This window comes from Marispirochaeta aestuarii (assembly GCF_002087085.1).
GTDB classification, from domain to species: domain Bacteria; phylum Spirochaetota; class Spirochaetia; order JC444; family Marispirochaetaceae; genus Marispirochaeta; species Marispirochaeta aestuarii.
Map to the genome: position 1 here is coordinate 1 of NZ_MWQY01000020.1, position 57,671 is coordinate 57,671.

The following is a 57,671-nucleotide window of genomic DNA, read 5'->3' on the forward strand; positions in this document are numbered from 1 at the left end:
TGTCCAAGTTTGATCACGATCTTTTCCGCCCCCTTCTCTTTCTGCCCGTCCGCGACAGCTCCAGTCACGAAGATAAGAGATACAAGAATAACAATTCCAACAATCTTTTTCATTTTATCCTCCTTAAAAAAGCACAACGATACAGTGATGTATACGTATACATCACTGTATCATCACATTTATGGTCCGTCAACTTTTTCTTTTCTGACTTTTAAGTTCCTCGTAAATCCTGAAAATACATAACGAACTAGGCTCCTAAAAAATGGAATCATGAAAAGCTCTCACGAAACATCCGGAGACGTTCTCGAGCCACGCTGCTAAGGGTAGTTGTATCGGAAAAGAAAAAGACCATACTGTAGCCACGTTCATACTTTTCCTTTGCATCCTCCCAAGTCCCCGCCACAGTCGCAAGAGATTTTCCAGAGGAAATTACTTTCTCTTCTATTACACGGATAGACTTCTGTACTTCGTCGGCCTTCGGGTTGCCAAAATAGCCCATATTGGTAGCAAGATCCATGGGACCGATAAAAATACCGTCCAATCTGCCGACGGACAGGATTTCATCCAGATGACTGACCGCTTCGGGAGTTTCTACTGCTGTCATAAGAAAAACTTCTTCATTTGAACTTTTAAGATAGTCCATAGAGTTATTTCCGTAGTGAGCAGCACGTGGGCTGCCGGCGACCCCTCGGATACCATCGGAAGGATAGGATACAGCACTAACCGCCGCGAGCGTTTCTTCCTTGGAATTGACATAGGGAACCAAGAGACCGTAGACCCCAGCATCCAATATCCTTTTAATCTGAACAAAATCATTCCATGGGGCCCGGCAAAACGGTATCGCCACTTCTCCCTTCATTGCCTGAATCTGATGAATCGTAGCCATGATGTCTCCTGGTCCGTGTTCCAGGTCGATCATTAAAGCGTCATAGCCTGCTTCAGCAAGGATCTCCGTGGTTATGGGACTTCCAGACTGGCACCAGGCACCGGAGACTTTTTTCCCTTGCTTCAGCATGGCTTTTACAATATTCTTGTTTTTTTCCAGCATCTTTTTTTCCTTTCCGCCTAGCGGTCTCGGCTTCGTTGCTCGATTATTCGGGAGGCTTCTGACCAGGCCTTCTCGAAGGATTCTCTGAACAGTACTACAGGACCGTACTCTTCGTACTCTGATGGTTTCAGTCCCGTTATTCTCCAAGCTCTTCCAAATTCACCGATCCGGTCAAGCAGTTCATCCAGAACACCTTCGGGGACCAATGCATGATATCTGTCCACCACCGGAGGATCCAATTCGATAAGTTCTTCTGCAGTTCCTTTCCAGTTGATGGTCACGCAACAATCAGCGCCTACCATCTCCGTAAAATGGTGAAGTCCACGGGCACCACCGCCGATAAACCCCACTTCGCTGCCCCGTTCGTCAAGCAATCTCCGTATTTTTCGCGCCACGATCATTCCCGCCTGCCATAGAGTGTCGGGGCTGATTTGGATAGAGTTTTCTGAAACATGATTCTGGAGATACTCATCAAATATGCCGGTAATATGGGAAAAGTAAACCGAAGGCATAGTCCTTCCTCCGGCGGCTACACGATCATAAATATCACATACATCCAGGGCTTGACGAACTCCCATAACTTCGGTTGCGTTAACAGGTATGCCTTCGGACAGGAGTATTTCAATTGCCTTCAGACCATCCTCGGTTACGGGAACCTTTGCCATAATATTAAGCCCCGCTTCTCGATTGAACCGCGCATTTCGAAGGATATTCTCTACATCCTCTTTGAAAGGATTTCCCTGAATGCTTACATATCCATATTTCCCATTACTTTTTTCCCAGAGAGGCAGGAATTTTTGAGCCACCGCCGCGACCAGATCCCGTTGAACAGTCTCCTGGACAAGGTCTATATCCTCAACACTCTGCAGGATCTTATCCAGCCGTTCAAAAGCATAATCCTTTTCCTCGTCATTGGTTAACATCTTGTATACATAGGAGGGATTCTGGGTACAACCCACAGCTCCGGCAGCGAGAGAAAGATCCGCTTCTTTTCGAGTAACATTATTTATCCAGAACCTAGTTGGAGTCTGTGTGACAACTCGGTGAAAATATCCTTTCTTCATGTCCTTATCTCCTAGGCAAAGACTTCCGCTTCAATATCCAATATGCTACAAACTTCCAACAGCTCATTAAGATAGTTCCCTTCAACACCGGATATGTGGTTTGATCCATATTCGTTTATAAAGGCATCCAGGTCAAAATCCACCTTAGCAAAAAGGGCGGGAAGCTGATGAGGACCCCGGGCTTCGATAAATTCTTCAAGCATTTCTTTAGTAGGATCTTCAGCCTGACAGGGGATAATTGCCATTTTGTACTTACCGTTTTTGCGGTATAGTCGAGCCAACTGCATTGGTCCGGGAGCTGCATTAAAATAGGTAATCCCGCCGCCTCCCGGACGAACAGACTGCTTGATAACGATTTTCTTCAGATTCTCCCGAGTATCATTACTCCGGTTGGCATAATACACGCAAAGAGCACCGCAGTTTACACAATACATCTTCTTCCGGTCATTATCTATATGACTGACATCGGCAAAGAATGTGGGCTTGCCCCCGGATAGCAGCTTAAGGATCTGTTGGGTAAGGGCGCCGTCGGCATCGGCTTCACAAGCTATGGGAGTAGTCTCTTTTTCGCCCTCAGCATCATCATAGTTAGCCAGTAAAGCCTGGGTAATACACTGGGGAACATAGGAATTGGAGAGCTCGTGCATACACTTCAGTGCGACGAAATCCATACCGTACTCTTTTACCAGATCCTTTGTTGCCAGATAGCAGGCAATTTGAAAATCGAATTTCTCTTTTGTGAGCTTGGCATCATTGTAGACCACTTCGCTTACACCAGCTTCCAGCCAATCCCGGTGTTTATCGATTCTGTCCTGGGGAATGGTTTCAGCAACTCGAATAATCTCCACTTGGTCCAGATGCTCCGAATCTACACCGAATTGGGTTTTCCACTGCATGGGATCGTAGGTGCTCGTATCAATACCGATTGACCGTCCTCCAAAAAGACCGAAAACGGATCCCTTGAGCTTCTCTCTGACCGCTGCCGCGTTGAGCAAAGGCAAGACTTTCCTTTGATAAATCTCTCCATCATAATTCTCTCGGATACATCGATGGGGAAATCCAATCTGAGAAAGAGCACCCGAAGCTCCCAGTAAACCGACGCATCCATGGGAGCCCGGATCCCGGTTACCCAAGATTACGGTAAAAATGCCCATGCGCTGGACACCGTGGACAACGAGGTTAGGGCTTGTCCAGCATGGAACATGTGCCACAAGAACGTCGACATTCTGTGACTTGAGATAATCAACAGCATCATTAATCTGATCCCGGGTGCGAGCCACTTCCTCGGCACAAACTAATTCGACAGGGAGTTTCTTCAGTTCCGCCATTGCTTTTTGATGAAGCGGAATGGCCAAGCGTGAGAAAACGTTTTTCCACATATCCGGACGATGATCGCCGAATGTCATAAAACCGATTCTCGCTACATCACTTGTTATTCGCATTGCTCTCTCCTTTCTTATACTCCTGGAGCAGGTTAAAATCCTGCTCTGTAACAGTCTTGAATCCTGGTACTGGAAACGCTTGGAAACTTCGACCGCCATCGTTATAAATTGATTGTCCAAAAATGAAATCCGAATCGTCTGACGCTAAAAATACCGCCAGACGACCGCATTCTTCAGGGGTTCCGATCCTGCCTATCGGAGTACGGGAAATCACGGTGTTATACAGCTGCTCATCCGATCCGACCCGTCGCATTAGTTCCGTATCAATCGGTCCCGGCGCCATGGCGTTTACCTTGATTCCGTACGGCGCCAGAGCGACTGCCTGTACTTTGGTTAGCTGCTGTATTGCCCCCTTGGATGTTGTATAAACCATTTGGCTATCCAGAGCGAGATATGCATTTACAGAGGAAATATTTATGATAACCCCGCCCTCGCCCTGCCTTGCCATACGCCTGGCTGCATACTGACCGCCAAAAAACAGCCCCCGGAGATTTACATCCATGATCCTGTCATACTGCTCAGGAGTGATATCAAGATAGCGCGTCTTGTCGGGATCATTGATCCCCGCATTGGCAACATAAATATCCAGGCGTCCGAACTTCTCTACCGTAAAATCCACCAGCATTTCCAGATCATCCAGAACAGACACATCGCATTTCGTAAAGACGGCATCTCCATCAAGAGCCTTCAGCTCTCCGCAAGCTGCTTCACCCTGCTCCTCATTTCTCGAGCAGATGACGACCTTTGCTCCTTCACGGATAAATTCTTTCGCTATGCCCAGGCCTATTCCTTTTGATCCGCCGGTTACAATAGCAACCTTATCCTTAAGTCTCACTCTTTCCTCCTGTTAAAAAACGACTTTCGGTCATCATGGCCGAAAGTCGTCTAAGCGCTCTTATTTTTTTAGCCGCCCTTTTTCATCATGATCTTTATCATACTTAATCTGATCAGTATAATTGTATCCAATGGGGTTTCTAAATCCTAGAGGATTGATGCCGCAGGCATATTTCTTCCGTATCTCCTCGACCAGACGTACATAATGATTCGCTACCCCTTCTACAAGCTTTTCACCTTTCTCTCGACTTGCACTTGTAGGATCGCCGATTGTGCCGTTGTCCAGATCATCTTTTTCCGGTAGAGCGAAAGTGCCTTCGAAGTGATAAAGCATACCCGGCGCCGCTGCTGCCCCCGGCGCGATCTTCCAGTCACCTTCAATCAGGCCTTGTCCACCACCTGGTTCGGCAAGACTCATGTCGATCATTTCAGGATACAGGTACAGTCCAACCGAAGTCTCCGCTTCATCAGCATGCCACATATAGTCCTTCAGGACTGTTTTATTATCACGAAGAAAATCGTACCATGTTGAGGAAATGGTAAAATAACCTTCGATGCCCAGTTTGTGGACCGCCACAATCGTGGAGGACACCTGTCCATGAGCGGAAATAATGATAAATTTGTTAAAACCGGATACTGCCGCACCGCGAACGATGTCCATAAGAAGTGCGATATGAGTCTCGAAAGTCAGAGGAATCGTTCCAGGCATTCCCCAATGGTGGTGAGGATGAGACCCGTACATGGGGCATGGCAAGAGCATGGCGCCCGTCTTTTCGGCAACTTTTTCTGCTATACCTATAGCGTTAAAAGTATCCATTCCACAGGGGCAGTGTGCCGCATGCTGTTCGATCGCCCCGATGGGCAGAATGGCAACATCACAGACGTCTTTCGCATAGGCCGAATTGACCGGAGCGGAATTCTCGTGAAACCAAACAGACTTTCTTCCTTCTAGTCCTTCTTTTAGCATCTTATCTCTCCTTAATACGTGAAAAAAATATTCCAAAAACTCATAGAGTTCCTGTTACAAGGGAAACGATATTTTCAGTTGATGCGCTAATGCTTTCAACTCTTCAGAGAGGGTCACCGGCACGGGTATGCCCGAGACCTTCCTCTCCTGTTCGTTTTTACACTCAATCTCTCCCGGCACGATCTGATGTATATTCGGATCGTTCATTGGTGTATTACGGATCATACGGGCCCATTCAGTGATCCTCTCCTCATAATCCTGTTTCACGAGAAAAAAGGAAGGATTGATTGTCATGAAGAGGTGTGTCGTAAGACTGGTTTCGTCAGGATTCTTGTACATGCTTTTCAAATCATGAAGGAACGGACCTCCGCTCAATACCCCGGTAACGAGATCCACGAACAAGGACAATCCGAAACCTTTGTGCATCCCTACCGGCAACAGAAAACCTTCAAAGCCCTTTTGAGGGTCATCGGTCTCATCCCCTTCCTTGGTAACCGCCCAATTGGTGGGTATTTTTTCTCCTTTTTTGGCCGCGAGCAGCAGCTTCCCGCCAGCCACTGCGGATAAGGAGATATCAAGAACGAAAGGATGATCGCCAGTCATAGGAGCAGCTACAGCAATAGGATTATTCCCGGTGGAAGGTTTCGTATTACCCTTCATGCCTATGTTGGGAATAACGTTGGTACTTGCTATCCCAATCAAACCGGCCTCGACGGCAAGACGTGCATACAGAGCCGCCGCCCCGAAGTGATTACTGTTTCGCACAAGAGTCATTCCTATTCCGAAGGTCTTCGCCTGCTCTATGGCTTTCTCCATCCCGGCCCTTCCAAGGACGAACCCCATTCCTCCATCGCCGTCCAGCAGGGCTACTGGACCGCTACTCGGCAAAAGTGACTTGATTTCCGGTGTCGGATTCACCGCACCTGAAATAACTCGTTTAAGATAGACAGGAACGCGAAGCACGCCGTGGGAATCGACTCCCCAAAGGTTGGTTTTTACTAAACAGTCGGCGGTAAAATCGGCATCCGGACCATTCATCCCGCCTTTGCGGAACAGATCAGCAATAAACCTGCGAAGCACATCCGGCTGAACCATTATGTCTTTATCCATACCCTCTCCAATGTATACGTATTCATTTCTGACAAAACAATTACCTGATTTTCATCCGGTAAACAGTAGACGTTGCGGTAATATACAGGGTTCTCTCGTCCTCTCCCCAGGTAAAATTTGCCGCTACTTCAGGAATATTGATCCGTCCAAGACAATCACCGTCTTCATCGATTATGAATATACCCCCCGGCCCCGTACAGAAAATTGTGCCGCGGGAGGTACATTTCATACCATCAAGCACTCCGTCCCCGCTGCCCTGAGGAGACGAGAAGATGCGCTTGTTTTCCAGCATACCCTTCGTTCCGACATCGAAGGCAAAAATTATTCCCTGTGCGCTATCGTTTACATAGAGAATTTTTTCATCCGGGGAAAAGCAAAGTCCGTTGGGCAATTGCAGTCCATCTTCCAGCAAATAAAGAAAAGCGTTTCTCCGATCATACATGTATACTCCCTGAAAAGAGAGTTCCGGCGGTCGAGGGATTCCAACACGCGGAAACCTGCCGGGCATGGGATCGGTGAAATATATATTCTTATCTGATTTAAGCACCACATCGTTCGGACTATTAAGACATCTTCCATTGTACGAATCGGCCAGAACCGTATAAGTCCCGGATCGTAAATCCGTTGCCGAAACACGACTTGTACCGTGTTCGCAGGTAATGAGGATCCCGTCCTTGTCGTATGCGTTTCCGTTGGCGAGGTAGCTGTTTGGACGCAGCAGTGAAATTCCCTTATTTTCATCCCAGCTATAGAGAGCATTGCCCGGAATGTCGCTAAAAATCAAACGATTTTGATCCTCTATCCAAACAGGACCTTCAAGAAAACGAAAACCCGTCGCCAACGTCTCCAGGAAAATCTGATTCTTTACAATCTGCCTAAACCTGTTATTAAAGGCTTCGACTTCAACCGGAATTTTGCTCGCTTCTTTCATCCTGCTCCCCAAATGTATACGTATACATTACCACGGGTTTTTTACCCTGTCAAGTTTTCTTTTTGATAAAAGTTACAATTTTATGCAAGGCACCTCAAAGAACTACTGGTTTTCTCATATTCCAAGGCATCAAGATTTAGCCCGATCCTCATCCTGCATCAAAGCATTATCAGTGCAGGATGAGGCGATACAAAATATTTCCTTCTTGACCATAGAAAAAATACTACAGAGGAACTGTCCTAGGTTCGATCAATCACGGATTCTCTTTCGATTATTTCCCCGGAAATCATCCTTAGAACGACTTCATCCTTGTCGGAATCTATTTTTTCCAGCAGTACCTGAATCGTTACTTCTACCATTTCTTTCACTGGCTGATTGATGGTAGTGAGCTTGTAATGGGGGCTTGCTGCCATAACGGAATTGTTGAATCCGATTATCGACATATCGGCCGGGATCTGCAGATTAAACTCGTCCTCAAGACAATCAATCAGGCCAAAGGCCATCTCATCGCTGGCACAAAACACTGCATCAGGCAGAATGTTCTGTTTCATCATCTTCTTCCCCGCCTTAATGCCCGATTCGTAGGTATAGTCCCCAACATACCGATCGAAGAGTGTTTTTCCACTATTAGCCAGATATTGCTTTAGTCCTTTTTCTCTATCCATGTTGGTAGAACTGTTAACATCGCCCGAGAGATATGCAATTTTTGAATGACCTCGGTTCAGCAAGTATTCTGCAGCATTCTCTCCAGCGCGTTTATTGTCCAAACAGATAGCACTTACATCCAAACCTTTGGAATATCGGTTAAACTGAACAACAGGAACATTCAGATCCATGCAGCTTCGTATCAATTTTGGAGAAAGTGATACTGCGGTTGTTATCAGTCCATCGACCTGATACTGAAATGCGATGGGAATCACATCTTCCAAAGCTGCCGTCCTGGGTATATTCAAGAGCATTACGGTATACCCCCTGCTCTGCAAACCCAGGGTGAAGAAATCCAATGCACCCAAGTAAAAATACCCGCCAAAAGCAGGGTTTACAATTCCGATGATGTTGGTTTTTCTCATATTCAAACTGCGAGCCAGGTTGTTAGGCTGGTAATTCAGCTCTTTTGCGGCAGCCAGGACTTTTTTCCTAAGAACATCAGAAACCTTTTCGGCCGGTGTAAATACTCGCGACACCGTCGCCTGGGAAACACCGGCCATTTTTGCAACATCTATGGATGATACTCTTTTAAGATTTTTTTTCCCGGTGCTCATGGTACCCCTGCCGATTTCTTAATTTAAGAATTCCTGAAAAGAATATCGATGGATACCGTATAGCTTTTCGGGAATTCAGTACTGTTACATTATTTATATATGTCAAAGACCCTGGTTTCAATAGGATTGCGTAGTAAACCTGTAAACAAGCTTTTGAGGTGCCTCCTAATTTACCCGAGCGGATTCTGCCCCTGCCTTCTTCAAATTCTTTGGAAAGGTGCTGAATTGAACTCTTTTATTGCATCATAAAGAGCCTTTATATTGACAGGCGGAATATCATGCCCGACATTGTGACAGGTACATATAATGTACCCCCCATTAACTGCCAGATCACAGATACGCGTGTTAACTTCTTTCCTGATCTCTGCCGGAGACATATTTACCAGGACTTTTTGAACATCGATTGCTCCGTGAAAGCAGATGTCGTCACCGAATTCTTTTTTCAAAAGCCCTGTATCCCTTAGTTCCTCAACCGATGTTTGTATGGGATTCAGAAAATCAATCCCCATTTTTTCAATCATCTTCCTGAGCAGCGGTTTGACAGAACCATCCGTATGGAAAATAACCTTTACATGAGGAGCGCACGACTTTATATGTTGAATCAAATCCGCTTCATACGGCAGTATAAATTCTTCCCACATATCCGGAGACATAAGAAGGGAATTCTGTGTACCAAAATCATCGGTAAGGTATATGACCTGGATAAAATCACTTACCTCGGCCATATACCGGGTGTACATCTCCTTATAGACTCCGGTTATCCGCCCTAATAAGGCATGTGCAAATTCCGGGTCCAGCACCAGATCCATAAAAAACTGATCATATCCGGCAAGTTCAAGAGATGTCTGAAGGGGCCCCCCTTTTATTCCGTCTGCACCTATTACATAGTCGGTATTGTGATACCAGGACTCGGCCTGCTGACGGAGTCCCTCAAACTGCGACGGGTCATCCGTTTCAGGCCATGCGTGCTTTTCGATCCCTTCAAGACCTTTCCCCTTAAGCGGTGCATCGGCAATCGCATAGTAATCCCCGGAATCCTTGAATAGGGTCCCGAAGGTATTCCGGTAACTGACTTCACTGATCTCCTGTATATTTGTCCAGTGAGGGATGAGCCACCTGAAGTCAATTCCCCATATTTCCAGAAGATCTTCGTCGGTATGAACGCACTGACTCATTCGATCAAGTATTCGCAGCGGTTGCGGCTCAAGACCGTACTCCGCCCGAATCTTGTTATAGACAAATTTATGAATCGAGCTGACCTGCTTTCCATGGTCAAGCAGTATTCTATCAGATTTCTGATGGTTCACTGTTCGCTTAAAAATCTCTCTTCTGTTCACGATATCCCCCTTATTATCAGTTCAAATGTTTCAGATACACGTTAAATGTATACGTATACATTATCACACATCTGCAATATGTCAAGGAAAAAAACGTGCAGAACACCGCAGCTACCACTGTCAGCAAGGATCGAAACGTCATACTGGACGGACTTTTGCGCCAAAAAAAGCCCGCCGCCTGCTTTTCAGTCTGCCGGGGAGCTTTCGTATAGCCGGGTTTCAGCCGGCTACTTCACCACCACCCGGAAAAACCGCTTTTTTCCTGCCTTGAGCATCATCTCGCCGTCGACCGCCCGGGAGGCATTGACCACCTCGTCGATGCTCTCGACCTTCACGTCATTGATTCTCGCTCCCCCCTGCTGAACCAGTCTGCGTGCCTCACCGTTGGAGGAGCAGAGATCGGTGCGGGAAAAGAGCTCCAGCACGCCGATGCCCTTTTCCAGTTCCGAGGCGGATAGCTCGAGGCTCGGGATGGAGCTTTTGTCGCCGCTTCCGCCGAAGGCGGCTTTCGCGGCGGCCAGAGCTTTGTCCGCCTCCTCTTTGCCGTGGACCAGACTGGTGTACTCCCAGGCCAGGCGCTCCTTGGCGGCGTTCAGGGCGGCCCCTTCACCGGCACAGAGCTCCCGGATCTCCTCCAGCTCCATAAAGGTAAAGAGCTTCAGGAACTTCTCCACGTCCGCGTCGGCAACGTTGCGCCAGTACTGGAAGAAATCGTAGACCGAGAAAAGCCCTGAATCGAGAAAGACCGCGCCCTTCTCGGACTTGCCCATCTTCTGGCCGTCCGCCCGGGTAACCAGGGGAAAGGTCAGGCCGTAGGTCTCGGCCCCTTCCATACGCCGGATAAGGTCGATACCGGCCACGATGTTGCCCCACTGATCGTCCCCGCCGATCTGAAGCCGGCAGCCTTTGCGGCGGTAAAGCTCCAGGTAATCGTAGGACTGGAGCAGCTGGTAGTTGAACTCCACGAAGGAGAGCCCGGTCTCCAGCCGCTTTTTATAGGACTCGAAGGTCAGCATCCGGTTTACTGAAAACTGGCTGCCGATCTCCCGTAAAAAATCGATGTAGTTAAGGTCGGCGAGCCAGTCGGCATTGTTCACCAGCCAGCCGTTCTCCCCGTCCAGGGTAACGAAGTTGGTCAGCTGCCCTGCAACGCTCTTTACATTGGCTTCGATCTCCTCGTAACTGAGCATCTTCCGCATTTCCGTCTTCCCCGAGGGGTCGCCGATGCGGGCGGTGCCGCCGCCCACAAGGAGGACGGGCTTATGGCCCGCCCGCTGCAGGTGAGAGAGAGCGAAAATCGGAACCATGTGCCCCACATGCAGGGAGGGCCCCGTGGGATCGACTCCCACGTAGAAAGCCACCGGTCCCTTGTCCATCAGGGAGCTCAGGGTCTGCAGATCGGTACACTGTTGAATGAATCCCCTTTCCTGGAGGATCTGCAAGGCAGGATTCAGGTTCATACGCGCTTGTACTCCTTGATCTCTTTCCGGATACGTGCGGCAAGCTCGCTCCGGTGGACCCGGACCTGCTCCATGGAGTCCCGGAAGCGCAGGGTAACCGTGCCGTCTTCCTTGGAGTCATAATCCACGGTAACGCAGTAGGGGGTGCCCCCTTCGTCCTGACGGCGATACCGCCGGCCGATAGCCCCGGACTGGTCGTAGAATACGTTGAAGTCCTCCCGCAGCTCCGCCTCGATTTCCCGGGCGAGTTCTGCAATGCCGTCCTTCTTGACCAGGGGAAGAATCGCAACGGTTATGGGCGCCACGGCGGGGTGAAAACGCATCACCGTTCGCAGATCCCCGTCTTCCAGCTGTTCCTCCTCGTAGGCGTCGGAGAGGACCATCAGAACCGAACGGGTAAGTCCGGCGGAGGTTTCGATTACATAGGGCACGTAGCGTTCACGGGTCTCCTCGTCCAGGTAGGTCTGGTCCTTTCCGGAGAACTCCTGGTGGCGGCCCAGATCGAAATCAGTCCGGTTATGAACCCCTTCCAGCTCCTGCCATCCCATGGGGAAGAGATACTCGATGTCGTAGGCGTCTTTGGCGTAGTGGGCCAGTTCATCCGGCCCGTGCTGGTGCCAGCGGAGCCGGTCGCCGCGGATACCCAGCTTTTCGTAGTAGCCCATCCGCCGTTCCCGCCAGTAGTTGAACCATTCGTCATCGCTGCCGGGTTTAACGAAATACTGCATCTCCATCTGCTCGAACTCGCAGGTACGGAAGATAAAGTTCTTGGTGACGATCTCGTTGCGGAAGGCCTTTCCCACCTGGGCGATACCGAAGGGAATCTTGACCCGGCTGGTCTGAACAACATTGCGGAAGTTGACGAAGATTCCCTGGGCGGTCTCCGGCCGCAGATAAACAATGTTCTTGTCGTCCTTCACCGGGCCCAGATGAGTCTGGAACATCAGGTTGAACTGCCGGGGTTCGGTAAAGGTCCCGGAGTTGCCGCAGACGGGACAGGGAGCGGAGAGGTCGATGTGGTCCGCCCGGAAGCGGTTTTTGCATTCCTTACAGTCCACCAGGGGGTCGGAAAAGTTGGCCACGTGGCCGGAAGCCTCCCAGACCCGGGGGTGCATCATGATGGCGGCATCCAGTCCCACGATGTTTTCGTGGAGCTGGGTCATCTCCTTCCACCAGAAATTCTGAATATTCTTTTTGAGCTCCACACCCATGGGGCCGTAGTCCCAGGCAGATGAGAGGCCTCCATAGATTTCGGAAGACTGAAATACAAAGCCCCGGCGTTTGCAGAGGGAAACGAGTTTGTCCATGGTTACTTCGGCGGTTTTTTCTGCCATACTGTGCTCCTGACGTAAAAAATATATGGATTTGCTAAGCCCTAGAGGCGTTCTTTCAATGCTGCTATCAGGCGGTCGATGCGCCTGAGGGACTCATCGGTTCCGATCAATCGGCAACTTTCGATAAGCGGCGGCGATACGGTGCTTCCGGTCAATCCGACTCTTACCGGCCCCATCATGTCTCCCAGTTTGACTTCCAGCTTTTCCGCTCCGGCACGGAATTGCTCTTCCATCTCCTCATCCCCGAGGGAATCCAGGCGGGAGATGAGTTCCCGGCCGGCTTCCAGGACCTCGATGGTTCCGGCAAGGTCCAGCTTTTTGGGCACGGCGATCTCGGGATCCTCGGGCTCGACATCCTGAAAAAGGAAGCGGACCAGAGGACCGATCTCACCAAGGGTCTTAAGCCGCGGTTTGACCAGGGGAATAAAGTTGTCAATGATGCGCCGTTCATCCTCCGTGGGAGGATCGGAGACGATGCCGTCCCGAACCAGGAAGGGAATCAGGGCTTCCTTGAGTTCGCCGTCCTCCGTCTGCCGTATATACTGACCGTTGAACCAGGCGAGTTTCTTGTAGTCGAAGACCCCCGGAGCCTTGTTCAGCTTTTCCAGACTGAAGAGCTCTTCCAGCTCCTCCCGGGTAAAGAACTCCCTGGAGTCATCGTAGCTCCAGCCCAGCAGGGAGACATAGTTGACCAGAGCCTCCGGCAGGTAGCCTTCAGTGCGGAACTCCCGCACGCTGGTGGATCCGTGGCGTTTGGAGAGCTTCTGTCCGTCCTTGCCCATGACCATGGGAAGATGGCAGTACTTCGGGGGCTCCCATCCGAAGGCTTCGTATAACAGAACATGCAAAGGTCCAGAGGGGATCCACTCCTGGGCCCGGAGAATGTGGGTAATCTCCATCAGATGGTCGTCCACCACGTTGGCAAGGTGATAGGTGGGAAAACCGTCTCCTTTAAGGATGACAGGGTCGGGATTTATGTCCTTGTTTTTGCGGGTGATGGTCCCCATGATTTCGTCGGAGAAACTGGTGGAACCCTCCAGGGGAATCTTGAAACGGATTACCGGCTCCTGCCCCCGGGATTTCAGTTCCGCCGCCAGGCGCTTCTCCTCTTCGGAAGAGAGCTCCCGGCAGCGCCGGTCGTAACCGGTGGCTTTTTTCTGGCTCTTTCTGAGCTCCTCCAGTCGTTCGGCCGTGCAGTAGCAGCGGTAGGCGTGGCCGCTTTCAAGGAGTTTGTTCGCGTATTCCCGGTACAGGTCGAAGCGTTCGGACTGTACGTAAGGACCGAAGTCGCCCCCCACGTCGGGGCCTTCGTCCCATAGGATTCCCAGCCACTGAAAGGTATCGTACAGGTCCTGCAGGGCTTCGTCGGAATAACGGGTACGATCGGTGTCTTCTACCCGCAGGATGAAGCTGCCCCCCTGACTCCTTGCAAAGAAATAGTTGAACAAGGCGGTCCTGACCCCGCCTATATGCTGAAGGCCCGTCGGTGACGGGGCGTAGCGTACGCGCACGCTCATAATAATCCTCGTTAATCCTAGTTTTTTTCTAAGCGACTGGTGAGTGATTATAGCGGGGGCAAGCGGGTACCGTCAACGGGCCCGAACCGGGGGGATCAGGGTATGTCCTGGCGGTAAAACTCGAGAGCCTCCTCCACCAGGGTCCGCCACTCTTCATCCAGGGAACCGGCAAAAAGCGGACGTCCGGCATGGCTGTACCAGTAGCGGGCGTTCCACTCCTCCCCTTCCCTGCGGTGGAGATAGGCGTGTACCGCGCTTCCCAGAACCGTGGGTGTGGACTGGGCTATGGAATGAGCAAAATCCCAGTCGCCTTTTTTATCCCACCACAGGGCCTTTAGGACCTGATCCGGGACGGAGTCGGGTGATGAGGCTTCAAGACTTGCCAGAAACTCGTTAAAGGTCATACTGCGTGTAAAATGTACATACAGACGGCCCCGGGGTCGAGATAAAAGGAGAATTAGTTCAGGATGGCGGAATCCTTTTCAAACTGGCCGGTGGAGAGAAGAACCAGGGTGCAGGCTTCCATGTAGGGAATCCCTGCGGAATCCAGGGCCGCTTTCAGCTCCTCCGACTCGGTTCCCGGATTGAAGATGACCCTCCCGGGGTTCAGCTTGACGATTGCATCTATCTCGCTTCCGATATGCCGGGGACCTACATAAAGGGTAAGGGTGTGGATCTTTTCCTTAACCTCGGAAAGAGAATTGTGGACCGGTACCCCCTCAATTTCTTTCAGGGTGGGATGCACGGGAACAACCTTGTAACCATGATTGCGAAGCATGTTGAGAGCCTTATATGAGTATCGTTCCGGATTACGGCTTGCGCCGAGAATGGCAACCTGCATGTGTTCCTCCAGTATATGCTTTATAATATATAATAATTATCGCAAAGACAAGCTCCGGCATTTTCCCGTCTTTTATTGACCGGAAGGTTTTTTCCTCCTATTGTGGTGAGCAATGAGCACAACAGGTCTTGCACCCCGGGTAACCCAGAAAAGCATCTTCCTCGCATGGCTTCCCCTGGCGGCCATGTGGATTTTCATGGCTGTAGAGCAGCCCGGTATTGCCGCGATAATAGCACGAATGCCGGAGGTAAAAAAACAGCTTGCCATTTTCGGGGTGGTTTTTTCCTTTTCCCTGATAATAGAGAGCCCCATAATCCAGATGCTCTCTGCCGGGGCCGCCCTGGGAACAGACCGCAGCAATTACAAAAAACTGCTGCATTCCATGCACCTTATGGGTGTCGTGCTTACCCTGATACATGTTCTCGTGGGGGTAACTCCTCTTTTCGATTTCCTCATCCTGAAAGTTATCGGTATGCCAGAGGACTTTCTTGCCGACAGCCGGACGGCCTTTCTGTTCATGTCTCCCTTTACCGCCTCCGTGGGATACCGCAGGCTCTGGCAGGGGGTGCTCATCCGGCAGGGACAGTCCAGGGTAATCCCCGCTGTCATGCTGACCCGGCTGCTGACCTCCGCCTGCGTCCTTCTCCTGGGGATGTTTTTCCGTTTCCTTCCCGGAGCCGCCGTCGGGAGCCTTGCCCTGACCCTGGGGGTCATAGTCGGAGCCCTGGGTTCCTATGCCTTCGTCCGCCGGGAGCTTCCCCGAATGCGCCGGGGGGAGGGGGATTTCTCCTATGTATCCCTTTTTCATTTTTATTATCCCCTGGCCCTCACCTCCTTTATTGATCTTGCCGCGCGGCCGATCCTTTCGGTGGGTGTTGCCCGGGCGGCCAGACCCATCGAGTCCCTGGCCATATGGCCGGTGGTGATGGGCTTCATGTTTCTGTTCAACTCCTTTGCAAAGTCCTACCAGGAGATTGTAATAACCCTGAACGACAAACCCGGTGGACAGCGGGAGCTGAAACGCTTTGCCCTCCGCATGGGTCTCACCGTTTTCATCTCCTTCCAGCTGGTGGTGTTCACCCCCTTGAGGGACCTCTGGTTCCGCTACGTCTCGGGGCTCGATGCGGAACTGATGGAACTTCTGCCCATGTCGGTATTATTCGCTTCCTTTGTCCCGGCAATCTTTTCCTCCATATCCTATAACCGGGGGGTTCTGATAACCAGTAAACGGACCGGTTTGGTCAGCCTGGGGGTGTTTATCAATTTTATATCCATGGTGACCTTCATGTTCACCCTGCTGCTTGTCCCGGGGATTACCGGTGCAACCCTGGCCGCCGCTTCATTCTTCGGTGCCATGGCGGTGGAAGCCGTCTTCCTGGCATGGAAAAGGAGCAGGGGATAGCTTTTCCATGGCCCGGAAAATCTGCTATTCTTGAAACCATGAGCAGTCATGAGCAATATATCCCCATCACTCAGGATTACAGCCCGGCCAGGGAATTTGCTAGGGGCGCCCGGGACACCATTCCCCTGCTTCTGGGGGCCCTGCCCTTCGGCATGATCTACGGGACCCTGGCGGTAACCGCGGGCTTGAGCAGAGCAGCTGCCATAGGCATGTCCGCCCTGGTTTTCGCAGGTTCCGCCCAGTTCATCGCCGTAGGTTTGATTGCCGCGGGAACTCCGGTACTGGTCATTATCGGAACGACTTTTATCGTAAACCTGCGTCACCTGCTCTACAGTACAACCCTGCTGCCCCACCTGAAAAAGCTCCCCCTTTTCTGGCGCATGCCCCTGGCTTTCTGGCTGACCGACGAAACCTTCGCCGTGTCGGTCCATCGCTGGATGGCGGAGGACCCTTCCCCCAACAAGCACTGGTACCAGCTGGGATCATCCCTTGCCATGTACCTGAACTGGCAGTTCTGGTGCTTCATGGGCCTCGTCCTGGGCGAGAGTCTGCCCCGGGCCGCCGAATGGGGACTCGATGTAGCCATGCCGGTTACCTTTATAGGGATGACCATTCCCTTTGTAAAAAACCTGCCCATGCTGGTCTGTGTTTTGACCGCTTCTTTCTGTGCACTGGTCTTTAACGGGCTCCCCTACAAGGCAGGACTGATGATCGCCTGTACCCTGGGGATTCTTGCCGGGCTAATCAGTGAACGGCTGCGCAGGACCGCGGGAAACGGAGGGCCGACATGAATGGAACAGAGCTGAGCATCATCCTCGGCATGACCCTGGTCACCTTCGGTATTCGGGGGCTGGTTCTTCTCTTTTCAGGGAGAATCGAAATTTCCGGTCCCTGGGAGAGAGCCCTTGTCTTTGTTCCGCCGGCGGTGCTGAGCGCCATAATCGCTCCCTCGGTGCTGATGCCCCGGGGAAGCCTTGAACTCAGCTTCGGGAACTTCTACCTGATCAGCGGATGCGCCGCCCTGATGGCCGGAATCATTTTCCGCCGTTATGCCCTGTGGGCGGCCATCGTTACGGGGCTTGCGGTCTTCGGGATCTACCGCTTTTTCTTGCTCTAGTCCTGAACCTGTTGTAGGGTATAGCAAACAGTGAGAGTCATCGACAGCATAGAAAACAGAGAGAAAACAGGCTTCCTGGGCTCCGCTCCGATTTTTTCCTCCCTGGGGGCGGAGGAACTGGATTTTATCGCCGAACACTGTGCACTGTACGAGTTCGATGGCGGAGAGCTCATTTATGAGGCCGGTTCCAGACGGGCGGAACTTTTTGTTCTTGCCGAGGGAAAGGTCGGCATATACCGTCACGCTGAGAATAAGGAAACAGACGAAGCCGTGGCCCGCTTTCTCCCCGGAGAATGCTTCGGGGAACTCGGTCTCCTGGCCGATGAGCCCCGGGAGGAACTCGCAAAAGCGGAGGAAAAATCCCGCATTCTTGTCTTTCCTCAGCGAAGCACGGACTTCCGGGAGATTCTTGCCGCCCGTCCCGCCCTTTCTTCCCGTCTGCTCCGTAAACTCATGGAGTCAACCGCTTCCAGGCTGCGCCAGGCCAACCGGCTCATCAAGCAGAACTCCCCATGGATACGGGAATTGCGGCGCCAGGTATATACCGATCCTCTGACGGGGCTTCCAAACCGGACCTACCTGGAGGAAAACCTGATCAGCTTTTTTTCCTCCCCTCCCTGCGCTCTGCTGATGTTCAAACCGGATAACTTTAAACAGATCAACGACAGCTTCGGGCACGAGGCCGGGGATGCGGCGATTCAAAAGATCGGCCGCTTTTTATCAGGAATAGCCCTGCCGGAGGAGAAGGTCGTACGTTTCATGGGTAACGAATACGCCCTGATCTGTCCCCAGACCGATATTGAAGAAGCCGTAGAACGCGCCAGAGAAATACAGGAACGCCAGGGGAACCTCAGCTACGAATACCAGGGTCGACCGAACGACCTCGTGGTTACCGTCAGTGCCGGCATCGCCGTCTATCCCAGGCACGGGGGAAGTGCCGCCGGGCTTATCGCCGAAGCCCACAGACTCGCCATGCGGGGCAGGACCCTGGGGGGGCGGCAGCTTCTGATCGCCTCCCCGGAAAACGGTGAAGCACCATGACGGAGAGGGTCTTTCTCCGAGGCGTGGATATCTTTTCTACCCTTTGTGCCGAAGAACTGGAGATCCTTGCAGGCCTGCTGAAGCGTCGTCTTTTACGGAGGGGTGAACTCCTTTTTTCGGAAGGTGATGACGGGGAAGAGATGTTCATCGTCGAAAGCGGCAGGATGGGAGTAAGCGTAGCCCTTGAAAAGGGGGGAGACCTGGAGGTCGCGGAGTTCGGCCCCCGGGAGTTCTTCGGAGAAATGTCGATCTTTGAAGGCGAACCCCGCTCCGCCAGCTGCAAGGCAAAAGAGGACTGCTCTCTCTTCAGTCTGAAAGCCGGGGATTTCTTCAGCCTGGCGGAGCGGTATCCTGAAACTTCAAACAGAATAATGCATCGTATGCTGAACATAACCGCCCGGAGGCTCCGGAATACGAACCGCTTTCTGACGGAAATGGTAAGCTGGGGAGAATCCGCCCGGAAACGTGCTGTAACCGACGAGCTGACCGGCCTGTACAACCGGGGCTTCTTTGATGTCAGCCTCAAGCGCACGATTTCCGAAGCCCTCAGTGCGGGAGAGCCCCTGTGCCTTGCCATGGCGGACCTCGACGGCTTCGGCAGGCTGAACAGCCTCCACGGAGAGGAAACATGCAACCTGGTAATCCGGAAGGCGGCGGAGGTTTTCCGTCAGGGTTTCTCCGACGGGGATATCCTGACCCGTTACGGAGGGGATGAGTTCGCCTTTATTCTGCCGGGACGAAACTTGCGGGAAGCAAAGGAGTTATGCGATGATATATGCAGAAGAATGCAATCCCTCAGAATCGAGACGAATCGGAACCGGGAGTCTATACTGTTAAGTACGAGCATCGGTATAGCGGCCCTTTCCGACAGGACCTCCTTCGATGAGGACCTGGTAAAGATGGCGGATGAAGCATTGTACAGAGCCAAGGAAACAGGCCGCGGCCGGGCTCTCAGTTACAGCGGGGGACAAGGGGTGATGAGAAAAAGTGACATTCCGAGCATTGCCGCAAAAAACAGAATAGTCCTGCGGATCATTGAGGCGCTGCTTCAAAGCCGCAACGTCCTGGTACTGGGACACAGGAACAGCGATGAAGACTGCATTGCTTCCATGGTGGCAATATCCCTTCTGGTAAAAAAGCTCAACAGAAACGTCTCCATTCTGCTGACCGAACAGATACATGAGCGATTTCACTACCTTCTGAATATCTGCCGCTACAACGCCATCCATGTTATACCGGACTGTTCCGGCGGGGCGGATGAAATCGATACCATCTGCGTTGTGGATACCCCAAAACCGGAAATGCTCCAGATCTGCGAAGGAGCGCAGAAACTGCTTGCTTCTCCCAGGGTAAGGGTAATCGAATTTGATCATCACCTGGCAGCGGATTCCGCCTATATCGCCCCCAGGGAAACGGCCCTGGTGACGACAGCATCGTCGACCTGCGAGCTGATCGGCTTTCTGGCCCTGAAGATGCGATGTCTTCGGGATCGTTTCGAGGAGATCGACGGGGAAGACCTCTTCAGCCGGAACTTTGTTCTGGCCGTTCTCACCGGAATTGTCGGGGACTCGAAGATGGGGAAGTTCATAAAAAACCACCGGGAGCGCTGGTTTTACAAACTCTTCTCCTCCCGTTTTTCCCGCATGCTCAGCGAGAAGACCCATCAGACCTCATCGAACCTCTCCTCCATGGAGGACATCTTCAAGGAGATCACCAGGCTCTCCCAGCTGGAAGAGCGATGTTTCAAGTACTTCATGAAATACAGACAGAGCCGGGGCTGTATTGCCTACACCGTCCTCGATGAAGAGATGACAAGTCCCCTCCCGGAGGAGACCGATATTGATCTCTTCGTCGCCACCGCCCGTTCGGTGGCGGATGCCCTGGCGGAAGAGAGCGGCTGCCTGGGAATGGTGGCCTACCACGACCCTCCGGAGGTTTCGGATCTTATCCAGTTTCGTATACGTCGCAGCCACTCCTTCCAGAATTTCGACCTGCGGGAAATTCTCTCCGCCGCCGGAATCGAGAACGGCGGCGGCCACGAAGGAGCCATCGGATTCCGGATTCCCAAAAAGGAGATATCGGACATCCGGGAATACTGCAGTCACCTTACAGATATCATCATCGGTTTATTTACACCCCCTCAGGGCAAAGTAAAATAGCCCGGAAGGCTGTGGTATACTGGGGTATGAGCACCGGACAGATCCCTCATGCATTTCCCTCCCCCAGACACAGACCACCGGAAGCAGGCAGCCTGTATGAGGCACCTGAACGGCTTCTGTCGACGATATCCTCCAGGACAGGGCAGATTCCCGCGGTACTGAACATTGTCGCCCCCATTGGATACGGAAAAACAAATCTGGCCGCCGCGGTCTGCCGTTCCCTTTTTTCCAGGAGTATATGGCTCAGCCTGACAGAAGGATGTGCCGATGAGCTGACCTTTAATTCCGACCTGCTCCTGTCAATCAGGGAGGCCGGACTTCCTGTTACGGGACATCAGGACCTTAGCGACGTTTTTCAACAACAAAGCCCGGTCTGCCTGGTCCTGGACAATCTGCATCTGCTGCCCCGGGGGACCTCCGGATTTGTTCTGGAGTTTTTCGCGTCCCTGCCGGAGAACAGCCTGATGGTTCTCTGTGCCGACGAGGACCACAGTCTTCCGCTTTCCCGCCTCAGGATCGACGATCGTGTTCTGGAAATTCGTATTGAAGATTTAACAGCCACAAAGGATGAACTCGCGGCGTTCTTTGTCCGCCTCGGATCTTCTCCGTCGGAGGAGGACCTGGAGCTTATTCTGCAGAAGACCGGGGGATGGTGGGCCTGTATCCGTCTTTGTGCGATCAGCTGGCGCCAGCTCGATGCGGCAGGCAGAAAGGCGTTTCTGAACCAGTTCAGGGCCACGGACCGCTTTATCCGGGAGTTCCTGACCGAAAACATCGATACCCATCTTGCTCCGGAACACCTGGATTTTTTACGGACCATTTCAGTCTGCACCCATATCAGAACCGAACTTGCATCCCGGCTTTGCGGGATCCCGGAGGATCGTATCCGGACTCTTGTACAGGAACTTGCGTCCCGCTTCATTCTGCTTCCCATCGGTCACGGCTGGTACCGACTTCCGGTCATTCTCAAGCAGCACTACTGTGCGGAACTCGACAGAAGCAGCCGGGAGAATCTGCACCGCAGGGCATCCGGGTGGTTCCAGTTACAGCATATGCCGAAACTGGCCTCCCATCATCTTCAGAAAGCCGGAATACAGTCTCCCCTGGCTCCCAGGGAAACGGAGATCCTCCTCCAGGCAGCTCAGGGTCTGAGCAATGCGGAGATCGGTGAACGCCTCTTTATCAGCCAGGGTACGGTAAAGTGGCACATGAACAGGATCCTGGAAAAACTCGACTGCAGCAACCGGACCGCTGCAGTTGAAACCGCAAGAAGAAACGGTTTTATCTCCGGCTGAAACAAACATAAATCCTAACCGTACTCCTGCCTTTGGATAGGTGCCCTCCTCATCCCCGGAGAAGTACACTCCCATACAGGGAGACGCGGGAATGAACGCCAGTCGTAAACGGTCCTATCAGATTCTCGCAGAGGGAACAATAACCCGGATAGAAGATGAACGGCTTTCGTCATGGATATTCCAGTCCCTGGAGGATGGAAAAACCCTCATGACCGGGCCGCAAATCGACAGTTCCGGCCTCTACGGAATTCTGTCGGCCCTGCGGGACAGCGGAATCGTGCTCCTGGGAATCAGAGAAGTCAAACCACCCCACAGAACAGGAGGAGACAGAAAATGAAGCATTCAATTTTCATCGCTGCATGTATTGCAGCCGTATCACTGATGGCAGGCTGCGCCAGCTTTACAGGGACCATCCCCATAGAAAGCGATGCACCAGAGGCGTTCTATATCTCACCCAAAAACGCCGACGGAATCAAGGACAGCCTGGCAATAGCGCTGGATTTCCCGGAAATAAAGGGACTGACAATCTCTTTCTATGAGTATTCGATTCAGCGTGACGACGGATCTTCGTTCTACAGTTATTCCGAGCGGGCGGAACGCCCTCCGTGGTATAAACGGATTATCGGCGCAAAGGCGGCGGTAAAACTGCCCCGGGAAATCGTCTGGGACGGCCGGGGAGACACGGGCGTTTTTGCCCCGGACGGGAAATACTACATGCTTGTACGTGCGGAAGATGCAAAGGGCAACCGGGGAGAAGCCGGGCCTTTTACGGTCATCGTGGACGATACCCCCCCGGCGGTACATGTAATGCTTCCCTATACCGTGTTTTCTCCCAACGGTGATAATAACCGTGATACCCTGGATATCTATTTTCGCGACGCTTCTCTGGAAGAAACCTGGGAAGCCCGGATTCGAAAAAGCGACAATACCCCGGTTCTGGACTACAGCTGGCAGAAGTTCCCCATGGACACCCGCTGGGACGGCAGGACTGAAACCGGAGAACTTATGGCAGATGGCGAATACATCTTCTCGCTAAGCTCCACAGACCTGGCGGGCAACAGCTTCAGCTGGGACAGCGGCCCCCTCTTGAAGGAATCCGCCCTCCCCCCGATCTCCGCCAGGCTTTCGGATACAATACTGTCCCCCAACGGAGACGGAATAAAGGATTCAGTAATTCTGTATCTTGACGCCGAAACGCCGGACAGGATTGTCAAGGCCGGGATATCTGTGATCGGGAAAAACGGTGCAAGTCTGGCCAGTCTTCCGGCGCCTTCGAGTTACCCGACAAGCATAACAATAAACGGTATAATGGATAACGGGCGCCCGATTCCTGACGGTATATATTATATCCGGTTCAACGTGGAATACCGCAACGGGGCTGTTCCCTCCACCGTGACACCTCCTCTTCTCATTGATACAGCTCCCCCGTCAGCAGTAGTCAGCGTCGATTACCGGCTCTTTTCTCCCGACGGCGACGGTCGCAGGGATGAGCTGAGCTTTTACCAGAGCAGCGAAGAAGCCTCTGCCTGGAGCGGATCCATAACCGACCAGAGCGGCCGCACGGTTTTTCGCCGCGATTTCGGTCCCCGGGCCCCCGGTTTCGTCTGGAACGGCCGGGACTCCCAGGGCAGGGCTGTTCCTGACGGCGTTTATACATACAGCCTTCAGGGTTCCGACGAGGCCGGCAACAGAGCCCTCCGGCGGATTGACGGTATTCGTGTCGATACCCGGCCCACCCCGGTGGCGCTGCGCTCCATGGATACCAGCTTCAGTCCCAACGGGGACGGGATCACCGAAACAGCCCGTTTTACCCCGGTTATAGAGATTACCGAAGGAATCAGCTCATGGCTCTTCGAGATCACCGACAGCAGGGAAACTGCAGTCTTCGCCCTTTCCGGAAGGAGCTATAACGATCTTCCCCGCACCCTTCTGTGGACCGGAGAAGGGGCTCCCGAAGGACTCTACGGCGGACGCCTTACCGCGGAATATGAAAAGGGAAATGTCGCTGTCAGCGTCAGTCCTGAACAGGTTGCCCTGGATATCAGCGGACCTGGAATCAATGTTCAGGTATCGTCACTTCCCTTCGGACCCGATGGAGACGGGGTAAACGACAGGCTGATGATCAAAATCGCTGTGGATGATCCCTCGGGAATCATCCTTCGGGAAGCCGAGATTCTCGATCCCGCGGGGAACGCCTTCCTTCGTCTGCCTGCCGCTGCTTTTACATCCGCAGGCTGGTCCTGGGATGGAAAATCCGCCTCGGGGGAGCTGGTACAGTCCGCTTCCGACTACACCCTCGTTGTCCGGTCCAGGGATACCGTGGGAAACGAAAGCCGCTACAATCTGGCAATCCCGGTGGATATTCTGGTAATCCGTGACGGAGACCGTCTGAAAATCAGTATCTCCAGCATTTACTTCAAACCGAACACTCCCGACTACATCAATGTGGAGCCGGAGACCGCCAAACGGAACCTTGCAACCCTGGACAGACTGGCTGAGATTCTCAAAAAGTATGCCGACTACCGGATCAGACTCGAAGGTCATGGCGTACGAATCTACTGGGACCAGCCGCAGCGCTGGCTGACTGAGGAAACCGAGGTACTGGTGCCCCTCTCCAGGGCCCGGGCAGAGGCCATCCGATCCGCCCTCAGCTCCCGGGGAGTCAAACCCGAACGCATGAGTATAGAAGGTTTCGGAGGTTATCGGCCGGTGGTTCCCCACGGAGATCTGGATAACCGCTGGAAGAACAGGCGGGTGGAATTTATCCTGGTTAAATAAGGGCGTCTCTAAAAACGTGGTATTTTTGCCATAGTCAAGGAGGAAAGATTTTGTAGCGCCCGCACCCAGCCACGAAATCCTCGATTTAGTGGCTGGGGAGGACCGCGGGAAATCTTGACGACGCAGGATAAGGGAAAAAGAGTAGTTTTTAGAGGCGCCCGGAAAAATATGCCGGGGGAGCTTCCGTCCCGTAGACAGAGCCTCCCCCCGGCCCTACAATACCCGCCATGGCAGACATCGCTGTAATCGGCGGCGGACCGGCGGGACTGTTTGCCGCCCTCAGGGCGGTACAGCGGGGGAACCGGGTGCGCATCCTGGAAAAGATGAAAAGCCCCGGCCGCAAGCTGCTCCTGAGCGGTTCCGGCCAGTGCAATATTACCCACGCGGGAGAGGTAAGGGACTTCCTTTCCCGCTACGGCGAGGCCGGCCGTTTTCTGCGCCCCGCCCTATTTCATCTGAGCCCCCGGGACCTCCTGAATTTCTTTGAACAGAGGGGTATCGGTTTCGAGACGGAAGAAGAGGGCAAGATCTTTCCCGCAAGCCGCCGCGCCCGGGACATTCTCGATGTGCTGATCCGGGAGCTCGAGGCATCCGGAGTTGAGCTTGTAAGCGGCATGGCTGTATCGTCCATACAAGCAGACAGGGACGGATTCACTCTCATGAGCAGAGGAGAAGTGATCGGTCCCGTGGACAGGGTCATACTGGCAGCCGGGGGGGCCTCGTATCCCTCCACCGGTTCCGACGGTTCGGGCTTTGCCCTGGCACAGCAGCTGGGACACGATATCGTGAGCCCCCGACCGGCCCTTACGGACGCGGTAATCCGGGACTTCGATATGGAGGAGCTGGCAGGCATATCCTTAAGGAACTGCAGGGTACTCCAGTACAGAAACGAACAGCTCCAGGCCCGCCTTACAGGGGATTTCCTTATCACCCATACGGGTTTTTCCGGCCCCGTCATCATGGATGCCTCCCGGAACATCTATCCCGGGGATGTCCTGGTTCCCGATTTCGGCGGCCACGGGGAAGATACGGAAGAGATAGTCCGGCGTTTTGCAGAGGAAAACGGGAAAAAACAGATAAAATCCTTATCCCGGATTCTCAGCTGTCCCGAAGCACTCCTTGAGAAGCTGCTTATCCGGGCCGGTATAGCCGGGGAACAGCGCCTGGGGGAACTCTCCAGAAAGATGCGGCGCCTGCTGGCCCGGATAATCGCCGAGACCCCCTACCTGGTTGACCGCACCGGGGGTTTCCAAAGAGCCAGAGTCACCGCAGGCGGCGTGAACCGCCGGGAAATCAGTCCCGGCAGTATGGAGAGCAGAATCGTACCCGGACTCTTCTTTGCCGGGGAGCTCATCGACATTGACGGTGATACCGGGGGCTTCAACCTGCAGGCGGCCTTCTCCACCGGGGCCCTGGCGGGGGACAGCTGCGACCAAAAAGACCAATAAAAACAATACGGTGTAAAACCTTGTTCCTTGGCAGCTTCTGCCGTACCCTCCTAATCGTTAATAATTTATCTATAGGAATATAGATCATGAAGGAGTCAAGGATGAGAAAGATCCGTATTGCATCGACCGTTTGTACTGTAGTTCTGATTGCCCTTCTCGCCTCCTGCGGGAGCGCTGTCTATACGGCAGGCACCTACACCGGAGAGGGAGAAGGTCACGGCGGAACGATTCGTCTTGAAGTTTCGGTGGACGACAAATCCATTACCGATATCACAATCACTGAGAACCCGGAATCGGATTTCAGTCTTCCCGCCATCAACAAGCTTATCGATACCGCCATCGAGAAGAACAGCGGTGAAATTGACAGCATCAGCGGCGCAACGGAGACCTCCGCCGGCGTAATCACCGCCATTCAGGCAGCCCTTGCCAAGGCCCGCACCGGCGAAGCGGCACCCCAGGGGGCAGAAAAAGAGCGCACAGGCGCCCGGGACATCAGCGTGGACGTGGCTGTTGTCGGTTCCGGCGGAGCGGGGCTCTCCGCGGCCATCGAGGCAAAGAATGCCGGCGCTACCGTGATAATCATTGAAAAGATGGCCGTTGCCGGGGGTAACACCAATTACGCCACCGGAGGACTCAACGCCGCTGAAACCAGCTTTCAGAAGGAGCAGGGAATCGAGGATTCGGCGGAGCTCTTCTTTGAAGACACCATGAAGGGCGGAAAGAACATCAACAATCCCGACCTGGTAAAAGTCCTGACCTCCCGCTCGGCAGACACAGTCGCATGGCTCACCGACCTGGGAGCGGATCTGAGCGACGTTGGACGCCTGGGAGGCGCCTCGGTTAACCGCGCCCACCGGCCCAAGGGCGGTAAAGCCGTTGGAGCCCACATTGCGGGTACCCTGCAGAAGGTTGCCGAAGCCGCAGGCGTCGAAATACTGCTGGATAACAGGGCAGTCGCCCTGGTAAGTCAGAACGGCAGCGTTACCGGAGTAAAGGTCGAATCCCCCGAGGGAAGCTATACCATAAACGCGAAGGCGGTAATTCTGGCAACCGGCGGTTTCGGCGCCAGCCCCGAAAAGATCGTCCGGTACAAACCCGAACTGGAAGGCTTTGGCACCACCAACCATCCCGGCGCCACCGGTGATGCCCTGGATCTGGTAAAGGACCTGAATGTCGCCCTGGTGGATATCGAACAGATCCAGACCCATCCCACGGTTGTCCCGGTCAAGAACACCATGATCACCGAGGCGGTCCGGGGTAACGGAGCCATCCTGGTCAACCGTGACGGAGTGCGCTTTGTCTCCGAGCTTGAAACCCGGGATGTCGTATCCGACGCCGAGCTGGCCCAGAAGGGAGGAACAGCCTTCCTGCTCTTCGACCAGGGCGTACGGGAGTCCCTGGCGGCCATCGAGAAATACGCCAGGAGCGGACTTCTTACCGAAGGAGCAAGCCTTGAGGAACTGGCGGCAAGCATGGACATTGATGCCACAGTTCTGGCGGAGACAGTTGAAACCTACAACTCCTATGTAGCCTCCGGTACGGATGCCGATTTCGGCAGAGCCAGCATGGCCCGGCAGCTGACCCAGGCGCCCTATTACATGGTAGAGGTGGGGCCCGCGGTCCACCACACCATGGGCGGAATCAAGATCGATACCGAAGCCCGGGTCATCAATAAGGACGGAAAGGCCGTTCCCGGACTCTACGCCGCCGGTGAGGTTACAGGAGGAGTCCACGGCGCCAACCGTCTCGGCGGCAACGCCATGGCGGACATTACAATCTTCGGACGCATCGCAGGCAAAAGCGCTGCTGAAGGTAAATAATACCTGCCGGAAAACAGGATAAACACGGGCCGGGGCCCCGGGGCCCCGGTCATCTATTTTCTATTATGGCAGTTTTAAGTACACTGGCGGGGAACATGAAACTCAGCCGGAAGATCTCCCTCTTTATCATCCTCATACTGATTTGTACGGTTTTTATAACCTCCTTCTTTTTTCTCAGCCAGTGGCTCGATTCCCTCCGCTTTCAGATGAGCAGCCAGGCCATGGACCTGGCGGAAACCCTGAGCAGGGCGGCGCAGATCCGGGAGAACATCAGCAGCCCCAATGGGGATATAATCATTCAGCGGGAGATGGAACGGATCCGGCTGCATACCCGCATTCAGTCCATCCAGATTGCAAACGTCGAGGGGCTCATCTACGCCCATTCCCTGGAGTCGGAAATCGGCAAAAGAACAGGGAATCCTCTGCTTCGGATGGTTCTGGAATCAGGCGAGGCGGCCCGGCGTGAGGAACGAAGCCTTACCTCCCCCTCCTTCCAGGCGGCAGCCCCGATCTACCACCGGGGTATTCTGTCGGGGGCCGTACTGGTTGAGCTTTCCTATGGACGGATCTACCAGGAAAACCGACGGAACATCATGATAATCGCTGCGGTGGCCCTGATTACCCTGGGCTGCGGAATTGTCCTGGCCCGGCTGCTGTCGACAAACATCAAGAAGAGCATCTTCGGTCTTGAACCGGTGGAGATCGCCCGCCTCCTTACCCAGCAGGATCTTATCCTCTCCACCTTTGACCTGGGAGTCGTCTTTTCCGACCAGGACGGCTCGACGAGCATGATCAATCCCGCTGCGCGGAAACTCCTGGGGCTCTCGCCGGAGGATAAGGACATCCGCATCGGGCCCTTTGAAGAAGGACCCCGGGAGTACCAGAGCAGGAACGGACGGGTTCTCCTCTGCCGCAGCTATCCGGTAATCGATCACCACAAGGAGGAGGCGGGACGGGTTACCGTTTTTGAAGACCTGACGGAGGCCCGACGTCGGGCCGAGGAGCTTACCGGAATGCGGCAGCTGACCAGCGCCCTCAGGGCCCAGAATCATGAATTTCTGAACAAGCTCCACAGCATTTCTGGCCTGATTCAGCTGAAGGAGTACGACGAGGCCCTGCGTTTTATCTCCGATGCCGCCGGGCACCGGGGAGAGCTTACAGCGGTGTTGACCCACAGGATACGGGAACCCGCCATAGCGGGGCTTCTGCTGTCAAAGTACAACCGCGCTGCAGAGGCCCGCATCTCCGTTACCATCGACGAAGAATCCTGCCTCTCCTCATCCTCCCCCTTTATTACTCCCCAGGATCTCTCCACCATCCTTGGGAATCTGCTGGAAAATGCCTACGAAGAGCTCAGGGGAAAAGAGGGAGGAGAGATCTTCGTCGGCATCTACGAGGGGGAACATTCCCTGCAGTGCTGCGTGGAAGATAATGGACGGGGAATCCCCGACCATATCCGGGAAAGCCTCTTCCGGCGGGGAGTCTCCACCAAGGGGGATTCCCGCGGAATAGGACTCGCCCTGGTAAAGGAGATAATCGACCGCCTGGGCGGAACAATTCAGATAGACGGAGTCCACGGTACCTCGGTGGATCTGGACATTCCCGGCTCGAAGGAGAGGCAGGCATAATGAAGATTCTCATCCTGGAAGATGACCCCATGGTCAGCTCGATAACCAGCCGCTTTCTGAAACAGATATCCCCAGATTTCCATGTCCTATGCGCCGGAACCATCGATGAGGCCCACAGGCTCTGCCGGGAAAACGACTTCGAACTTATGCTGGTGGACGTCTATTTCCCCGATAAGACGGGGGTGGATTTTCTCCAGGAGGAACGGGCCAGGGGAAACGCGGCTGCAGCGATCATGATAACCGCAGACAAAACTCCCCGTACGGTGGAACAGACCCTGGCACTGGGGGCGGTGGACTACCTGATCAAGCCCTTTGAGTTTGACCGCTTCAGCGAAGCCGTCCTCCGGGCCCGGGAGCGTATATCAAAAATACAGGACTCCGGAAGCTCGGATCTTGACCAGAGCCAGCTGGACAGTCTTATCCGTTCCGGCGGCCGCGTACAGGCAGAGCCCCTTCCTGAAAAAGGAATGGGGGCCCAGACCTACAGCATGGTAAAGGAGATCATTGAAAAACACGAAGACGACTTCAGCGCCCGGGACATTGCCGAAGAGGCGGGCCTTGCCCGGGTGACAGTGCGCCGTTACCTTGAAAGCATGCTCGCCGACGGCCTGCTTGAAATGTCGCCGGTTTACGGTCACGTTGGAAGACCCATGCACCGATACCGAAGGAGCCGGAAATAATGAACAAAAGAAAGCTTCTCACTAGCCTGGTGGCAGGTCTCCTTCTGGCGGGGATCTTCTTTCTTCTGGGCAGGCCGGAAAAGTATGACGTCCTGGTGGTCGGGGCCGGTGCCGCCGGCCTTTTTGCCGCCCTCGAGGCCGAGGCTGAAGGGGCTTCGGTCCTGGTTATCGAAAAGATGCCCACCATCGGGGGAAACACCATCCGGGCAACCGGCGGAATGAACGCCGCGGAATCTGAGGTACAGGAAAAGCTCGGAATTTCAGACAGCCTTGAATCCCACCTGGAAGATACCCTTCAGGCGGGACACAGGACCAACAATCCGGTTCTGGCGGAGATACTCGTGGAGCAGGCGAAGGAGGCGGTCAGCCGGCTCCGGGCCCTGGGGGCGGATCTGGAAGATGTGGGCTACCTCGCCGGCCACAGCGCGCCCAGGACCCACCGGCCCACCGGAGGAGCCCCCGTGGGAACTGAAATTGTACGGGTGCTGGAAGAAGCCCTGAAGGAACGGGGGATACCGATCCGGCTGGAGACACGCATTACAGGCCTTATCCGCAAAGGAGACGGCGTAAAAGGGGCCCTGGTGCGGGACAAGACCGGCAGGGAATACCGGATACTCAGTTCCGCCCTGGTTCTGGCCACAGGCGGCTACGGCGGCAGTCCCCGCACCTTCGTTCGCTACAATCCCGCCCTGGCGGGATTCAATACGACCAACCATCCCGGGGCTACCGGGGACTACATTCCCCTGGCAGAAGATATAGGCGCCCGAATGGTGGACATGGACCAGATCCAGGCCCATCCCACGGTGGAACCGGACCACGGAATCCTGATAACCGAGGCCCTGCGGGGAAACGGAGGAATCCTCGTGGACCTTATGGGCCGCCGCTTTACCGACGAACTGGCCTTCCGGGACATCTTGAGTGCCAGGATCCTGGAGCGGCGTAACGGAACAGCCTATCTTGTTTTTGACGACAGGGTCCGCAGGTCCCTGTCGGCGGCGGAGAATTATATCCAACGCAACCTGGTAAAAAGCGCAGATACCCCTGAAGAACTCGCCGGTAAGCTGGGGATCGACCCTCCCCTCTTTTCCGGGGAGCTGGAAAACTACAACAGGATACACCACTCCGGTCTGGATGACCCCTACGGCAGGAGCGGGCTCAGTATTCCCCTTGATACACCACCCTACTACGGCATCAAGGTATCGCCGGGAGTACACTACTGTATGGGAGGTCTTGCAATCGACGATCACACCCGGGTGCTGCGGGACTCCGACGGAAAAGCGATCCCCGGTTTGTATGCCGCCGGAGAGGCGACGGGGGGAATCCACGGAAACAACCGCCTGGGGGGAAACTCCCTGGCAGACGCGGTGATCTTCGGCCGCATCGCCGGTCGCGAGGCGGCGAGAAAATAAAAGCCTACTCTTCCGAGGTGGCGTAATCGAGGATGATCTCCTTGGTCGCCTCTTCCCGGGGCAGGTCACAGGCGATCCGCCCGCCTGCGAGCACCAGAACCCGGTCGCACATTCCGAGGATCTCTTCGATCTCCGAGGAGATCAGAATCACCGAGGCCCCCTTGCCGATAAGATCGTTTATTGAGTTGTATATATCCACTTTGGCCGCGGCATCCACACCCCGGGTCGGTTCGTCCATTATGTAAATCCCCGCCCTGCACATGAAGGAACGGGACAGAAGAACCTTCTGCTGGTTACCCCCGGAATAGAAACGCAGGATGTCCTTGAACTGCCCCGGGAGGATACCCAGACGCCGGATATATTCCCCCGTCAGCTGGCGCATGTACAGCTCGTTCAGAGCCAGGCTGTTCAGAAAGCGCGACAGGGTGGCGATGGTCAGGTTGGTTATCAGGTTCAGGGGCGGGAATATGCCGTTCTCCGACCGGTTTTCCGGAACCAGGATTACTCCGCTCTGCATGGCATCAAGGGGATGATTGAACCGGACCTGCCTTCCGTGGAGAATTATCTCACCCCCGTCATAGGGAGCCAGGCCGAATAGGCAGTTGCTCAAGAGAGTCCTCCCGGAGCCCATGAGACCGGTAATTCCCAAAATCTCCTGTCTGCGCAGGGAAAAGGAGACGGAATGGAGTATCGGTTCGCTGGAGAGTTCCCTCACCTCCATAATCGTCCCCCCGGGACGCAGGGAGAGACGGGGATAGCGCTCCCGGTGGGGGTCCTCTATCATCATGCCCACCAGGGTAGTCTTGTCGATCTCGTGGACCCGGTTTGTCGAAACAACCCGGCCCTTGTGAATCACCGTTACCCGGTCACCCACCCGTCTGATCTCGTCCATTCTGTGGGAGATGTAGAAAATTCCCTCCACCCTCTCCTTGAGCTCCTCGAGGATCTTGAAAAAGAGGTTGCGCTCGATCTCTCCCATGGCGGCAGTGGGTTCATCAAAGATCACCACCTCCGCTCCGGAGACATAGGCCTTTACCGCAGAAAGAAGCTGCCGTTCCGCGTAGCCCAGGCGGCTTACCCGCAGGGCGGGGTTGAAATCGATGCCGAAGTACCTCAGAAGCTCCGCGCATTCAAGCTCGGTACGGGACCGGCTGAAGTAGCGGCACAGGCGGCCTTCCCTGGCATAGCGGTCAAAGAAGACATTCTCCGCAACACTCAGGTTTCCGAAGAGCTGATTGTCCTGGTGCTGATAGAAGATTCCCCCCTTGCGGGCGGCGTGGAAGGAATCGAACTCTATCTCCTCACCCTTCAGACGGATGGAACCTGAATCCCTGGAATAGAGGCCGCTGACAATCTTCATGAGGGCTGATTTACCGGATCCGTTCTCACCGATTATTACGTGGACTTCCCCCGGTAACAGATCGAGATCGATGGAGTCCAGAAGAAACTCATTGTCGAAGTTCTTACTGATATTTTCCAGTACCAGCAGCGGAGAACTCACCGTCTATACCCTACCCTCAAAAACATTGATGGAAGTATGCAGCTGGATGTTTCGCACAAAAATCTGATGCTTATACTCATCGGAAATGGATGGATTCGTTATAACCTTGTCCGCAAGCTTCAGGCTCCCCAGGCGAAAAAAGGCATTCCGGTTGAAATTATCCCCCAGGCAGAGGAGAATCTTCTCTTCCGCCGACTCCATGGCCGCCTCTATAAGCTCCGCCTTTTCATGGCTTGCTACGCTTACCTCCAGGTTCTCATCGATGCCTTCGACCTCGGCAAACAGCCGGTTCACATGAAAGCGGCGCAGGTTGGCCACCGAGAGGGAGCCGTAAAGGGACCTGCCGTCATCCGCCACGTCTCCTCCCAGGAGGACCACCCGGTTGGCGGGCTGCCGGGCGATTTCCGTGGCCACGGGGATATAGTTTGTGAGGACTGTAATCCCGTTCTTTTCGACTATGCGCCGGGCGATACAGTCGCAGATATCGCCCCCTGTGAGCATTATGACGTCCCCGTCTTCTATCATGTTGAGGGCAACCGAAGCGATTTCCCGGGAGTCCTGGGATACATCAGGATTTTTCTCGACCTGAACAGATTCCTCGATCTCCCGCAGAACAGCGCCGCCGTGGGTACGGGTCAGGATACCGTCCCGCTCCAGTTTTTCCAGGTCCCGTCGGATGGTCACCTCCGAAACATTGAGCATGGAGCTCAGGGCGTGGACCTCCACCTGTCGGTTTTCCCTGAGAAAGTTCTTTATAATCCGGTTTCGTTCAACTGCAAACATGACAAACTGGTCATTACTATACGGGATTGCAGCTCTCTTGACAATCAAAAACTCCGTGTTCCCCGGGAAATGAAAATAAACGATAAGAAACAAAACTTTTTGTTGACGGCTGAGGTAACCAATGATAGGATTTATTCATATTCGTAAGCAAACGAACATCGTTTGCGAGCGTTTTTTTATTACACGCGTGCGTGAACGTACACACGAGATCATACTGTCGGTCCTGTGATCGATGGATTATGATACTATCTTTCTTAAAAGGAGTTTTTATGAAGCGAATTGTACAAGCACTGGCAATTCTCGTCATCATCGGCCTTGCAGCTTCAATGCTGGTGGCTGAAGGTCAGAAGGAAGGGGATCAGAAGGTTGTAGGTATCGCCATGCCTACCCAGTCCTCCCAGCGTTGGATCCAGGACGGCGGCAACATGAAGGACATCCTCGAGGAACGGGGCTACAAAGTCGACCTGCAGTACGCCGAAGACAACATCGACGCTCAGGTAAACCAGCTTGAGAACATGATCGTCAAGGGCGCGGATGTACTGGTAATAGCCTCCATCGATGGCGAATCCCTTACCAACGTACTGGAAAAAGCAGCGGCCCAGGATATTCCCGTTATCGCCTACGACCGCCTTATCCGCAACTCCCCCCATGTAAGCTACTACGCCACCTTCGACAACTTTCTGGTGGGCGTGCTTCAGGGAGACTACATTGTCGAAAGTCTGGGACTCAAAGAGGGCAAGGGCCCCTACAACATCGAGATCTTCGCAGGATCCCCCGACGACAACAATGCATACTTCTTCTTCAACGGCGCCATGTCCAAGCTCCAGCCCTACATCGACAAGGGCCAGCTGGTAATCCGCAGCGGACAGACTGAATTCGACCAGGTTGCAACTCTGCGCTGGGACGGTGCCACTGCTCAGCAGCGCATGGACAACATCCTTACCGCCCACTACTCCGGCGCCAATGTGGATGCAGTCCTCAGCCCCTACGACGGAATATCCATCGGTATTCTCTCTTCCCTGAAGAGCGTCGGTTACGGCAGCTCCAAACCGATGCCCGTTGTAACCGGACAGGATGCGGAGCTTCCTTCCGTAAAATCCATCCTGGCGGGGGAACAGGCCCAGACAGTCTTCAAGGACACCCGGGTTCTGGCACAGCGCGCTGCCGACATGGTCGATGCCGTACTGCAGGGTAAAAAGGCAGAAGTCAACGACACCAAAACCTACGATAACGGTGTAAAGGTCGTTCCTTCTTACCTGGAACAGCCGGTCTCTGTAGACAAGAGCAACTGGGAAGAAGCCCTTATTGCTACCGGATACTATACCAAGGACATGTTCTAAAAAGAATCCGATAAAACGACCGGCGGCACTGGTGCCGCCGGTTTCACTGTATATTCTTCCGGTATATTCCGGAATCACGAAGGCAAGAGTATGGCAGATATTCATCTGGAAATGCGCCGGATAACCAAGAGGTTTCCCGGTATAACCGCCCTGGACCAGGTAACAATGCAGGTCAACAACAGAGAGATACACGCCCTGGTGGGAGAAAACGGAGCCGGCAAATCCACCCTCATGAAGGTCCTGAGCGGGGTGTATCCCTACGGCAGCTATGAGGGAGAGATTTTCCTGAACGGGGAGGAGTGCCGTTTCAGGGATATCAGGGAAAGCGAACGCCTGGGCATTGTAATAATTCATCAGGAGCTGGCCCTTATTCCCTACCTCTCCATTGCGGAAAATATCTTTCTCGGAAACGAACAGGCAAAAAACAATATAATAGACTGGTTCAAAACATCCTCCCGGGCCCGGGAACTCCTTGCAACCGTCGGGCTGGATGAGAACCCGGCGACCCTTGTGGGAAATATCGGCGTGGGAAAACAGCAGCTGGTGGAGATTGCCAAGGCCCTGGCCAAGAATGTAAAGCTGCTGATTCTGGACGAGCCCACCGCCGCCCTGAATGATAAAGAGAGCAACCAGCTCCTGGATCTTCTCATTCAGCTTAAAAGCGAAGGTATCACCTCCATTCTGATCTCCCATAAACTCAAGGAGGTCGAAAAGGTCGCCGACGCAATCACGGTAATCCGGGACGGCAGGGTCATCGATAATCTCATAAAAGGTAACGACGAGATCGACGAAGACCGTATAATCAAAAGCATGGTTGGCCGGGAACTGACGAACCGCTTTCCCGAACGGGAAACGCAAGTCGGTCAAACCGTCTTTGAAGTCCGGAACTGGAGTTTCTATCATCCCCAGCACGAAAACCGGCTGGTCATAAACAAGGCGAACTTCAATGTCAGAAAGGGAGAGGTTGTAGGTTTCGCGGGACTCATGGGAGCCGGACGTACCGAACTGGTGATGAGCCTCTTCGGAAAATCCTATGGAAAGCGACACAGCGGGCAGATCCTTTTAAACGGGAGTGAGATTGTCATGAACAGCGTCAGCGACGCCATTGACAACGGCATCGCCTACGTTACCGAAGACCGGAAGGGTTACGGGCTCATTCTTATCGACGATATACGCCATAATCTGTCCCTCCCATCCCTGAAGAATCTGAGCAACAGCGGCATGGTCAACTCCTCGGAAGAGGTCCTTTCGGCGGAAAAATACCGGAAAAAGATCAGCATAAAATGCTCAGGGATTGATCAGAACGTCGACAACCTCTCGGGGGGAAACCAGCAGAAGGTTGTCCTGGGTAAATGGATAATGCTGGAGCCGGAAGTGCTCATACTGGATGAACCTACCCGGGGAATCGACGTGGGCGCCAAATACGAGATATACCAGATAATCAACCAGCTGGCTGCGGAAGGAAAATCGATCATCATGATCTCCTCGGAAATGCCCGAGCTCCTGGGTATGTGCGACCGTATATATGTTGTCGCCGGCGGAGAAATTGCGGGAGAACTTGACAGGCAGAAAGCCAGCCAGGAAAGTATCATGAAGATAATCATGAGCCATCAAAACCAGAGCAAGGAAATCAGCCATGGACAGCCTCAAACAGTACTTTAAATCAAATATTCGCCAGTACGGTATGGTGCTGGCCCTTGTCGTTATCATGTTCTTCTTTCAGATTGTTACCGGCGGGATTCTTCTGAAACCGGCCAACGTTACCAATCTTATACTGCAGAACAGCTATGTACTCATTCTCGCCGTGGGGATGCTGCTGTGTATCCTCACCGGAAACATCGACCTCTCGGTCGGGTCCGTCGTTGCCTTCGTTGGTGCCGTCTCTGCCGTAATGATGGTCGACTGGAACATGCCCGTGCTCCCTGCAATTCTGATAGCCCTTTTAATAGGAATCGCCGTCGGGGCTTTTCACGGGGTCTTCATTGCCTACCTGCGGATACCCCCTTTTATCGTAACCCTGGCGGGCATGCTTATTTTCCGGGGCCTGACCATGGTTATCCTGAAGGGACAGACAAAGGCACCCTTTGAGAAATCCTTCCAGGCCATTGCCGCGGGCTATATCTCGGGAGAGGGCTTAAGCATCGGCGGATTCAATATGATTGCCGTTCTAACGGGAATTGTACTGTCCGCCCTGTTCATACTGGGAATCGCCGTTAATCGCCGCAACCAGAAAAAGTACGGCTTTGAGGTTCTTCCCACCGGCTTCGAGACGATCCGCGCCCTTATCGTGGTGGCCGCCATCAACTGGCTGACCCTCAGTCTGGCCCTCTACAACGGGATTCCCGTCGTAATGGTTGTACTTTTCGGCCTTGTACTTATCTATACCTTTATTACCCAGAAAACCATCTTCGGCCGGCACATCTACGCCCTGGGAGGAAACGAGAAGGCCGCAAAACTGTCGGGAGTCAAGACAAAGAGGGTCATGTTTCTGGTTTATACGAACATGGGACTGCTCTCCGCTGTTGCCGGAATGGTAGTCGCCGGCCGTCTGAACGCCGCAACCCCCAAAGCGGGAACCATGTTTGAGCTCGATGCCATTGCAGCCTGCTTTATCGGCGGTGCTTCAGCATCGGGAGGTATCGGGACTGTAGTGGGAGCTATAGTCGGAGGCCTTGTTATGGGTGTTCTGAATAACGGTATGTCCATTATGGGAGTGAGCGTCGACTGGCAGCAGGCAATCAAGGGAATGGTTCTTCTGGGTGCCGTATGTTTTGATGTGTACACGAAATCAAAGTCTCAGGCGGACTGATTCTCGTTCACATACCACCTCCTTTTCTGGTGCTGTCCGGGATAAGCCACGGACAGCACCTCTTTTTTTACCCTTTTCTCTTTTTCCCGGGAGGAACGAAAATAAGGGTCACCAGAACAAGTCCTCCGAATCCCACATAGAGCAGGGTAAAAAACCAGGGGGGAAAATCGTAGAAAAGTACCGTCCGTATCAGCCTGCCCACAAAGGAGATCTCCTCTTCCGCCGACTGCCCCGCCGCCTGCCGCAGGCGATACTCCCACAGGGTGAGGGGGCACCAGATACCCATTACCGCTTCAAAAGCAACCAGAAGAACCGAAAGAAGGTGGATGATCCTGAACACCCGGTTGCGCACCCAGTTCCAGCCCAGGAGCCATCCGACGAGTATGGATGCCTCTCCGCCGACTGTGAAAACCAGGTAGCAAAGGTGTATGAAGACGATAAAATCCGCAAAGAGGGACAGCAGATCGGCGTTAAAGATTGCCGGCATACTGTAATGATACACCCGGAAAGACCTCCGGACAAAAAAAACCGTGGGGGGATCTACCTTCCCCCCACGGTTCACACACAAGAGATGAAGAGGCTACTCAACTACAATAAACTTTCCCCACATGCCCCTGGCACGGTGGTTACCAACGCTGCAGTAGAACTCGAACTCACCGCTCCGGTCAGCAACGAACTCAATAGTTTCGCTTCTGCCTCCAGGAATCTGTTTGGTCGCGGCATCGAACTCATCGAGAACCCAGTCGTGGAAACCTCCCCCGTTGGTATAGGTCAGCCGGATGGTATCACCCTTTTTGACCCTGATCTCTTTCGGCATATAGTCAAAGCCTTCGTTGGTGACGCTGATCTCCTTTACACCGGGGCCCTGACCGGAGAGATCAACAACTTCCTGGGCCGCGAGGGGTAAGAACGCTGCACTCAACAGCGCGATAAATAAAATCTTTTTCATGTCTATAACCTCACTATTCTGATCATTATTGTCAAGTATTATTTGTTCGGCACCAGGATAAGCATGCCTCCGCTGCCTGCAGCGGCGGCTATCAGGTACTGATAATAGAGCAACCCGGGAATGAAAAGCGGCAGCAGCCCCGCTGCAATCTGCACAACACCGCCGATAATAAAAAGCCGAGGAGTCCACCAGCGGGCATTCACCAGAAAAGCGACTCCCATCAGCAGCAGCCAGAATACCCCCAGGTAGGATATCAGCCACATGATTCGGGGTACCATGAATACAAGAAAAGAGACGACCATACCGAAACCCACCGCGACTATCCAGAGGACCATGATCTTCCGCAGTTTTACCGACTTCATGGGCATATAGAGGACCATGGGGATAAATCCGATTATCGTAAGAACCAGCCACACCCAGTTTACCCGCGGATCAGGCCAGTAATGTGTAGCAAGCCAGCCGACAAGCTCCACAATAGCCCAGGTTACGAAAACGATACGTGGTTTATTCCAGACACCTTTCATGGGAATAATATAACTAATTTTGTAATATAAAGAAACTTTCCCTTTTTTTTGTAAATAAACCAAAGCTGTCATATAATGATACCGGGGGTAGTTATCATGAAAACTATTGTTTTTCTAATGATCTGCTGCACCCTGTTTATTTCATCATGTGAAACCCTTAGCGACATTGAACAGGGTGCATCGAAAATCTCAGGGACCATGTCAAAAGGTGAAGCTGCAGGAGGAAGCGCAACAAGCCTTGGCTCTGTTGACTTCCGCAAGGATGAGGTTTTGTGTTCCGTCAGCGGCAACGAAGCGCGGGAAAAAGCCCGCTATCTTCCGGCGCTGATCCTTACCGCGCCCACGGCGGCAACCGGCAATCAGGCGGAGGTAATGTATCCCGACGGTAAAAAGGACTGGACATACATTGTTTTGCCCTCCCGCAAGGCAAATGAGGCTGACCTGAAGATTGGTGAATCCGTACTGTATATGTATTACCAGAGCGACGACGAAGACATGACCCAGGAGAAGTACCGCAACAGCAGCTGGAGCTTTGGTACGGTAACCTCCACGGACGAACTCTTTAAAGGGGTGGTGGAGATCGACGGCCGCCCCATGCTGGTTCAATGGATCAGGATTGCCCAGTAGCCTCAAGGGATTGCAGTCTCCCGGGGAATGCACTATATTCAGCCCATGATCCCCTTAGGTGTCCCAGTCAACGCTGTTATTAAGTCCATAGGTTCCGGCCGCTGTATGCTGCTGGTCGAAGGGCGGGAGGTCCCGATGAATATCTGGGAACTCCCCCCTAAAAGCAAACCCGGCGGAGAACTGGAAGTTACCGTTTACAACGATGCAAAAGAGAGCCTCAAGGCAACTGTACTCAAACCCTTCGCCGGTCTGGATGAGTTCGCAGCTCTGAAGGTCAAGACTGTCAACGACTGGGGTGCCTTTCTTGAGTGGGGGCTGCCCAAGGACCTGTTCCTTCCCAAAAGGGAACAGACCCGCCCGGTACACCCTGGGGAGAAAATCGTTGTGCGGGTCATTCTGGACCACGAAAAAAAGGGCCTCATTGCAACGAGCAAGCTTGACTCCTGTTTCAACTACCGCCCGGCAGAAATTAATCCGGGAGACCAGGTTGACCTGCTCATTTTTGAGGAGATCAAGATCGGCTTCGGGGTCGTTGTCTCCGGACGGTATCGGGGAATGATCTATAAAAACGAAATATTCCAGGATATTGAAACAGGTCAGCACCTGAAGGGAACAGTAAAGAAGATCAGAGAAGACGGAAGAATCGACTGCAGCCTGAACCCGGTGGGCTTCAATGCCGCCATGGAAGCTGCCAAGGAGACCATCCTCACTGCCCTGGAAGAACAGCGGGGGTTTCTTCCCCTTCACGACAAGAGCTCCCCGGAAGATATAGCCTCCGCCCTGAACATGAGCAAGAAGAACTTCAAGAAGGCATCGGGGATTCTCTTCAGGGAAGGAAAAATCAGTATCGAGGATCAGGGTATCAGGCGGAAAAAGCTATTCCCAAGGGAAAGACGAGGGTAAAGCGGGTCCCCTGCGGACCGGTCTGGATGCTGATTTCGCCCTTCAGCTGTTGGGCGAGGATTTCTATGAGCTGCAGGCCGAAGGATTGACGCTCCTTTTGCGGATCGAAACCCACACCGTCATCCCGGATTTCCAGCAGCTTTTTATCGCCCTCCCTCAGAAAGCTTACCCAGATATTTCCCGTTCCGCTGTCCGGAAAGGCATACTTGAAACAATTGGTCAGTATTTCATTAATGATTATGCCGCAGGGAATAACTTCGTCATGTTCCAGAGGGATGGGGTCAATCTCGGAATGTATGGTAATGCCGCTGAAGAAACTGACGCCGTGAATATTGCTTATCAGCTCATTCAGGTAATCCTCGATTGAGAATTTCCCGGGATCCCCGGCTTTATACATCTGTTCGTGAATCAGGGCCATGGAGTAAATCCGCTCGTTCAGCTCTTCCATCAATTCAGAGGGGTCGGTATGGTCCTTCTGCAGATTAAGCTGGATCATGCTTTGAATCATCTGCATGTTGTTCTTTACCCGATGGTGAACCTCCCGGACAAGAAGTTCCTTCTCTGCCAGTCGTGCCCTGGCTTCCCGTTCCCGTTCTCCCAGACTCACGACAAGCCGCTCCTTGTAGACGGCATAGGCCCGAACCAGGGCGTAGACAAGAACGGTGGTAAGCACCACATAAAGCCAACCCTTCAGGGTTTGAAACCTCATGTAGAGTCTGATATCCGGGAACAGTATGCTCAGAAGAGAATCCGAAAGAAGAATCCAGAGAAAACCGAACAGGAAGTAGATACCCGCGATCAGAACCGGGGCTCTGAAGAATCGTTTACCCGACACTATTTTACCTCATTAAAAGACCCGCTCCCGAGATGATATGATCGGCTGCTCTTTCCGGAGGTCCCGATACCGTCGATGGCTATAACGAAGGGCCGCCTGGTCCTGGGGCCGACAGGAGAAGGCAGCAGGTTTCGCGGTATGCCGGCAAAGTCATCCATGGAACCTGTATACTCCGGTAAAAAGCGTCTTGTAAAGCCTTATGAATTGTATATACTACAGCCAGGGAATGCAAATTCTCCCTTCCAGGAGCAGATATGGAACGCAGGTGGTGGAAAGAGGCTGTTGTCTACCAGATATATCCCAGAAGCTTTAAAGATACCAATGGCGACGGGATCGGAGATCTTCAGGGAATAATCGAAAAGCTGGATTACCTTTCCTATCTGGGAGTGGATACCATCTGGCTGAATCCGGTTTACCGGTCTCCCAATGACGACAACGGATACGACATCAGCGACTACCGGAACATAATGGATGAGTTCGGCAGCATGGAGGATTTCGACGAGCTGCTTTCGGCGGTCCATCAGCGGGGCATGCGGCTCATAATGGACCTGGTGGTGAACCATACCTCCGACGAACATTCCTGGTTCATCCGGAGCCGGGAGTCCCTGGATAATCCCTACCGGGATTACTATTTCTGGCGACCCGGGAATGCCGGGGCCCCGCCTAATAACTGGCGCTCCTTTTTTGAAGGTCCCGCGTGGGAGTATGATGAGAAGACCGCCCAGTGGTATCTGCACCTCTTTACCCGCAAACAGCCTGATCTTAACTGGGACAACCCGAAAGTCCGCGACGAGGTGCGGGGAATAATCCGATTCTGGCTTGAAAAGGGAGTGGACGGCTTTCGCATGGACGTCATTAACCTGATCTCGAAACATCCGGGACTTCTCGACGGAAAGGACAGCTCAAATCTTTCGGGACATGAATACTTTGCCAACGGCCCGAAAATCCATGAATACCTCCGTTTTGTACAGGAGAGCCTGGGAGACCGGGACGTAATGACCGTGGGCGAAACCGTCATCGCCGATCTGGACACTGTGGCAGAATATGTTGACAGAGAAACGGGCAGCCTGGATATGGCCATCAATTTCGAGCATGTTACCCTGGATCGGGGCGTGGATTCCTTTGACCCCCTGCCCCTGGACCTGAAGGCTCTGAAGGACTGCTTCTCCCGCTGGCAGAAGAAACTCGACGGCCGGGGCTGGAACTGCCTTTACATGAGCAACCACGATCAGCCCCGGCAGGTCTCCCGCTTCGGTGACGACAGGGATTATCACCGGGAATCCGCCACCATGCTGGCTACGCTGCTTCATACGATGCAGGGGACACCGTTTATCATGCAGGGAGAAGAGATCGGCATGACAAACGTCGACTTCCCCTCCATCGAGGACTACCGGGATGTGGCAACCCTCAACTACTACCGCGAACGACTGGCCGCAGGGGACAACCCGGAATCCATCCTGAAAAGAATCCGTCAGTGCAGCCGGGACAACGCCAGGACGCCGATGCAGTGGAACAACCAGGACAATGCCGGTTTCAGCGAGGCCGGGCCCTGGATCAGCATAAACCCGAATTTTCACTCCATCAATGTTAAACGGGAGGTCGAAGACCCCGACTCGATACTGAATTATTATCGCAGGCTGATCTCCCTGAGACGGGAATACCCGGTTTTTGTTTACGGCAGTTTTTCGGAAATTCAGCCGGAGCACCCCCTGGTATTTGCCTACAAGAGAGAGTTCGAAGGATCAAGGCTGCTTGTCGTCCTGAACCTGAGCGGCAAAGAGTGCAGTTTTGAACTCCCCGAGGAAAGATCAGGAAGGCTGCTTATAGGCAATTACGACGGCAGACAGCATATTACCGGAACCCTCGCACTGCGCCCCTACGAGGCTATGGTCCTTATATCCGAATAAGCGCCCCGGAGGTCGGGACTATTCCCAGGTGGCAATATCCAGGGGATTGAAATCCTCCAGAGCTTTGGACTCTTTCCGGGAAAATACCCTGCAGGAGGGGGGCGACAAAGAGATCAGGTGATAATACCTGCGGCTGTCTTCACCGTAGATCCAGTAGTCACCGGGTCCGGGATTCAGCTGCAGCGGCCGGAAGGTAAAAACCGATGACTCTTCGGGAATAAAATAGGACTCTTCCGTAAGCAGGAACCAGAGGTTCGTTCCAAGGGGGGCAAAGAGAATCAGGCCCAGGAAAAGAAAGACCAGAATCCCCAGGGTCCTGAGGGCTGTACGCAGAAGTCTCTTCATTATCATGGCAGGCATCTTAGCCGGAAAACTTCAAATATGCTACAATCCTGTATCAGATGAGGCGGAAAAGACGGGTCTCCCCGAAAAGCTATTCCCTTGCCCGGCTGTTGTCAAAACAACCTAAAAGCCTGGCCAGACACCCCCTGTATCCCCGGATGTTTCAGTTCTACAGGCTTTCGACAAGTCTTAAGTCCCTGCGATTCAGCCGCCGCTGCTACTCCCTTCTGGATCGGGCGGTTATTGCCCCTGAACACCTCGGAAACTTCTATAAGACCTATCGTCTGCCGAAGGATCCTTTTTTTCCCCTGTTTTTTGCCATCAAGCGGGACTACCTGAACCACCGGAAGGATCTTAAACGACGTCGTGAGAGCTATATTCTGGCCCGGGTGCGGGAGCTTGACCCGCAGATACTAAGGTTTATCCGCTACCTGGGAAAATTGGAGCAGAAACTCAACGCCGCCGGCAAAACCCCGGTATGGGAAAAAACCGTCTACCCGGGGAGCAAGAAACGGGCAGACGAGTATCTGCGCTGCAGCCTCGATCAGTGGATCCAAATATTCAGGTCCTTTGGCGATGGACTGCAGAAACGCTACCCCCGTAAAGCGGGAATTGCAGACTGGGAGCGGGTCTTTGCCGCCTTTATTCTCGAGTGTCCCCCCGGAGAAGATTCTGCTCATTACCCCGATGAGGCGCTGGTACGACGCCAGTACCGGAAGCTGTCCAAGCTTTACCATCCCGATTCGGGGGGTAATCCGGAACATTTCCGTCTCATCAAACAGGCCCGGGATATCCTGACCGAGGGCTTCAGAGAGTAAAGAGCATCAGCGGGGACGGGCAGAAAGCTCTAATTACCGGAAGGTCCTTGGCTGAACAGTAGCCCCGGGAAAGAAAACCCTCATCCAGGCCTTTTTCCGTAAGTACCTGCAGATGGGTATGATGAAACCAGTTGCCGTTTTCATCGAAGTCCCCCACCACAGCAAAGCGCTCTCCTGCCCTGAACTCCCTGTTCCGGGGAGGCAGGGATGCGAGGGACAGATGTCCGTAGAGACTGTAGAAGGTCCGAAAATGGACAGAGGAGTGCCGGAGCAGTACGAAGGCGCCGTAGTTGCCCTCCCCTTCCTCGTAGCCCTGGAACTCAACCACTGAATCCAGAGGGGCATGCAGGCCCGTTCCGGCGGGAACGATTATGTCCAGTCCAAGATGAAAGAAGCGCTCCTCCCGCTGCATCTGAGGACAGGAGGAGAGGAGCTTTCTCCGGTCCTCCATATAGGATGCGAATCCCCAGGTACAGCGTCCCGACATCTGCTCATCGATGATGTGCTGGTACCGCCGCTGGTCCCTGGGATCGATTCCGTCGAAGAGGCTGCTTTCGGGAGAAAGATCAAGAATATAGGGGTCTCCCCGGAGGTCAGGAACAAGAGGGGCCCGTCTGGTATTTTCACCATAGAAGATATAGGGGTATCTCAGCTCACCCGATAAGCCTGTCATATGGGGAACTCCGTGGAACTGACAAGGCCGGAAACGGGAATTACTGGTTTTCCGTCCTTTCCGATTTCAACATTTTCCGGGAGCTGATAATCCGGATACATTTCCCTGAAATAGGGCAGGCTGTAGCTGTCGAGCTTTACCCGGATTCCGTCTTCACCGTGAATAAACGACGAGGTAAGGCCGTAGTAAACCTCTCCCAGGGGAGTCTGCAGGATGTAGCGGGGACCTTCGCGACCGCTTCCCTCCCGGCGGATTTTGGAAGCGATATCGATGACATCATACATGTCCACGGGATGCTCCCGGTTCCACTCCCGTTGAACGGGATGACCGGCCACATAAAGGTGATGAAACTCGATTCCCGCTTTACGGTAGGCAAAGGTGAGCTGACAGATCTCATCGGGAAAGTCGTTTATACCCCCCAGAAGCGGGGTATTGGCATACACGGTGATTCCCCGGTTTGTCAGACGGCGGGTGAGCCGACGATGTTCCCCGGTAAGCTGAGAGGCGTTCAGGAACCATGTTTCAATTTCCAGGCGAAGGGGGCCGGAAACACTCAGATGGTTCATGTCCGCCAGGGCAGTAACGAGGGGGCGGGAGAATACTTCCGGAGCGCAGGTGAATTCACTGCTCCGAATCCGCATTGCGTTTATATGACCGATTTTTCCAAGTTCCCCTGCTATTCTCTTCAGTCGGTACAGGGACTCGCCGACACCCGATTCCGGACGGACAATCACATCGCTTATGACGGGGTTTTCACGGAGATACTCGAACACCTCTTCTCCGGCACGGCAGTCCATCTCCACTCTGGTTTCGTGGACCCGGTCCAGCCCGGGGATACCGGTTGGAACGATGGACTCACATCTGAGAAGGGGCCGGAGAGAAAGCCCTTTGAGGGTTTCCGGGACATCCATGGGAACAGGAACATGCTGGATCCTTAAAGGGCGAGACCCCAGAAAGTAGGCGTCCTTGCCCATCTTTGCCATATACTGAATATCCAGGGTGCCCTCCGGATTTACCCGGATATTCGGCAGCTCCGTCGCCAGGGGGGCGAAGGACTTGAAGTAATCCGGAGTATAGGGGGTCCTGATCCAGATAAAGTTTTCCTCCCCCTCCACGGGCTCCACCGCCCATCCGCTGGTGTACCACTCCATCTTGCCGATGGGGGTAGCGGTACAGATTTTCGGTACGCTTCTGTCGGAGAGGTGCGCCCTCAGGTACTCGGCAATATCGATACCATCGGAAAGGGGCGACCAGTAGACGCTGTTTCCGTGGATGGGACTGCAGGGAATGTAGATATAATGCATCTCGGCGCCGGCACCCCGCAGAAGCTTGAAGAGCCTTGCCAGTTCCGGTCCCCGGTCGTTGCAGTCCTTCAGGAAAGGAGTCTGGATGTAAACGGCGATACCCGATTTTACAAGTTCCGTTATGATCTCCAGGCTGACCGGAGAGACCTCGTCGGGATGAATAAAATGGGTGGCGATTTCCATCCGTTTGCCGTGAAGCTGAAGCTCGTAGTTCTTGTGCTTCAGGAATTTCATCCAGGATTCATCCTTCCGGAGGAACAGATCGGGATAATAGGCCACCGAGCGGGTGGCAAGGCGCAGGGTCTGTACATGATCGATGGTCATAAGTCCGTCGATGGTGGCCTCCATGTTTCGACGGCTCAGAAAAGGGTCTCCCCCGGTAATGACAATCTCCTTTATGTCGGGAGAACTTCGCACATGCTCTATGGCTTTTTCGACATCCTCCACCGTGGGGTTCTCTTCGTTTCTCGACTCCTTGTGCTTGCGGAAACAGAAGCGGCAGTAGACCGGGCAGCTCATGTTCAGCAGATAAATAACCCTGTTCTGGTACATCTGTTCCAGAAGTCCCTGGTGAAACTGGCCTATCCAGGTGTTGGCATGACCCACCGGATCAAGCTCCTCCACGAAGGGCATGTACTGATAGGCGACATCCGGTGAGAGCATCATCTGACGCACTGTATGATAGGACAAACGCACCGGGTACATCTCCATAACCTTCTGCAGGTCCTCACGCTGACTGTCGGGGACCTCGAGGTTGGTCAGGTCCACCAGGCTTTCCACATCCTTCACCGAAACATAACCATGCTGAGGGATTACAAGTTCAAGCAGGGAGAGGAGATACAGATAGGGAAGCCTGATACCCCGGACTGTTGCGTCTGCCGGCCCGGTACCGTCAAGGAGGGGAACCAGGGCAGAAAAGAACCCCGCGGAATCATCCTCGAAACCGCAGGCCCTGAGCAGTCCGGTGAAGCGCTCCGTCCCGTCTCCTTCGCCCAGGAGGGCTCTGAACTCCGGCCCCACCAGGTCAAAGGTGGCGTAGTTCTCCAGAAACTCCCTGCTCTTGTCTTCCAGTAGGGAGAGCGGGACGCTCAGTTCCCTGCCCGAGTTCTTCAATACGATTCTGACTGCATCTGTTCCGCTGTTCGTCATTGGCCGTAATCCTTGTGTTGTTGTCGAAACCCAGTATAGGGGATGTCCGGGCGGATAACAAGGAAAGGGAGCTTCAGGCGAAGGTATTTCTGTTTCCCCCATAAACGGAAAACATGTTATTCTGAAGAGGAAAAATGGTTCATGTCATAAAATCGTACTCCGAAGATCCTCTTCGTTCTGCGGCACTGGCCATATCTCTGCTGCTTCACGCTTCCACGGCCCTGCTCTTCCATTACGCATATATCGATTCAGGACAGCAGCATCTGATTCTGCAGGAGTTTGCCTGGCATTTCCGCATTCTGCTGGCCCTATCCGCTGCCCTTTCGGTACTGCTGCGATTATTCCGGAAGAATGCTTCCCTGCTTCTCATTTTTAAAATAGGCCTCTTTTTCCTGATTACCTACCCCCTCGGACTGGAGGTCGGTCTGTTCCTTGTTCTCCTGCTTACGGTTCTTACGGAGATTTTCGCTTATCTCCCGGTAAAAACAGCAGTTCTATACTGCGTGCTCTGTCTGGGAACGGCCGGAACCCTGGGCAAACCCGGGTCTGCATTCAACTACCCCCGGGACAGCGCCGAAATCCAGGAGCTGATCACAGTAGGGCTTACAAGCCTTCTCTGCTCCTTTCTTCTTCTGATATACCGGCAGACAAGGATAAACCTCTCCACGGAGAAACATAAAACCGGGCATCTGAATTCGGTCATTTCCCAGCTTTCGGACGCCAATCTCGACTTTCAGCGTTATGTACACAGCGTGGAATACTCGGCGGTTCAATCCGAGCGGCGAAGAATAAGCAGTGAGATTCATGACACCGTCGGTTACTCCCTGACAAATATTCTGATGACCCTGGAGGCCGTCAGCGACCTGATCGACAGGGATAGCCGGAGGGCACATGAGGCCCTCGAACGTTCCATACGGGAAGCCCAGAACTGCCTGGAGGAGACCCGCCGTTCAATGCAGGAACTCAGGTCGAAGGAACAGAATGAGGCGGTGGGGCTTCAGGCCCTGGCCCACCTGGTCCGTTCCTTCAGCGAAGCCACGGGAATCAGGGTGAAAATGGAGTTCGGCAACGCCCCCAACAGCTTCGGCAGCAGGATTGACCTTGTGCTTTTCAGGATAATACAGGAAGGCCTTACCAACGCTTTTCGCCACGGCCAGGCGGATACGGTCAGAATCGCATTATGGATCGAAAACAGTGAGCTGCTTGTTTCAATACTGGATAACGGCCGGGGAACAAGCCAGATCGTCGAAGGAATAGGCATCAGCGGAATGCGGGAACGGGTGGAAAACATAAAGGGTACAATCAGTTTCAAAAACTATCCCGACGGTTTCAGTGTAAAGGCTGTACTGCCGCTTACGGAGGATGATAATGGACAGAATACGGGTAGTCCTCGTGGATGACCAGGTTTTATTTGTAGAAAGCCTGCAGACCGTTCTGGAGCTCAGGTCCGACGACATCGAGGTCGTGGGGACTGCCCATAACGGAGAAGAAGGGCTGGAGGTCATCCGGGCTGCCAGACCGGACATAGTCCTGATGGACGTACGGATGCCCGGGATGGACGGCGTAGAAGCCACCCGCAGGCTGCACCAGGAACACCCGGAAATCAAGGTTGTCATGCTGACAACCTTTGATGATGACGTCTACGTTCGCGAGGCCATGCAGTACAGCGCTGTAGGATACATTCTCAAGAATATCCCCGCCACCAACCTGATCAATTCGATCCGGGCTGTCATGGACGGAACGATCCAGCTTTCTCCCAGCGTCATGCACAAGATAGTCAGCCCTGAAATCGACCCTGAACCTGCTGTGAATGTCGGAAAAAAATCCCGGACTGAACTCCATGCCTCGGATTTCAGCCGCAGGGAGCGGGAGGTCCTCTACTTCCTGTCCAGGGGGCTGGATAACAGAACCATAGGAGAAAAACTCTTTATTGCAGAGCAGACCGTGAAGAACCAGATTTCAAGGATATATGGAAAGATCGGCAGCCACGACCGCTTCAAAGCAGCGGAAATCGCCCGGGAACTCGATATAGGCAGGTATATCTCCCGGGAGGACTAGATCCGTACAAGGGCCTCATTTTCAAGGGACTGAAGAAGCCGGTGAATGCAATTCTGAGCTTCCCGGGCTTCCCGTATCGGGACCTTCGCGGCCTTCCCTTCCCTCACGGAATCGAGAAAATCCATCAGGGCCATCCTGCGAAGGTCGGTTTCCGGCGGGAACTCTTCCACGCCCCTCTCCTCACCTGCAGTCCGGCGAAGTGTTCCGGTTTTCAGAGATGAGTACTCAGCCATAAGACGGGAGCAGACAAGACGGAATCCCGCCTCCCACCTGCCGGGAACGGCACAGTTGGAGGCAGCCAGGGAGACCAGGGCCCCGGATTTCATTACCAGGCAGGCTGTCGAGGTATCCTCGATGGTATAACCCGGTACCTCACGATGACAGATGTTGTCCCGGAACCCGACGACCCCGGCGGCCGGACCGAGAAGGTGCAGAACCAGGTCGAAAAGATGGATCACCTGTTCAAGAAGCTGTCCGCCGGAGATCTCCTCCCTTCGCCACCAGGAGGAATGAAGGGAATTGCACAGGTAAAAGCCCTGAAGCAGAGAAGCCGTACCGGCCTCCCCGGAGCGCAGCAGTTCCTTGATCCTGACAACCAGGGGATGAAAACGGTGCTGAAAATCAACCTGGGTAATCACCCCGGCAGCCTCCGCCGCCCTGACCATATTCTCCGCTTCATTCTCTTTGAGAGCCAGGGGCTTCTCCAGAAAAAGGTGGATGCCCCGCCCCGCGGCCTCCTCCACTTCTCCCTGATGCCCCCCGGGGGGCAGACAGACAAAGAGGGCATCGGGTTGTATCTGACCGAGCATTTTTCGGTGGTCCGTATACAGCGCTACCTTCCTGCCCAGCCGGGAGGCCAGGGCTTCGGCGCTTTCGATACGGCGGGAACAGAGGGCGACGATGCGAGCCTTGCCGCTGGCTTCGGCATTGAGGGCATGGGTCTGCCCCATGGAACCGGTGCCGATGACAGCGCATCGCAGTCTATTCATCCTGTTCTCCCTCTGTTCCTGATTCCGCTGCAGGGAATACCACCCCAAGCTTTATTGCCCGGGCCGGATTCTCCATGCACATCCGGTACTCCTCCTTTAGCTCCGCGTAGGGAACAAGCCGGTCGATTATATGATGCCCCGGTATGAGCCCCCGCCCTGTCAGATGCAGGCATTCGGCCTCTATGCGTTCGGCCCTCCAGCGGGGATGTTCCCTGTTGGGATCACTGGTGGCCCGGGAAAAGAGGATCTGCGGGCAGTTCATGTGGGCTTCGGCTCCCAGGTCCAGGCCGCCCCCCCAGGGGGGAGGAAAAGCTCCACAGACGACTCTTCCTCCGAAGGCAACACCGCGGAGGGCCTCCTGGAGGGCCTGCCGGGAGCCGGACATCTCAATAACCGCATCCGCGCCCATACCACCGGTACAAAGCTTCAACTCCCGTCCCACGTCAGAAGAACCCGGGTCCAGCACCCCGGTGGCACCCAGTCGCAGGGCCGCAGCCAGGCGCTCCTTCAAGGGATCGACAGCCACGACCTGCGCCGCTCCGGAGAGCAGAGCCATACGGATACAGAGAAGCCCGATGGCCCCCATACCGAATACGGCCACCCTGTCCCCCAGGCGGACCTGACTGTCCCGTAGGGCCGCCAGGGCAAAACGGGCCGGGTCAAGACACAGAGCGGAGCGCCAGTCAATCTTCGGCAGATGCCAGAGCCGGTCTGCGGGAACAAGCACATGTTCCGCAAAAGAGGAGAAGCCGAAAACACGCTCCCCTGCTGAAAAGTCCGTCACCCCCGAGCCGATGGCGGCAACCCTTCCTGCCACCATATTGCCGGCTAAAAAGAAGGATTCTCCACCCTCTTCCTTAATGTCCCCCGGTACTTTTTCATGGATTCGAAGTTCTTCGTTCCAGGTTCCCCTACGGGAAGGATACCCACGGGCCATGGAAAACTCGGTGCCATGTTTAATGGCCCCGTACTGAACTTTCACCAGAACCTCCCGCGGACCTGGATCCCGGCGGGGAATCTCCTTCCATTCCAGTCTTCCCGTCCCCTCCCCGACCTGCAGCACCCTGTTCACGGGATAATCCTGCAGTAGTCGCCGTGGGCCTCGAGCATGTCGTCGCAGAGGGAAACAATCTCGTCGATACTGAGCTCCGCCGCGGTATGGGGGTCAAGAAAGGCAGCCTGGTAGAGGGCCTCCCGGCTTCCCTTAAGGGCAGCCTCGATGGTCATGAGCTGCACATGCACTGCCGCACTGTTGAGGGCGGCACACTGGGTTGGGAGTTCCCCCGCATACACCCCCTGAACGCCGTTACGGTCAACCAGACAGGGAAGCTCCACCAGGGCTTTTGCCGGCAGGTTGGGAATGAGACCCCTGTTCGGCACATTCCCGTGGACCCGCCGGGGAGTTCCGCAAACGACTGAGTCCATTATGCCGGCGGCATACTCGTAGGATAGGCCCCCAGCCTCTGCGCGGGAATCCAGGTCCTTACCTTTCTCCTGTTCCCACTCCCGGATCTGTTCCCTGCAGCGGCGGGGATATTCGTCCAGGGGGATATGGTATTCCTCGATCAGCCCGGGATGCGTGCGCTTTATCCAGTAGGGAGTATACTCCGCATTGTGCTCCGAAGATTCAGTTACATAATAGCCGAAGCGCCTCATCATCTCGAAGCGCAGCCGGTCTTTATGCTCCCTGAGTCCTTGAGCCCTCCGCTTTATTTCCGGGTAGAGATCCCTGGCCTTGTGCTGTATTTCCAGCAGCCAGGCCATGTGATTTATCCCGGCAATCTTCCAACGGACTTCCTGCGGGTCGATGTCGATTCCGGTGTACTGCAGAAGCCGGGGGACGCAGATCTGTACGGAGTGGCACAGCCCGACGGTCCGGATCCCTGAAGCAGCCAGAATACCTCCGGTTACAATGGAGAGAGGATTTACATAATTAAGCAGAAGGGCATCGGGGCACTCCTTTTCCATCTCCTTAACGATCTCGAACATCACCTGCAGGGTCCGAATTCCCCGGAAGATCCCCCCGATCCCCAGGGTATCCCCGATGGTCTGCCTCAGCCCGTAGCGGGCGGGAATTTCAAAATCAATCACCGTTGCCGGTTCGTAGCCCCCCACCTGTATCGCATTTATGACAAAGTCCGCACTCCGCAGGGCAGCCCGCCTCTCATGATCACCGCAGAATCCCCGGACCCGGGCCAATCCGGCATTCAGTTTCTGGTTCATCCTGCCGATGATCGCCAGGGATTCCTCCAGCCGGACTCCGTCGATATCGTACAGGTGTATCTCGACATCCTGCAGAGCGGGAGTCTGAAAAACATCCCCCAGAATATTACGCACAAAAACCGTACTTCCTGCACCCAGAAAAGTAATGATCATATCCTTGTCCTCATACCCGCCATGCTAAAACAGCAGATTCCCGGGGTATATAGCAAAATGTGGAGTCCCATTGTAAAATGTGGAGAATGAAGTCCGGCGCTGAGTTTTTCAACACCATTGTTCCCTCCGCCGATATAAACCTTCTGTTCACAGGGTACGAACAGTGTCCTCCGGAAAAAGCCTGCGGCGGCATTCGTGCCCATTTTCTTCTGCATTATGTACTGTCCGGCGGCGGAACGGTACTCACCGGAAAAACGACCTCCCGTATCTCCGCGGGGGATCTGTTCTGCTATTATCCGGAACAGCCCCTCTGCTACACGGCGGATCCTTTGCGGCCATGGAAGTTCGCCTGGGTGGGATTCACCGGAACACGAGCCGGAGAAATTCTCAGGTCATCCTCCGGGGGAGCTCCTCTGACCATCCATACCCATCCCTCTCCGTCACGAATGGAGTCTCTCTTTGAATCACTCTTCCGGCAGCAGGAGAAACGACACGAGGGTTTTAACCTGGTTTCGGAAGGTATTCTCCTCGAGATTCTGGGAGAACTGTGCCGGGCTCGCCGCAGCTATCCCGAATCTGTTCCGGATCACGCCACTCCTGCCGATCCCGGAGCTGCTGACCTTCGGTCCTTTTATGTGGAAAAGATGAAGCAGTTCATCCAATCCAATTATCAGAACGCCATTACCGTACAGCATGTGGTGGACTACATCGGGATTGACCGCTCCTACGCCTCCCGGATATTTCATCGCATCGAGAAGCGGACGATACAGCGCTACCTCATCGATCTCCGGATGACCCAGGCCAGAAGGCTGCTTGCGGAAAAGAGACTGTCCATTGTAAACGTCGCCCGTTCGGTGGGGTATCAGGATTATGCCACCTTCGAACGGCGTTTCAGGCAGGAGCACGGAAGATCTCCCGGTTCCTTTCCGGATGTGTAAAACAGGTACGAAATCGGTACTTTCGTACTATTGTTGCCCCGGAATACCGGCTTTATGCTGATGTATGGAACTCAACTATTTCAAGGAGGTAGTGACGTGATGAAAAAGTTGACAGTTTTTATGATGCTTTTGATCCTGCTCGGCACTTTCATGTGGGCCGGCGGCCAGTCCGAACCCGCCGCGGAGGCGGCAGAGGTATCCGGACCGGTTTCCATCGATTTCTGGACCACCCAGACCCAGTCGGACCGGATGGCCACCATCCAGGTACTGATTGATACCTTTGAAGCCCTTAACCCGGATATTTCGATCAACCTGGTGGCGGTCGACGAAAATGACATGGCCACCCAGCTGAACACCTCAGCAGCCGCCAATACCCTTCCGGCCATGATTGAGTGTGCTGCGGAAAACGCCGTAGCCTTCGGCTCAGAGGGACTTCTCAATGCGGAGGCGATTACCGAAGTAATCAGGGACATCGGAAAGGAGAGGTTCTATGCCGGCACCCTGCGGCTGAACGAGACTGCCCGGAAAGGGATGTACTATGCTGTTCCCTACCACGGCTGGGTGCAGGGAATCTGGTACCGGGCTGACTGGTTCGAAGAAGCGGGACTGAATCCTCCTTCCTCCTGGGATGACATTCTGAAGGCCGCACAGTATTTCTACAAACCGGCAGAAAACCAGTATGGAATCCTCGTTGGTACCAAGGCGGAGGCCTATGCGGAACAGTGCTTTACCCAGATTGCCATGGCCAACGGTGCCCAGCTCTTCGACGCCGAAGGAAACCTCATCTTCAATTCACCGAAGATGCGCGAAGCCGTCGAGTATTACGCTGAACTGGCAAAATACAATCCTCCGGGACCCCAGACCTGGCGTGCACGGGACTATTACCTGCAGGGTAAAATGGCCATGTTCTTCTACTCCACCTATATTATGGACGATCTGGCAATAGAGGCGGCGGCAAAGGACTCCCTGACAAACGAGAACTTCGAGGATCTGGCGGGCAGGAATTTTGATCCCGAACTCGTCCAGAATACCCGGCTATCCCCGATCATCAGAAACACCCAGAATGCCGGATACGGAACCATTGTAAGCTTCGGAATCCCCGATCATGGCGACCAGGCAAAAATCGCAGCAGTCCAGAAGTTCATCAAGTACCTCTTCACCCCCAATGCCTATATTACCTGGCTGCACATGGCCCCTGGGGGTATGAATCCAGTTCTTAAGGAGATCGCCACCAATGCCCGTTTCCAGAATGATCCCAAGGGCCTTTTCCAGCACTACGGAAAAGACAAAATGGCGGAGATCATCCAGGGCCTGGACAGTATCGAAACCTTCAGCATTGTCGAAGGCAAGCGTATGGCCGCAGCGAGCACAATATACTCCAAGCAGATAATCCCGCAAATGCTCTACAAAATTACCCAGGAGGGGATGGATATCGACGCAGCCATGGAATGGGCCGAGGCCGAGATGAAAAAACTCATGTAATACGCTTTGCGCAGGGGAAACAGTATGAACATGCAGCATACGCTACAGGCAAAAGGACTGGATCTCAGACAGCGCGAAATCGTGCTGGGATGGTCGCTTGTTCTACCATCGGTTCTGATCATCCTGGCACTTATTCTGTATCCGATTCTCTACAATATTTATCTCAGTTTTTTCGATGTGGAACCTCTGGCGGCCAATACCTATATCGGGCTGGAAAACCACAAGAATGTCGTTCTCGATCCCGGTTTCTGGAACGCTATTGCCCTGACTGTCATCTATGTGCTCTTTACTACCCTGGGAACGACCCTGATGGGACTCTTTGTGGCCCTGGTCATGAACAAGGAGTTCCCCTTCCGGGGACTTGTACGCAGTCTCATACTGTTTCCCTATGTTGCGCCCGTAATCTCGGTGGTTTTTGCCTGGCAATTCATCTTTGATCCGGTAAACGGCATATTCATGGACCTTGCCTACGAAAAGCTGGGGCTTTTCTCCAGCCGCTTCAATCTCATCGGCTCCCCCTCCACCGCCGTGTGGGTGGCGGTTATCTTCAGTATCTGGAAGAATTTCCCCTTTTCCTACCTGATGATTCTTTCACGGCTGCAGGCCATCGACCAGAACCTGTACGAAGCCGCGGAGATAGACGGGGCTTCCGGCTGGCAGAAGTTCCGCTACATAACCCTGCCGGAGGTATATTTTGTAATGGGAGCTATCGTCCTTCTCCGGATGATATGGAACTTCAACAAGTTTGAGGAGATCTACCTGCTCACGGATAACGTGCGGGTGCTTTCGGTATACACCTACTTCAAAGCCTTCGTGGGAACCATGGAACTCGGACAAGGTGCGTCCCTTGCGGTGATCCAGTTTCTGCTGCTCATCGGTTTTATCCTCTTCTACGTAAAACGGGTACTCAAATGGTAAGACGTAACACTTTTTTGAGACGAAGCGGTTTTGCCCTTCTGGTGCTGGCAATAGTCCTTTTCAGCATATTCCCTTTTATTCAGATGCTCTCGATCTCCCTCAAGTATCCCGGGGAATGGGGCAATCCGAGCCTGATCCCGGAAAAGATAAATCTGGAAGCCTACATGGAGCTTCTGAACATCGGCCAGAGTACAAAAAACGTTCCCGAATCCGTTCTGAACCTTCTGAATGAGACCCCTGACCTGACGAAGGAGCAAAGAGACGCGATACTGAGCAAATACAAAAGTACGGGAGACGTATTTCCCTTTCTCCGGTATTTTGGGAACTCCTTCATGCTCTCCTTTTCAGCGGCCTTTTTTACCGTAATATTCGCCATCTTCGGCGCCTACTCCTTCAGCCGTCTGAGGTTCCCGGGGCGCTCATTTATTCAACGGGGGGTCCTTTTTGTCTACATGTTCGGAGGAATACTTCTTTTGATTCCCCTCTACAAGATGTTCGTCAGTATAGGCTGGATCAGCGTCC

The 57,671-nt window shown here is 53.8% G+C and carries 53 protein-coding genes (1 of these 53 running past the window's edge); 26 read left to right on the forward strand and 27 right to left on the reverse strand.

The features are described from left to right. Nucleotides 1-268: 268 nt before the first annotated feature. The 14 genes from B4O97_RS15575 to B4O97_RS15640 all read right to left on the reverse strand — a co-directional run bounded on the left by B4O97_RS15575 (nt 269) and on the right by B4O97_RS15640 (nt 15,147). The gene (locus B4O97_RS15575) at nt 269-1,048 is read right to left on the reverse strand and encodes an HpcH/HpaI aldolase family protein (protein ID WP_083052237.1); all 780 of its coding nucleotides are present in this window, start codon (nt 1,046-1,048) and stop codon (nt 269-271) included. Nucleotides 1,049-1,065: 17 nt separating this feature from the next. Then, on the reverse strand, nt 1,066-2,112 hold the full coding sequence (locus B4O97_RS15580) for a transaldolase family protein (RefSeq protein ID WP_083052239.1): 1,047 nt from the start codon (nt 2,110-2,112) through the stop codon (nt 1,066-1,068). Nucleotides 2,113-2,123: 11 nt separating this feature from the next. Next, nucleotides 2,124-3,554, reverse strand: coding sequence for an L-fucose/L-arabinose isomerase family protein (locus B4O97_RS15585; protein WP_158084336.1), 1,431 nt, complete (start codon nt 3,552-3,554; stop codon nt 2,124-2,126). Beyond that, nucleotides 3,538-4,389, reverse strand: a complete 852-nt coding sequence (locus tag B4O97_RS15590; RefSeq protein ID WP_083052242.1) for an SDR family NAD(P)-dependent oxidoreductase — start codon at nt 4,387-4,389, stop codon at nt 3,538-3,540. The genes B4O97_RS15585 and B4O97_RS15590 overlap by 17 nt, the downstream gene beginning before the upstream one ends. Nucleotides 4,390-4,449: 60 nt before the next feature. Beyond that, nucleotides 4,450-5,355 carry a creatininase family protein gene (locus tag B4O97_RS15595; protein ID WP_083052243.1) on the reverse strand — a complete coding sequence of 302 codons (906 nt, stop codon included), beginning with the start codon at nt 5,353-5,355 and terminating at the stop codon, nt 4,450-4,452. Between the two features lie 54 nt (nt 5,356-5,409). Next, a complete protein-coding gene (locus tag B4O97_RS15600; protein ID WP_083052245.1) occupies nt 5,410-6,465 on the reverse strand; it encodes an Ldh family oxidoreductase in 1,056 nt (351 codons plus the stop codon). A 40-nt stretch (nt 6,466-6,505) separates the two neighbouring features. After that, the gene (locus B4O97_RS15605) at nt 6,506-7,396 is read right to left on the reverse strand and encodes an SMP-30/gluconolactonase/LRE family protein (RefSeq protein WP_083052246.1); all 891 of its coding nucleotides are present in this window, start codon (nt 7,394-7,396) and stop codon (nt 6,506-6,508) included. Between the two features lie 239 nt (nt 7,397-7,635). Beyond that, the gene (locus tag B4O97_RS15610; protein ID WP_083052248.1) at nt 7,636-8,658 is read right to left on the reverse strand and encodes a LacI family DNA-binding transcriptional regulator; all 1,023 of its coding nucleotides are present in this window, start codon (nt 8,656-8,658) and stop codon (nt 7,636-7,638) included. A 200-nt stretch (nt 8,659-8,858) separates the two neighbouring features. Further along, nucleotides 8,859-9,995 carry a uroporphyrinogen decarboxylase family protein gene (locus B4O97_RS15615; protein WP_083052249.1) on the reverse strand — a complete coding sequence of 379 codons (1,137 nt, stop codon included), beginning with the start codon at nt 9,993-9,995 and terminating at the stop codon, nt 8,859-8,861. Nucleotides 9,996-10,222: 227 nt separating this feature from the next. Then, on the reverse strand, nt 10,223-11,449 hold the full coding sequence (gene tyrS / locus B4O97_RS15620) for a tyrosine--tRNA ligase (protein ID WP_083052336.1): 1,227 nt from the start codon (nt 11,447-11,449) through the stop codon (nt 10,223-10,225). Between the two features lie 2 nt (nt 11,450-11,451). Continuing rightward, nucleotides 11,452-12,789 (reverse strand): glycine--tRNA ligase, encoded by a 1,338-nt coding sequence (locus tag B4O97_RS15625; protein ID WP_083052251.1) that lies wholly within the window; start codon nt 12,787-12,789, stop codon nt 11,452-11,454. A gap of 41 nt (nt 12,790-12,830) precedes the next feature. Further along, nucleotides 12,831-14,306, reverse strand: a complete 1,476-nt coding sequence (gene gltX, locus B4O97_RS15630; RefSeq protein WP_083052252.1) for a glutamate--tRNA ligase — start codon at nt 14,304-14,306, stop codon at nt 12,831-12,833. A gap of 95 nt (nt 14,307-14,401) precedes the next feature. Further along, nucleotides 14,402-14,710, reverse strand: a complete 309-nt coding sequence (locus tag B4O97_RS15635) for a hypothetical protein (protein WP_083052253.1) — start codon at nt 14,708-14,710, stop codon at nt 14,402-14,404. Nucleotides 14,711-14,763: 53 nt separating this feature from the next. Continuing rightward, nucleotides 14,764-15,147 carry a CoA-binding protein gene (locus tag B4O97_RS15640; protein ID WP_083052255.1) on the reverse strand — a complete coding sequence of 128 codons (384 nt, stop codon included), beginning with the start codon at nt 15,145-15,147 and terminating at the stop codon, nt 14,764-14,766. Nucleotides 15,148-15,259: 112 nt separating this feature from the next. On the opposite strand from B4O97_RS15640, the gene B4O97_RS15645 reads away from it, so the two are divergent. From B4O97_RS15645 to B4O97_RS15700, 13 genes are all read left to right on the forward strand, one after another. Beyond that, nucleotides 15,260-16,549, forward strand: coding sequence for a hypothetical protein (locus tag B4O97_RS15645; RefSeq protein ID WP_083052256.1), 1,290 nt, complete (start codon nt 15,260-15,262; stop codon nt 16,547-16,549). Beyond that, nucleotides 16,528-17,340, forward strand: coding sequence for an AzlC family ABC transporter permease (locus B4O97_RS15650; RefSeq protein WP_198947091.1), 813 nt, complete (start codon nt 16,528-16,530; stop codon nt 17,338-17,340). The genes B4O97_RS15645 and B4O97_RS15650 overlap by 22 nt, the downstream gene beginning before the upstream one ends. Beyond that, nucleotides 17,337-17,666 carry an AzlD domain-containing protein gene (locus B4O97_RS15655; RefSeq protein ID WP_083052258.1) on the forward strand — a complete coding sequence of 110 codons (330 nt, stop codon included), beginning with the start codon at nt 17,337-17,339 and terminating at the stop codon, nt 17,664-17,666. Before B4O97_RS15650 ends, B4O97_RS15655 begins: the two co-directional genes overlap by 4 nt. A 30-nt stretch (nt 17,667-17,696) precedes the next feature. Further along, nucleotides 17,697-18,707 carry a GGDEF domain-containing protein gene (locus B4O97_RS15660; RefSeq protein ID WP_083052259.1) on the forward strand — a complete coding sequence of 337 codons (1,011 nt, stop codon included), beginning with the start codon at nt 17,697-17,699 and terminating at the stop codon, nt 18,705-18,707. Next, nucleotides 18,704-20,866 (forward strand): diguanylate cyclase domain-containing protein, encoded by a 2,163-nt coding sequence (locus tag B4O97_RS15665; RefSeq protein WP_083052261.1) that lies wholly within the window; start codon nt 18,704-18,706, stop codon nt 20,864-20,866. Before B4O97_RS15660 ends, B4O97_RS15665 begins: the two co-directional genes overlap by 4 nt. Nucleotides 20,867-20,892: 26 nt before the next feature. Further along, entirely contained in the window at nt 20,893-22,161 is a 1,269-nt protein-coding gene (locus tag B4O97_RS15670) for a helix-turn-helix transcriptional regulator (RefSeq protein ID WP_083052262.1), read from the forward strand. Between the two features lie 91 nt (nt 22,162-22,252). Beyond that, entirely contained in the window at nt 22,253-22,498 is a 246-nt protein-coding gene (locus B4O97_RS19530) for a hypothetical protein (protein ID WP_158084337.1), read from the forward strand. Next, a complete protein-coding gene (locus tag B4O97_RS15675; RefSeq protein WP_158084338.1) occupies nt 22,495-24,939 on the forward strand; it encodes a FlgD immunoglobulin-like domain containing protein in 2,445 nt (814 codons plus the stop codon). The genes B4O97_RS19530 and B4O97_RS15675 overlap by 4 nt, the downstream gene beginning before the upstream one ends. A gap of 227 nt (nt 24,940-25,166) precedes the next feature. Continuing rightward, nucleotides 25,167-26,387: a BaiN/RdsA family NAD(P)/FAD-dependent oxidoreductase gene (locus B4O97_RS15680; RefSeq protein WP_083052265.1), complete on the forward strand. Its 1,221-nt coding sequence runs from the start codon at nt 25,167-25,169 to the stop codon at nt 26,385-26,387. A 101-nt stretch (nt 26,388-26,488) separates the two neighbouring features. Next, the gene (locus tag B4O97_RS15685) at nt 26,489-28,207 is read left to right on the forward strand and encodes a flavocytochrome c (protein WP_083052267.1); all 1,719 of its coding nucleotides are present in this window, start codon (nt 26,489-26,491) and stop codon (nt 28,205-28,207) included. A gap of 95 nt (nt 28,208-28,302) precedes the next feature. Further along, entirely contained in the window at nt 28,303-29,835 is a 1,533-nt protein-coding gene (locus B4O97_RS15690) for an ATP-binding protein (protein ID WP_158084339.1), read from the forward strand. Then, a complete protein-coding gene (locus B4O97_RS15695) occupies nt 29,835-30,515 on the forward strand; it encodes a response regulator (protein ID WP_083052276.1) in 681 nt (226 codons plus the stop codon). Before B4O97_RS15690 ends, B4O97_RS15695 begins: the two co-directional genes overlap by 1 nt. Next, nucleotides 30,515-31,924 carry a flavocytochrome c gene (locus B4O97_RS15700; RefSeq protein ID WP_083052278.1) on the forward strand — a complete coding sequence of 470 codons (1,410 nt, stop codon included), beginning with the start codon at nt 30,515-30,517 and terminating at the stop codon, nt 31,922-31,924. The genes B4O97_RS15695 and B4O97_RS15700 overlap by 1 nt, the downstream gene beginning before the upstream one ends. Before the next feature lie 4 nt (nt 31,925-31,928). Here B4O97_RS15700 and B4O97_RS15705 read toward each other — a convergent pair whose 3' ends face one another. Further along, on the reverse strand, nt 31,929-33,425 hold the full coding sequence (locus B4O97_RS15705) for a sugar ABC transporter ATP-binding protein (RefSeq protein ID WP_233143081.1): 1,497 nt from the start codon (nt 33,423-33,425) through the stop codon (nt 31,929-31,931). Nucleotides 33,426-33,428: 3 nt separating this feature from the next. Beyond that, nucleotides 33,429-34,208, reverse strand: a complete 780-nt coding sequence (locus B4O97_RS15710) for a DeoR/GlpR family DNA-binding transcription regulator (RefSeq protein WP_083052279.1) — start codon at nt 34,206-34,208, stop codon at nt 33,429-33,431. Nucleotides 34,209-34,477: 269 nt separating this feature from the next. Between B4O97_RS15710 and chvE the strand changes: the two genes are divergently transcribed. From chvE to mmsB, 3 genes are all read left to right on the forward strand, one after another. Next, nucleotides 34,478-35,548 (forward strand): multiple monosaccharide ABC transporter substrate-binding protein, encoded by a 1,071-nt coding sequence (gene chvE, locus B4O97_RS15715; RefSeq protein WP_083052281.1) that lies wholly within the window; start codon nt 34,478-34,480, stop codon nt 35,546-35,548. 90 nt (nt 35,549-35,638) lie between these two features. Then, entirely contained in the window at nt 35,639-37,210 is a 1,572-nt protein-coding gene (mmsA, locus tag B4O97_RS15720) for a multiple monosaccharide ABC transporter ATP-binding protein (protein ID WP_083052282.1), read from the forward strand. Next, nucleotides 37,185-38,357: a multiple monosaccharide ABC transporter permease gene (gene mmsB, locus B4O97_RS15725; protein WP_083052283.1), complete on the forward strand. Its 1,173-nt coding sequence runs from the start codon at nt 37,185-37,187 to the stop codon at nt 38,355-38,357. The genes mmsA and mmsB overlap by 26 nt, the downstream gene beginning before the upstream one ends. Before the next feature lie 67 nt (nt 38,358-38,424). Here the strand turns inward: mmsB and B4O97_RS15730 are convergent, their stop codons facing one another. From B4O97_RS15730 to B4O97_RS15740, 3 genes are all read right to left on the reverse strand, one after another. Continuing rightward, the gene (locus tag B4O97_RS15730; protein WP_143305747.1) at nt 38,425-38,859 is read right to left on the reverse strand and encodes a DUF2784 domain-containing protein; all 435 of its coding nucleotides are present in this window, start codon (nt 38,857-38,859) and stop codon (nt 38,425-38,427) included. 78 nt (nt 38,860-38,937) lie between these two features. After that, nucleotides 38,938-39,306 (reverse strand): cupredoxin domain-containing protein, encoded by a 369-nt coding sequence (locus B4O97_RS15735; protein ID WP_083052286.1) that lies wholly within the window; start codon nt 39,304-39,306, stop codon nt 38,938-38,940. A gap of 38 nt (nt 39,307-39,344) precedes the next feature. Continuing rightward, complete coding sequence (locus B4O97_RS15740; protein WP_143305749.1) at nt 39,345-39,830, reverse strand: hypothetical protein; 486 nt, start codon at nt 39,828-39,830, stop codon at nt 39,345-39,347. Nucleotides 39,831-39,926: 96 nt separating this feature from the next. Here B4O97_RS15740 and B4O97_RS15745 point away from each other — a divergent pair, with 96 nt between their 5' ends. Beyond that, complete coding sequence (locus B4O97_RS15745) at nt 39,927-40,457, forward strand: hypothetical protein (protein WP_143305751.1); 531 nt, start codon at nt 39,927-39,929, stop codon at nt 40,455-40,457. A gap of 135 nt (nt 40,458-40,592) precedes the next feature. Continuing rightward, on the forward strand, nt 40,593-41,360 hold the full coding sequence (locus B4O97_RS15750; RefSeq protein ID WP_158084340.1) for a CvfB family protein: 768 nt from the start codon (nt 40,593-40,595) through the stop codon (nt 41,358-41,360). Here the strand turns inward: B4O97_RS15750 and B4O97_RS15755 are convergent. After that, nucleotides 41,320-42,195 carry a sensor histidine kinase gene (locus B4O97_RS15755; RefSeq protein WP_083052292.1) on the reverse strand — a complete coding sequence of 292 codons (876 nt, stop codon included), beginning with the start codon at nt 42,193-42,195 and terminating at the stop codon, nt 41,320-41,322. The two genes, B4O97_RS15750 and B4O97_RS15755, sit on opposite strands and share 41 nt — an antisense overlap. Then, complete coding sequence (locus tag B4O97_RS19535) at nt 42,195-42,353, reverse strand: hypothetical protein (protein ID WP_158084341.1); 159 nt, start codon at nt 42,351-42,353, stop codon at nt 42,195-42,197. Before B4O97_RS19535 ends, B4O97_RS15755 begins: the two co-directional genes overlap by 1 nt. 96 nt (nt 42,354-42,449) lie before the next feature. Here B4O97_RS19535 and B4O97_RS15760 point away from each other — a divergent pair, with 96 nt between their 5' ends. Continuing rightward, on the forward strand, nt 42,450-44,102 hold the full coding sequence (locus B4O97_RS15760) for a glycoside hydrolase family 13 protein (RefSeq protein ID WP_083052294.1): 1,653 nt from the start codon (nt 42,450-42,452) through the stop codon (nt 44,100-44,102). Between the two features lie 18 nt (nt 44,103-44,120). Here B4O97_RS15760 and B4O97_RS15765 read toward each other — a convergent pair whose 3' ends face one another. Beyond that, the gene (locus tag B4O97_RS15765) at nt 44,121-44,447 is read right to left on the reverse strand and encodes a hypothetical protein (protein WP_143305753.1); all 327 of its coding nucleotides are present in this window, start codon (nt 44,445-44,447) and stop codon (nt 44,121-44,123) included. A 56-nt stretch (nt 44,448-44,503) separates the two neighbouring features. Here B4O97_RS15765 and B4O97_RS15770 point away from each other — a divergent pair, with 56 nt between their 5' ends. Further along, nucleotides 44,504-45,262, forward strand: coding sequence for a J domain-containing protein (locus tag B4O97_RS15770; protein ID WP_083052297.1), 759 nt, complete (start codon nt 44,504-44,506; stop codon nt 45,260-45,262). Here the strand turns inward: B4O97_RS15770 and B4O97_RS15775 are convergent. After that, a complete protein-coding gene (locus B4O97_RS15775; protein ID WP_083052298.1) occupies nt 45,252-45,935 on the reverse strand; it encodes a peptidoglycan DD-metalloendopeptidase family protein in 684 nt (227 codons plus the stop codon). The two genes, B4O97_RS15770 and B4O97_RS15775, sit on opposite strands and share 11 nt — an antisense overlap. Further along, a complete protein-coding gene (locus tag B4O97_RS15780; RefSeq protein WP_083052300.1) occupies nt 45,932-48,388 on the reverse strand; it encodes a radical SAM protein in 2,457 nt (818 codons plus the stop codon). The genes B4O97_RS15775 and B4O97_RS15780 overlap by 4 nt, the downstream gene beginning before the upstream one ends. A 134-nt stretch (nt 48,389-48,522) precedes the next feature. Here B4O97_RS15780 and B4O97_RS15785 point away from each other — a divergent pair, with 134 nt between their 5' ends. Beyond that, the gene (locus tag B4O97_RS15785; RefSeq protein ID WP_083052301.1) at nt 48,523-49,788 is read left to right on the forward strand and encodes a sensor histidine kinase; all 1,266 of its coding nucleotides are present in this window, start codon (nt 48,523-48,525) and stop codon (nt 49,786-49,788) included. Beyond that, nucleotides 49,757-50,446 (forward strand): response regulator transcription factor, encoded by a 690-nt coding sequence (locus B4O97_RS15790; protein WP_083052303.1) that lies wholly within the window; start codon nt 49,757-49,759, stop codon nt 50,444-50,446. Before B4O97_RS15785 ends, B4O97_RS15790 begins: the two co-directional genes overlap by 32 nt. Here B4O97_RS15790 and B4O97_RS15795 read toward each other — a convergent pair. Genes B4O97_RS15795 through melA form a run of 3 tightly spaced genes read right to left on the reverse strand, consistent with a single transcriptional unit; the run spans nt 50,443 to nt 53,811 of the window. Further along, nucleotides 50,443-51,435, reverse strand: a complete 993-nt coding sequence (locus B4O97_RS15795) for a Gfo/Idh/MocA family protein (protein ID WP_083052304.1) — start codon at nt 51,433-51,435, stop codon at nt 50,443-50,445. The two genes, B4O97_RS15790 and B4O97_RS15795, sit on opposite strands and share 4 nt — an antisense overlap. Then, nucleotides 51,428-52,507, reverse strand: a complete 1,080-nt coding sequence (locus B4O97_RS15800) for a zinc-binding dehydrogenase (RefSeq protein WP_083052306.1) — start codon at nt 52,505-52,507, stop codon at nt 51,428-51,430. The genes B4O97_RS15795 and B4O97_RS15800 overlap by 8 nt, the downstream gene beginning before the upstream one ends. After that, a complete protein-coding gene (gene melA, locus B4O97_RS15805) occupies nt 52,504-53,811 on the reverse strand; it encodes an alpha-glucosidase/alpha-galactosidase (RefSeq protein WP_083052313.1) in 1,308 nt (435 codons plus the stop codon). The genes B4O97_RS15800 and melA overlap by 4 nt, the downstream gene beginning before the upstream one ends. An 86-nt stretch (nt 53,812-53,897) precedes the next feature. On the opposite strand from melA, the gene B4O97_RS15810 reads away from it, so the two are divergent. The 4 genes from B4O97_RS15810 to B4O97_RS15825 all read left to right on the forward strand — a co-directional run. Further along, complete coding sequence (locus B4O97_RS15810) at nt 53,898-54,749, forward strand: AraC family transcriptional regulator (RefSeq protein WP_158084342.1); 852 nt, start codon at nt 53,898-53,900, stop codon at nt 54,747-54,749. 99 nt (nt 54,750-54,848) lie between these two features. Further along, the gene (locus B4O97_RS15815; protein ID WP_083052316.1) at nt 54,849-56,231 is read left to right on the forward strand and encodes an ABC transporter substrate-binding protein; all 1,383 of its coding nucleotides are present in this window, start codon (nt 54,849-54,851) and stop codon (nt 56,229-56,231) included. 24 nt (nt 56,232-56,255) lie between these two features. After that, entirely contained in the window at nt 56,256-57,149 is an 894-nt protein-coding gene (locus B4O97_RS15820; protein WP_083052318.1) for a carbohydrate ABC transporter permease, read from the forward strand. Further along, nucleotides 57,143-57,671 carry the 5' portion of a carbohydrate ABC transporter permease gene (locus tag B4O97_RS15825; RefSeq protein ID WP_083052320.1) on the forward strand. Its footprint extends 434 nt past the window's final position, so 529 of the gene's 963 nt are visible here — the first part of the coding sequence; the start codon lies at nt 57,143-57,145; its stop codon lies beyond the right edge, outside the window. Before B4O97_RS15820 ends, B4O97_RS15825 begins: the two co-directional genes overlap by 7 nt.

Excerpts from the sequence above, each read along its gene's own strand:
- B4O97_RS15575 (WP_083052237.1), bottom strand. The coding sequence starts at position 1,048 with ATGCTGGAAAAAAACAAGAATATTGTAAAAGCCATGCTGAAGCAAGGG.
- B4O97_RS15580 (WP_083052239.1), bottom strand. The coding sequence starts at position 2,112 with ATGAAGAAAGGATATTTTCACCGAGTTGTCACACAGACTCCAACTAGG.
- B4O97_RS15585 (WP_158084336.1), bottom strand. The coding sequence starts at position 3,554 with ATGCGAATAACAAGTGATGTAGCGAGAATCGGTTTTATGACATTCGGC.
- B4O97_RS15595 (WP_083052243.1), bottom strand. The coding sequence starts at position 5,355 with ATGCTAAAAGAAGGACTAGAAGGAAGAAAGTCTGTTTGGTTTCACGAG.
- B4O97_RS15600 (WP_083052245.1), bottom strand. The coding sequence starts at position 6,465 with ATGGATAAAGACATAATGGTTCAGCCGGATGTGCTTCGCAGGTTTATT.
- B4O97_RS15605 (WP_083052246.1), bottom strand. The coding sequence starts at position 7,396 with ATGAAAGAAGCGAGCAAAATTCCGGTTGAAGTCGAAGCCTTTAATAAC.
- B4O97_RS15610 (WP_083052248.1), bottom strand. The coding sequence starts at position 8,658 with ATGAGCACCGGGAAAAAAAATCTTAAAAGAGTATCATCCATAGATGTT.
- B4O97_RS15625 (WP_083052251.1), bottom strand. The coding sequence starts at position 12,789 with ATGGCAGAAAAAACCGCCGAAGTAACCATGGACAAACTCGTTTCCCTC.
- gltX (WP_083052252.1), bottom strand. The coding sequence starts at position 14,306 with ATGAGCGTGCGCGTACGCTACGCCCCGTCACCGACGGGCCTTCAGCAT.
- B4O97_RS15635 (WP_083052253.1), bottom strand. The coding sequence starts at position 14,710 with ATGACCTTTAACGAGTTTCTGGCAAGTCTTGAAGCCTCATCACCCGAC.
- B4O97_RS15640 (WP_083052255.1), bottom strand. The coding sequence starts at position 15,147 with ATGCAGGTTGCCATTCTCGGCGCAAGCCGTAATCCGGAACGATACTCA.
- B4O97_RS15645 (WP_083052256.1), top strand. The coding sequence starts at position 15,260 with ATGAGCACAACAGGTCTTGCACCCCGGGTAACCCAGAAAAGCATCTTC.
- B4O97_RS15650 (WP_198947091.1), top strand. The coding sequence starts at position 16,528 with ATGGAAAAGGAGCAGGGGATAGCTTTTCCATGGCCCGGAAAATCTGCT.
- B4O97_RS15655 (WP_083052258.1), top strand. The coding sequence starts at position 17,337 with ATGAATGGAACAGAGCTGAGCATCATCCTCGGCATGACCCTGGTCACC.
- B4O97_RS15665 (WP_083052261.1), top strand. The coding sequence starts at position 18,704 with ATGACGGAGAGGGTCTTTCTCCGAGGCGTGGATATCTTTTCTACCCTT.
- B4O97_RS15670 (WP_083052262.1), top strand. The coding sequence starts at position 20,893 with ATGAGCACCGGACAGATCCCTCATGCATTTCCCTCCCCCAGACACAGA.
- B4O97_RS19530 (WP_158084337.1), top strand. The coding sequence starts at position 22,253 with ATGAACGCCAGTCGTAAACGGTCCTATCAGATTCTCGCAGAGGGAACA.
- B4O97_RS15675 (WP_158084338.1), top strand. The coding sequence starts at position 22,495 with ATGAAGCATTCAATTTTCATCGCTGCATGTATTGCAGCCGTATCACTG.
- B4O97_RS15680 (WP_083052265.1), top strand. The coding sequence starts at position 25,167 with ATGGCAGACATCGCTGTAATCGGCGGCGGACCGGCGGGACTGTTTGCC.
- B4O97_RS15685 (WP_083052267.1), top strand. The coding sequence starts at position 26,489 with ATGAGAAAGATCCGTATTGCATCGACCGTTTGTACTGTAGTTCTGATT.
- B4O97_RS15690 (WP_158084339.1), top strand. The coding sequence starts at position 28,303 with ATGAAACTCAGCCGGAAGATCTCCCTCTTTATCATCCTCATACTGATT.
- B4O97_RS15695 (WP_083052276.1), top strand. The coding sequence starts at position 29,835 with ATGAAGATTCTCATCCTGGAAGATGACCCCATGGTCAGCTCGATAACC.
- B4O97_RS15700 (WP_083052278.1), top strand. The coding sequence starts at position 30,515 with ATGAACAAAAGAAAGCTTCTCACTAGCCTGGTGGCAGGTCTCCTTCTG.
- B4O97_RS15710 (WP_083052279.1), bottom strand. The coding sequence starts at position 34,208 with ATGTTTGCAGTTGAACGAAACCGGATTATAAAGAACTTTCTCAGGGAA.
- chvE (WP_083052281.1), top strand. The coding sequence starts at position 34,478 with ATGAAGCGAATTGTACAAGCACTGGCAATTCTCGTCATCATCGGCCTT.
- mmsA (WP_083052282.1), top strand. The coding sequence starts at position 35,639 with ATGGCAGATATTCATCTGGAAATGCGCCGGATAACCAAGAGGTTTCCC.
- mmsB (WP_083052283.1), top strand. The coding sequence starts at position 37,185 with ATGGACAGCCTCAAACAGTACTTTAAATCAAATATTCGCCAGTACGGT.
- B4O97_RS15735 (WP_083052286.1), bottom strand. The coding sequence starts at position 39,306 with ATGAAAAAGATTTTATTTATCGCGCTGTTGAGTGCAGCGTTCTTACCC.
- B4O97_RS15740 (WP_143305749.1), bottom strand. The coding sequence starts at position 39,830 with ATGAAAGGTGTCTGGAATAAACCACGTATCGTTTTCGTAACCTGGGCT.
- B4O97_RS15745 (WP_143305751.1), top strand. The coding sequence starts at position 39,927 with ATGAAAACTATTGTTTTTCTAATGATCTGCTGCACCCTGTTTATTTCA.
- B4O97_RS15750 (WP_158084340.1), top strand. The coding sequence starts at position 40,593 with ATGAATATCTGGGAACTCCCCCCTAAAAGCAAACCCGGCGGAGAACTG.
- B4O97_RS19535 (WP_158084341.1), bottom strand. The coding sequence starts at position 42,353 with ATGGATGACTTTGCCGGCATACCGCGAAACCTGCTGCCTTCTCCTGTC.
- B4O97_RS15760 (WP_083052294.1), top strand. The coding sequence starts at position 42,450 with ATGGAACGCAGGTGGTGGAAAGAGGCTGTTGTCTACCAGATATATCCC.
- B4O97_RS15765 (WP_143305753.1), bottom strand. The coding sequence starts at position 44,447 with ATGAAGAGACTTCTGCGTACAGCCCTCAGGACCCTGGGGATTCTGGTC.
- B4O97_RS15770 (WP_083052297.1), top strand. The coding sequence starts at position 44,504 with ATGAGGCGGAAAAGACGGGTCTCCCCGAAAAGCTATTCCCTTGCCCGG.
- B4O97_RS15775 (WP_083052298.1), bottom strand. The coding sequence starts at position 45,935 with ATGACAGGCTTATCGGGTGAGCTGAGATACCCCTATATCTTCTATGGT.
- B4O97_RS15780 (WP_083052300.1), bottom strand. The coding sequence starts at position 48,388 with ATGACGAACAGCGGAACAGATGCAGTCAGAATCGTATTGAAGAACTCG.
- B4O97_RS15785 (WP_083052301.1), top strand. The coding sequence starts at position 48,523 with ATGGTTCATGTCATAAAATCGTACTCCGAAGATCCTCTTCGTTCTGCG.
- B4O97_RS15790 (WP_083052303.1), top strand. The coding sequence starts at position 49,757 with ATGGACAGAATACGGGTAGTCCTCGTGGATGACCAGGTTTTATTTGTA.
- B4O97_RS15795 (WP_083052304.1), bottom strand. The coding sequence starts at position 51,435 with ATGAATAGACTGCGATGCGCTGTCATCGGCACCGGTTCCATGGGGCAG.
- melA (WP_083052313.1), bottom strand. The coding sequence starts at position 53,811 with ATGATCATTACTTTTCTGGGTGCAGGAAGTACGGTTTTTGTGCGTAAT.
- B4O97_RS15810 (WP_158084342.1), top strand. The coding sequence starts at position 53,898 with ATGAAGTCCGGCGCTGAGTTTTTCAACACCATTGTTCCCTCCGCCGAT.
- B4O97_RS15815 (WP_083052316.1), top strand. The coding sequence starts at position 54,849 with ATGAAAAAGTTGACAGTTTTTATGATGCTTTTGATCCTGCTCGGCACT.
- B4O97_RS15820 (WP_083052318.1), top strand. The coding sequence starts at position 56,256 with ATGAACATGCAGCATACGCTACAGGCAAAAGGACTGGATCTCAGACAG.